Annotated in this window: 52 protein-coding genes and 1 pseudogene (1 of these 53 cut by a window edge); 29 read left to right on the forward strand and 24 right to left on the reverse strand. The window is 71.0% G+C overall.

What is annotated here, in order from left to right:
- Window positions 1-18 precede the first annotated feature (18 nt).
- Together ACMTAK_RS05620 and ACMTAK_RS05625 are read right to left on the reverse strand one after the other, a co-directional pair.
- The gene (locus ACMTAK_RS05620) at window positions 19-1308 is read right to left on the reverse strand and encodes an MFS transporter (RefSeq protein ID WP_413805121.1); all 1290 of its coding nucleotides are present in this window, start codon (window positions 1306-1308) and stop codon (window positions 19-21) included.
- Between the two features lie 100 nt (window positions 1309-1408).
- Window positions 1409-2125, reverse strand: coding sequence for a GntR family transcriptional regulator (locus ACMTAK_RS05625; RefSeq protein WP_413805122.1), 717 nt, complete (start codon window positions 2123-2125; stop codon window positions 1409-1411).
- Window positions 2126-2434: 309 nt separating this feature from the next.
- Between ACMTAK_RS05625 and ACMTAK_RS05630 the strand changes: the two genes are divergently transcribed.
- The 4 genes from ACMTAK_RS05630 to ACMTAK_RS05645 all read left to right on the forward strand — a co-directional run bounded on the left by ACMTAK_RS05630 (window position 2435) and on the right by ACMTAK_RS05645 (window position 5209).
- A complete protein-coding gene (locus ACMTAK_RS05630; RefSeq protein ID WP_413805123.1) occupies window positions 2435-2653 on the forward strand; it encodes a hypothetical protein in 219 nt (72 codons plus the stop codon).
- Window positions 2650-3474, forward strand: coding sequence for a DUF427 domain-containing protein (locus tag ACMTAK_RS05635; protein ID WP_413805124.1), 825 nt, complete (start codon window positions 2650-2652; stop codon window positions 3472-3474). The genes ACMTAK_RS05630 and ACMTAK_RS05635 overlap by 4 nt, the downstream gene beginning before the upstream one ends.
- Before the next feature lie 133 nt (window positions 3475-3607).
- The gene (locus ACMTAK_RS05640; protein WP_413805125.1) at window positions 3608-4579 is read left to right on the forward strand and encodes an arabinan endo-1,5-alpha-L-arabinosidase; all 972 of its coding nucleotides are present in this window, start codon (window positions 3608-3610) and stop codon (window positions 4577-4579) included.
- Window positions 4580-4615: 36 nt separating this feature from the next.
- Window positions 4616-5209, forward strand: a complete 594-nt coding sequence (locus ACMTAK_RS05645) for a gamma carbonic anhydrase family protein (protein ID WP_413805126.1) — start codon at window positions 4616-4618, stop codon at window positions 5207-5209.
- Window positions 5210-5248: 39 nt separating this feature from the next.
- On the opposite strand, the pseudogene ACMTAK_RS05650 reads toward ACMTAK_RS05645, so the two are convergent.
- Together ACMTAK_RS05650 and ACMTAK_RS05655 are read right to left on the reverse strand one after the other, a co-directional pair.
- A pseudogene (locus ACMTAK_RS05650) lies at window positions 5249-6818 on the reverse strand (AbgT family transporter).
- A complete protein-coding gene (locus tag ACMTAK_RS05655) occupies window positions 6818-8119 on the reverse strand; it encodes a metal-dependent hydrolase family protein (RefSeq protein ID WP_413805127.1) in 1302 nt (433 codons plus the stop codon). Before ACMTAK_RS05655 ends, ACMTAK_RS05650 begins: the two are co-directional and overlap by 1 nt.
- Before the next feature lie 124 nt (window positions 8120-8243).
- Between ACMTAK_RS05655 and ACMTAK_RS05660 the strand changes: the two genes are divergently transcribed.
- The 4 genes from ACMTAK_RS05660 to ACMTAK_RS05675 all read left to right on the forward strand — a co-directional run bounded on the left by ACMTAK_RS05660 (window position 8244) and on the right by ACMTAK_RS05675 (window position 12108).
- Entirely contained in the window at window positions 8244-9305 is a 1062-nt protein-coding gene (locus tag ACMTAK_RS05660; RefSeq protein WP_413805128.1) for an Lrp/AsnC family transcriptional regulator, read from the forward strand.
- 135 nt (window positions 9306-9440) lie between these two features.
- On the forward strand, window positions 9441-10712 hold the full coding sequence (locus tag ACMTAK_RS05665) for an O-antigen ligase family protein (protein WP_413805129.1): 1272 nt from the start codon (window positions 9441-9443) through the stop codon (window positions 10710-10712).
- 301 nt (window positions 10713-11013) lie between these two features.
- Window positions 11014-11184, forward strand: coding sequence for a hypothetical protein (locus tag ACMTAK_RS05670; RefSeq protein WP_413805130.1), 171 nt, complete (start codon window positions 11014-11016; stop codon window positions 11182-11184).
- A gap of 123 nt (window positions 11185-11307) precedes the next feature.
- Window positions 11308-12108, forward strand: a complete 801-nt coding sequence (locus ACMTAK_RS05675; RefSeq protein ID WP_413805131.1) for an alpha/beta fold hydrolase — start codon at window positions 11308-11310, stop codon at window positions 12106-12108.
- Here the strand turns inward: ACMTAK_RS05675 and ACMTAK_RS05680 are convergent.
- The 3 genes from ACMTAK_RS05680 to ACMTAK_RS05690 are packed head-to-tail and all read right to left on the reverse strand — an operon-like array spanning window position 12077 to window position 16779.
- Window positions 12077-13594, reverse strand: coding sequence for an AMP-binding protein (locus tag ACMTAK_RS05680; RefSeq protein ID WP_413805132.1), 1518 nt, complete (start codon window positions 13592-13594; stop codon window positions 12077-12079). The two genes, ACMTAK_RS05675 and ACMTAK_RS05680, sit on opposite strands and share 32 nt — an antisense overlap.
- Window positions 13591-15891: a CaiB/BaiF CoA-transferase family protein gene (locus ACMTAK_RS05685; RefSeq protein ID WP_413805133.1), complete on the reverse strand. Its 2301-nt coding sequence runs from the start codon at window positions 15889-15891 to the stop codon at window positions 13591-13593. The genes ACMTAK_RS05680 and ACMTAK_RS05685 overlap by 4 nt, the downstream gene beginning before the upstream one ends.
- An 18-nt stretch (window positions 15892-15909) precedes the next feature.
- Window positions 15910-16779: an alpha/beta fold hydrolase gene (locus ACMTAK_RS05690; protein WP_413805134.1), complete on the reverse strand. Its 870-nt coding sequence runs from the start codon at window positions 16777-16779 to the stop codon at window positions 15910-15912.
- Window positions 16780-16946: 167 nt separating this feature from the next.
- Between ACMTAK_RS05690 and ACMTAK_RS05695 the strand changes: the two genes are divergently transcribed.
- Together ACMTAK_RS05695 and ACMTAK_RS05700 are read left to right on the forward strand one after the other, a co-directional pair.
- Window positions 16947-17423 (forward strand): FAS1-like dehydratase domain-containing protein, encoded by a 477-nt coding sequence (locus ACMTAK_RS05695; RefSeq protein ID WP_413805135.1) that lies wholly within the window; start codon window positions 16947-16949, stop codon window positions 17421-17423.
- Entirely contained in the window at window positions 17420-17818 is a 399-nt protein-coding gene (locus ACMTAK_RS05700) for a hotdog family protein (protein WP_413805136.1), read from the forward strand. Before ACMTAK_RS05695 ends, ACMTAK_RS05700 begins: the two co-directional genes overlap by 4 nt.
- Window positions 17819-17827: 9 nt before the next feature.
- On the opposite strand, the gene ACMTAK_RS05705 is transcribed toward ACMTAK_RS05700, so the two are convergent.
- Complete coding sequence (locus tag ACMTAK_RS05705; RefSeq protein WP_413812772.1) at window positions 17828-19267, reverse strand: NF041680 family putative transposase; 1440 nt, start codon at window positions 19265-19267, stop codon at window positions 17828-17830.
- 159 nt (window positions 19268-19426) lie between these two features.
- Window positions 19427-20380, reverse strand: coding sequence for a quinone oxidoreductase family protein (locus ACMTAK_RS05710; RefSeq protein WP_413805137.1), 954 nt, complete (start codon window positions 20378-20380; stop codon window positions 19427-19429).
- Window positions 20381-20659: 279 nt separating this feature from the next.
- On the opposite strand from ACMTAK_RS05710, the gene ACMTAK_RS05715 reads away from it, so the two are divergent.
- The 10 genes from ACMTAK_RS05715 to ACMTAK_RS05760 all read left to right on the forward strand — a co-directional run bounded on the left by ACMTAK_RS05715 (window position 20660) and on the right by ACMTAK_RS05760 (window position 29425).
- Window positions 20660-21877, forward strand: a complete 1218-nt coding sequence (locus ACMTAK_RS05715; protein ID WP_413805138.1) for an aromatic ring-hydroxylating oxygenase subunit alpha — start codon at window positions 20660-20662, stop codon at window positions 21875-21877.
- 114 nt (window positions 21878-21991) lie between these two features.
- Complete coding sequence (locus tag ACMTAK_RS05720) at window positions 21992-23341, forward strand: M20 family metallopeptidase (protein WP_413805139.1); 1350 nt, start codon at window positions 21992-21994, stop codon at window positions 23339-23341.
- Window positions 23338-24300: a DODA-type extradiol aromatic ring-opening family dioxygenase gene (locus ACMTAK_RS05725; RefSeq protein ID WP_413805140.1), complete on the forward strand. Its 963-nt coding sequence runs from the start codon at window positions 23338-23340 to the stop codon at window positions 24298-24300. Before ACMTAK_RS05720 ends, ACMTAK_RS05725 begins: the two co-directional genes overlap by 4 nt.
- Entirely contained in the window at window positions 24297-25160 is an 864-nt protein-coding gene (locus ACMTAK_RS05730; RefSeq protein ID WP_137981651.1) for an alpha/beta fold hydrolase, read from the forward strand. Before ACMTAK_RS05725 ends, ACMTAK_RS05730 begins: the two co-directional genes overlap by 4 nt.
- 16 nt (window positions 25161-25176) lie before the next feature.
- Window positions 25177-25959 carry an IclR family transcriptional regulator gene (locus ACMTAK_RS05735; RefSeq protein WP_413805141.1) on the forward strand — a complete coding sequence of 261 codons (783 nt, stop codon included), beginning with the start codon at window positions 25177-25179 and terminating at the stop codon, window positions 25957-25959.
- Window positions 25956-26492, forward strand: coding sequence for a hypothetical protein (locus ACMTAK_RS05740; RefSeq protein ID WP_413805142.1), 537 nt, complete (start codon window positions 25956-25958; stop codon window positions 26490-26492). The genes ACMTAK_RS05735 and ACMTAK_RS05740 overlap by 4 nt, the downstream gene beginning before the upstream one ends.
- Window positions 26489-26884 (forward strand): hotdog family protein, encoded by a 396-nt coding sequence (locus tag ACMTAK_RS05745; RefSeq protein ID WP_413805143.1) that lies wholly within the window; start codon window positions 26489-26491, stop codon window positions 26882-26884. The genes ACMTAK_RS05740 and ACMTAK_RS05745 overlap by 4 nt, the downstream gene beginning before the upstream one ends.
- 233 nt (window positions 26885-27117) lie before the next feature.
- The gene (locus tag ACMTAK_RS05750; RefSeq protein ID WP_413805144.1) at window positions 27118-28140 is read left to right on the forward strand and encodes an NAD(P)/FAD-dependent oxidoreductase; all 1023 of its coding nucleotides are present in this window, start codon (window positions 27118-27120) and stop codon (window positions 28138-28140) included.
- A gap of 1 nt (window position 28141) precedes the next feature.
- A complete protein-coding gene (locus tag ACMTAK_RS05755; RefSeq protein WP_413805145.1) occupies window positions 28142-28462 on the forward strand; it encodes an indolepyruvate ferredoxin oxidoreductase subunit alpha in 321 nt (106 codons plus the stop codon).
- A gap of 150 nt (window positions 28463-28612) precedes the next feature.
- On the forward strand, window positions 28613-29425 hold the full coding sequence (locus ACMTAK_RS05760) for an IclR family transcriptional regulator (RefSeq protein WP_413805146.1): 813 nt from the start codon (window positions 28613-28615) through the stop codon (window positions 29423-29425).
- A 3-nt stretch (window positions 29426-29428) separates the two neighbouring features.
- On the opposite strand, the gene ACMTAK_RS05765 is transcribed toward ACMTAK_RS05760, so the two are convergent.
- Complete coding sequence (locus ACMTAK_RS05765) at window positions 29429-30646, reverse strand: ROK family transcriptional regulator (RefSeq protein WP_413805147.1); 1218 nt, start codon at window positions 30644-30646, stop codon at window positions 29429-29431.
- A gap of 315 nt (window positions 30647-30961) precedes the next feature.
- Between ACMTAK_RS05765 and ACMTAK_RS05770 the strand changes: the two genes are divergently transcribed.
- The 7 genes from ACMTAK_RS05770 to ACMTAK_RS05800 are packed head-to-tail and all read left to right on the forward strand — an operon-like array spanning window position 30962 to window position 39067.
- A complete protein-coding gene (locus tag ACMTAK_RS05770; RefSeq protein WP_413805148.1) occupies window positions 30962-32065 on the forward strand; it encodes a Gfo/Idh/MocA family protein in 1104 nt (367 codons plus the stop codon).
- A gap of 40 nt (window positions 32066-32105) precedes the next feature.
- Window positions 32106-32993: a sugar phosphate isomerase/epimerase family protein gene (locus tag ACMTAK_RS05775; protein WP_413805149.1), complete on the forward strand. Its 888-nt coding sequence runs from the start codon at window positions 32106-32108 to the stop codon at window positions 32991-32993.
- 28 nt (window positions 32994-33021) lie between these two features.
- A complete protein-coding gene (locus ACMTAK_RS05780) occupies window positions 33022-34527 on the forward strand; it encodes an ABC transporter substrate-binding protein (RefSeq protein ID WP_413805150.1) in 1506 nt (501 codons plus the stop codon).
- 19 nt (window positions 34528-34546) lie between these two features.
- On the forward strand, window positions 34547-35488 hold the full coding sequence (locus ACMTAK_RS05785) for an ABC transporter permease (protein WP_413805151.1): 942 nt from the start codon (window positions 34547-34549) through the stop codon (window positions 35486-35488).
- Window positions 35485-37284, forward strand: a complete 1800-nt coding sequence (locus ACMTAK_RS05790; protein ID WP_413805152.1) for a dipeptide/oligopeptide/nickel ABC transporter permease/ATP-binding protein — start codon at window positions 35485-35487, stop codon at window positions 37282-37284. Before ACMTAK_RS05785 ends, ACMTAK_RS05790 begins: the two co-directional genes overlap by 4 nt.
- The gene (locus ACMTAK_RS05795) at window positions 37281-38126 is read left to right on the forward strand and encodes an ABC transporter ATP-binding protein (RefSeq protein ID WP_413805153.1); all 846 of its coding nucleotides are present in this window, start codon (window positions 37281-37283) and stop codon (window positions 38124-38126) included. Before ACMTAK_RS05790 ends, ACMTAK_RS05795 begins: the two co-directional genes overlap by 4 nt.
- A 5-nt stretch (window positions 38127-38131) precedes the next feature.
- Complete coding sequence (locus ACMTAK_RS05800) at window positions 38132-39067, forward strand: NADP-dependent oxidoreductase (RefSeq protein ID WP_413805154.1); 936 nt, start codon at window positions 38132-38134, stop codon at window positions 39065-39067.
- Between the two features lie 5 nt (window positions 39068-39072).
- Here the strand turns inward: ACMTAK_RS05800 and ACMTAK_RS05805 are convergent, their stop codons facing one another.
- The 13 genes from ACMTAK_RS05805 to ACMTAK_RS05865 all read right to left on the reverse strand — a co-directional run bounded on the left by ACMTAK_RS05805 (window position 39073) and on the right by ACMTAK_RS05865 (window position 51329).
- Complete coding sequence (locus tag ACMTAK_RS05805; RefSeq protein WP_413805155.1) at window positions 39073-39576, reverse strand: flavin reductase; 504 nt, start codon at window positions 39574-39576, stop codon at window positions 39073-39075.
- 66 nt (window positions 39577-39642) lie between these two features.
- On the reverse strand, window positions 39643-40395 hold the full coding sequence (locus ACMTAK_RS05810) for an SDR family NAD(P)-dependent oxidoreductase (RefSeq protein WP_413805156.1): 753 nt from the start codon (window positions 40393-40395) through the stop codon (window positions 39643-39645).
- Entirely contained in the window at window positions 40392-40760 is a 369-nt protein-coding gene (locus ACMTAK_RS05815) for a hypothetical protein (protein ID WP_413805157.1), read from the reverse strand. The genes ACMTAK_RS05810 and ACMTAK_RS05815 overlap by 4 nt, the downstream gene beginning before the upstream one ends.
- Before the next feature lie 31 nt (window positions 40761-40791).
- Window positions 40792-41955 carry an acyl-CoA dehydrogenase family protein gene (locus ACMTAK_RS05820; RefSeq protein WP_413805158.1) on the reverse strand — a complete coding sequence of 388 codons (1164 nt, stop codon included), beginning with the start codon at window positions 41953-41955 and terminating at the stop codon, window positions 40792-40794.
- A gap of 131 nt (window positions 41956-42086) precedes the next feature.
- The gene (locus tag ACMTAK_RS05825) at window positions 42087-43220 is read right to left on the reverse strand and encodes a sensor histidine kinase (protein WP_413805159.1); all 1134 of its coding nucleotides are present in this window, start codon (window positions 43218-43220) and stop codon (window positions 42087-42089) included.
- Window positions 43217-43834, reverse strand: a complete 618-nt coding sequence (locus ACMTAK_RS05830) for a response regulator transcription factor (protein ID WP_413805160.1) — start codon at window positions 43832-43834, stop codon at window positions 43217-43219. The genes ACMTAK_RS05825 and ACMTAK_RS05830 overlap by 4 nt, the downstream gene beginning before the upstream one ends.
- 48 nt (window positions 43835-43882) lie before the next feature.
- Window positions 43883-44710, reverse strand: coding sequence for an ATP-binding cassette domain-containing protein (locus ACMTAK_RS05835; RefSeq protein WP_413805161.1), 828 nt, complete (start codon window positions 44708-44710; stop codon window positions 43883-43885).
- Window positions 44707-46476: an ATP-binding cassette domain-containing protein gene (locus ACMTAK_RS05840; RefSeq protein WP_413805162.1), complete on the reverse strand. Its 1770-nt coding sequence runs from the start codon at window positions 46474-46476 to the stop codon at window positions 44707-44709. Before ACMTAK_RS05840 ends, ACMTAK_RS05835 begins: the two co-directional genes overlap by 4 nt.
- Window positions 46473-47414 (reverse strand): ABC transporter permease, encoded by a 942-nt coding sequence (locus ACMTAK_RS05845; RefSeq protein ID WP_413805163.1) that lies wholly within the window; start codon window positions 47412-47414, stop codon window positions 46473-46475. The genes ACMTAK_RS05840 and ACMTAK_RS05845 overlap by 4 nt, the downstream gene beginning before the upstream one ends.
- A 40-nt stretch (window positions 47415-47454) precedes the next feature.
- Entirely contained in the window at window positions 47455-48960 is a 1506-nt protein-coding gene (locus tag ACMTAK_RS05850; RefSeq protein WP_413805164.1) for an ABC transporter substrate-binding protein, read from the reverse strand.
- A gap of 104 nt (window positions 48961-49064) precedes the next feature.
- On the reverse strand, window positions 49065-49958 hold the full coding sequence (locus ACMTAK_RS05855) for a sugar phosphate isomerase/epimerase family protein (RefSeq protein WP_413805165.1): 894 nt from the start codon (window positions 49956-49958) through the stop codon (window positions 49065-49067).
- 57 nt (window positions 49959-50015) lie between these two features.
- Window positions 50016-51125 (reverse strand): Gfo/Idh/MocA family protein, encoded by a 1110-nt coding sequence (locus ACMTAK_RS05860; RefSeq protein ID WP_413805166.1) that lies wholly within the window; start codon window positions 51123-51125, stop codon window positions 50016-50018.
- Between the two features lie 39 nt (window positions 51126-51164).
- Complete coding sequence (locus ACMTAK_RS05865; RefSeq protein WP_413805167.1) at window positions 51165-51329, reverse strand: hypothetical protein; 165 nt, start codon at window positions 51327-51329, stop codon at window positions 51165-51167.
- A 732-nt stretch (window positions 51330-52061) separates the two neighbouring features.
- On the opposite strand from ACMTAK_RS05865, the gene ACMTAK_RS05870 reads away from it, so the two are divergent.
- Entirely contained in the window at window positions 52062-53297 is a 1236-nt protein-coding gene (locus ACMTAK_RS05870; RefSeq protein ID WP_413805168.1) for an ROK family transcriptional regulator, read from the forward strand.
- Window positions 53298-53348: 51 nt separating this feature from the next.
- Here the strand turns inward: ACMTAK_RS05870 and ACMTAK_RS05875 are convergent, their stop codons facing one another.
- The gene (locus tag ACMTAK_RS05875) at window positions 53349-54803 is read right to left on the reverse strand and encodes a glyceraldehyde-3-phosphate dehydrogenase (protein ID WP_413805169.1); all 1455 of its coding nucleotides are present in this window, start codon (window positions 54801-54803) and stop codon (window positions 53349-53351) included.
- Between the two features lie 445 nt (window positions 54804-55248).
- Between ACMTAK_RS05875 and asnB the strand changes: the two genes are divergently transcribed.
- On the forward strand, window positions 55249-56039 hold the start of the coding sequence (gene asnB / locus ACMTAK_RS05880) for an asparagine synthase (glutamine-hydrolyzing) (protein ID WP_413812809.1). Its footprint extends 1042 nt past the window's final position; the window shows 791 of its 1833 coding nt (coding positions 1-791); it begins with the start codon at window positions 55249-55251; its stop codon lies beyond the right edge, outside the window.

Here is a 56039-nt window from a genome sequence, read left to right on the forward strand (position 1 = left end):
CGTGGGGCGTCAGGCGGTTCAGGCGGTGACGCGGTCAGGGGCGCGTCGGGCCAGGCGGGTGAAGACGAGGAAGGTGACGGCGGCGAAGACGGCACCGTTCAAGAACATGTAGCGCCAGCTGGTCAGGTCGACCGTGGTGCCGAGGATGGCCGGGCCCAGCGCCATGCCGGACGCGGAGGCGATGGTGTAGAGGGCGGTGTAGGTGCCCAGCACCTTCCGCGTCGGCGCGAGGTTCCACAGCGCGACGAGCGAGTTGACCGCGAACGACGCGTACCCGAGGGAGGAGAGCACCATCGCCGTGACCGTGCCCGGGGCGGTGGGGACGGTGAAGCCGAGCAGGACTCCGGCGATGAAGAGGACGACGCCGTAACGCACCGCGCGCAGCTGCCCGAGCCGGTTCGAGGCGTAGGCGATCGGCAGCACGGAGACCAGGAACGCGACCGCGCCCGGCAGAACGAGGCCACCGGCCTCACCGCGGGTCAGGCCGAGAACCTGCGTACCGTACGGGGTCATCAGCGAGCGCAGCGCGGACCACATCCCGGCGAAGCAGAAGATGCCGATCATCAGCAGCAGCGTCGGGCTGGACGGGGAACGCAGCGCGTCCTTCAGCACCGCCCATGGAGAGCCGAACTCCCGCACGTCCTCCGCCGTCTCCTCGTCGGGCAGGAGGACCTCGGTGTGGCGGCGGCCGAGGAAGGCCCAGGACAGCCCGAGCACGATCAGCATCAGCAACGGGGGGATCGCGAAGGCGAGATGAAGGGACCGGTCGACGACCAGGAGGCTGATCAGGGAAGAGACGACGATGGTCAGGCTGACACCGGCCTTGATGAAGCCCTGGGCCTTGCCGCGGGCGGACGGCGCGACATAGTCCGACACCAAGGTCTCGGTGACGCCCTTGAAGGCGTTGGCGACCGCGGCGAAGCCGACCACGCACACCATCAGCGCCGGCAGGTTCGTCGCCCAGGGGATGAGGACGAACGGCACGGTGGCGAGCGCGGCGCCGACCAGGACGATCGGCCACCGGCCGGTACGACGACGGGCGAGCTTGTCGGAGAGGAACCCGACGGACGGCTGGGTGAAGATGCCCCAGGAGTGGTCCAGGCCCATGATCAGCCCGATCGCGCCCGCGGAGGAGAAGTAGTGCCGCAACTGCTCGGGGACCTGGGCGTCGTAGAAGTTCCAGACCGCTTCCTGAGCGAACACGGCGAGGGTCACCCAGAGCACCGCACCGCGGTTCATGCGCTCGCCCACCGCCGGGCGGGGTGATGTCGTGGCCGGGTGGGAGGCGGGCGGGGAATCAAGCGTCATGAGCTAGCTACTCCTACGCTATATGCTATAGCAAGAGAGGTGGGGGGAGAGATGCCGCTCGACGCATCCCGTACGTCGAGGGAGGCGGGCGGATCGAAGGTCAGCTGCCGGACAACTGGACGAGGGCGGCGCGGTGATGCCGCGCGGCAAGCTCCTCGGCGCGGTCCTCATCCCGCTCGAGGAGAGCGTCCAGCAACTCGCGATGCTCGTGATAGCGGGCGCGGAACGCCTCGGCATGCTCGGGAGCGAGCCTGATCGTCAGGTCGAGCCGCTCCTCGTCACTGAAGGCCCGGGCCTGATCCAGCAGGCCCTCCAGGACAGGGTTGCCCGCGCACGCCTCCACCTGGCGGTGAAACAGGCGCAGCTTCTGGAAGACGGCCGCGAGCCCGTCGGCCACATCGGCTTCCACGCCCTGCCCGGCGACGGTCTTCTCGATCCCGGCGACGATCTGGTCGGTCCGGGCGAGCAGTGAGACCAGGCCGGTGAGCTGCTCCGCGGTGGCGTTGCGGGCGGCGAGGCGCGCCATGAGGGCGGACAGACGGACCTCGGCCTCCACGATCTCGGAGCGTGCCGCCGAGGAGTGGTCGGCGATCCGCAGGGCGCGCGGCCCCGCCCTTTCGACGACCTTCTCGTGCACCAGCTGCCGCAGCGCCTCCCGGACCGGGGTCGGGCTGACTCCGAGACGGGCGGCCAGATCGCGCTCGGTGATCTTCTCACCCGGCCGCAGGACACCCCCACGGATCGCGTCCCGAAGCCGGCGGTATGCCTGGTCGGCCAGCGACGTGGTCTCCACGGAACCCAGGGCGTCAGCGCTCATGCCGGCGAGAATAGTTCTGCTATAGCAAACAGTCAATGTGGCCTTGCCTGCCGTGACGGTGGGTGGCGGCCCGACTCCCGGAGGTCGCCGTACGCTTCGAGATCCCGCGACGCGCATGAGCACGGGAAGCGGGCTTACAGTGGAAGGGTCATCGCGCGGATCTCCGTCATCGACGAGCGGATTGAACGGATCGAAGCAATGGCCGAAGCGACCAGGACAGCCCCCCGTACGAGCCCGTCCTCCCGGGGACAGGCATCGGCTCCGGCCGCGAGGAGACGATCCCGTGGCCCCCGCGCGGCGGCCGAGGACGTGTGCGCGCGCCATTCGGTGACCGTCCAGTGCGATGGGCGGCGGGTGGAGCTGCCGTCGCAGGAGCAGCTCTGCTTCCTCGCCGGGCTCGGCGTCATCGCCGCCATCGGGATCATCGAATGGCCGGTGGCGGCGGCCATAGCGGTCGGGCACGGGCTGGCCCACAGCCAGCACGGCAAGGCGCTGCGCGAGTTCGGAGAGGCCCTGGAAGAGGCATGACACAGCAGACACCGGACACGGCGGACACACCGGACTACCCCGCGATGATCGTTCCGGTCGGGCATGTGGAGCCCGTACCGCGCCGCATCCGTGGATTCGTGGCCGGACGCCCCGTCTTCGACACCGTGCGGGCGCGCTATGTATGGCTCTGGCCGGGCTATCCGCAGTACTGCGTGCCCCGCGGCGACATCGCCGAGGGCGCGCTCGTCGATGAGGGCCGGGACTTGGCGCTGAAGGTCGGCGGAGCGCGCCGCCAGACCCTCCGGATGGGCTCGCTCACCCGCCCGGGAGCGGGCTGGGAGTGGGGTGAGGACGCGCCCTCCGGCATCGTCGGCCATGTCAGCTTCCGGTGGGAGGCCATCGACGCCTGGTTCGAGGAGGACGAGCAGGTGTTCGTCCACCCCAGGAGCCCGTACACCCGCGTCGACGCGCTCCGGTCGGGCCGTGCCGTGCGCGTCGAGCTGGACGGCGCCGTGATCGCCGACGCCCCGGGCTCGGTGATGGTGCTGGAGACCGGGCTCCCGACGCGCTACTACCTGGACCGGGTGTATCTGGACTGGACACGCTTGGAGCCCACCGAGACCGTCACCAGTTGTCCGTACAAGGGCATGACGACCGGCTATTGGTCCGTCCGGACCGACACCGCCACCCACCCGGACCTCGCCTGGACCTATGACTTCCCGACCCGCCAGGTGTCCCCCATCGCGGGGCTTGTCGCCTTCTACAACGAGAAGGTCGACCTCTACCTGGACGGCCGGCCACTCCCCCGGCCCGCCCCGGTATCCAGGGCGAACTGGGAGAACGAACACCGACAGGCGTAAAGCACCTCCTCGCCCGGAAGGGCCCTGGGCCTCGGCCCAGGGCCCACATGTGTGTCCCACGGCTAGGATTGACACTCCGTCAGCTCCCTTCGCAGAACGCGCACGTCCCAGGCGAACGAGAGGAGAACCGCCCATGAAAGCGCACCGCGGCACCAGATGGCTCCCGCTGCCCACCGCACTCCTGCTCGCCCTGCTCCCCACCAGCGCCTCCGCGTACCCCAACCCCGGCGGGGTGACGGGCGACACCGTCGTCCACGACCCGTCGATGGTCCGCGCCACCGACGGCACCTATCTGCTCTACTCCACCCACGGCGGTCTGGAGGCCCGCACCTCCACCGACCGGATCGCCTTCAGCCGCTCGGGCAGCGCCTTCACCACCCCGCCCTCCTGGTGGCGGACGTACTCCGCCGACAACGACCCCTGGGCGCCGGACATCTCGTACCAGGGTGGCGGCTACCTGATGTACTACGCCGTCTCGTCCTTCGGCTCCAGCAACTCCGCCATCGGCCTCGCCACCTCCCCCAGCGGCAGGGCCGGGACCTGGACCGACCGCGGCATCGTGCACTCCACCACCGGCTCCAGCGACTACAACGCCATCGACCCCAACCTCTTCGTCGACAGCGACGGAAAGTGGTGGCTGTCGTTCGGCTCGTGGTGGTCGGGGCTGAAGGTGATCCGTCTGGACCCCGCCACCGGCAAGCAGTACGCGGGCGACAGGACGGTCTACGCCATCGCCTCCCGGCCCACCGGCACCAAGGCGATCGAGGGCCCGTCGGTCGTCAAGCGCAACGGCTACTACTACCTGTTCGCGTCGTACGACACCTGCTGCGCGGGCACCAGCTCCACGTACAAGATCAAGGTCGGCCGCGCCACCAGCCCCACCGGTCCGTACTACGACAGGAGCGGGGTGAACATGATGAACAACGGCGGCACCCCGGTCCTCGAATCCCACGGCCGCTACATCGGCCCCGGCGGGCAGTCGGTGATGAGCGACGTCGACGGTGATCTGCTCGTCTACCACTACTACGACGGCCAGGACAACGGCACCCCGAAGCTGGGCGTCAACCTGCTCAGCTGGTCCGGCGGCTGGCCGACCGCGTACTGACCGCCGCGGGCCCCACCGGTCGCCTAGGGTCGGAGCATGTTGCTCGAACATCGTGGCAAGCGGCCCGTGGTTCCCGAATCGGCGTATGTCGCCCCCACCGCCGTCCTGTGCGGTGCCGTCGTCCTCGGCGAGCGGGCCCGGGTGCTGCACGGTGCCGTGCTCACCGCCGAGGACGGTGAGGTGCGTACCGGGGCGGATGTGGTGGTGATGGAGAACGCGCTGGTCCGCGGGCGGGCCGGGCATCCGGTGACGCTGGGGGACGCGGTGCTGATCGGGCCGCACGCGCATGTGAACGGGGCGACGGTCGAGGACGAGGTCTTCGTGGCCACCGGCGCGTCGCTGTTTCCCGGGGCGGTCGCGGGGACGGGCGCCGAGCTGCGGATCAACAGTGTGCTGCAGGTGAACTCGCGGCTGACGCCCGGCACCGTGCTGCCCATCGGCTGGATCGCCGTCGGGGATCCGGCCCGGCTGTTCTCACCCGATCAGCACGACGAGCTGTGGGAGGTGCAGCGCGCTCTCGACTTTCCCGACACCGTCTACGGTGTCGCGCGCGGCACCTCGATGCGCACGATCATGTCCCGGCAGGCCGACTTCTACGGGGCCCACCGGGACGACCGCCTCCTTGACTGAGCCCCTGGCACATGGTGACCACCGTGTGCCAGGGAAGCGTCATTTGACGCCGATGTGTGCTCCGGGGCCGAGCGGCAGGTCCAGGCCGTAGAAGATGCCGAGGATCGCCAGCCACACCAGCAGGAACGGCACCACGAAGATGGCGAGCCGGGAGATGAGAGTCCCGAGGCGGGCCTCCGGTTCGTATTCGCGGACCATCGCCAGGATCAGGAGGAGATACGGGTTCATCGGGGTGATGGCGCCGGTCGCGGAGTCGCCGATACGGAAGGCCGCCTGGCTGAGCGCCGGGCTCATGTCCATGAGCATGAAGGCCGGGATGAAGACGGGGCCGACCAGGGACCACAGGGCGGATCCGGAGAGGATCACCAGATTGAGGCAGGAGGCCAGCAGGACGAACGCGATGATCGCCCAGAAGCCGGTCACGCCGATGGAGTTGAACAGCCCGGCCGCCTTCACCGCCAGCAGCACCCCGAGGTTGGACCAGGTGAAGACCGCGATGACCTGGGCGGCGAAGAACATCATCACGATGTAGCCGGACATGTTCTTCACCGAGTCGGTCATGGCGGTGACCACGTCCTCGGTGCCGGTGAGCTGCTTGACCGTGAAGCCGTAGGTGAGCCCGGCGAGCAGGAAGGCGCCGAAGAGCACCGGGACGACACCGTTCAGCACCGGCGAGGGCACAAAGGCACCGCCCTCCCCGCGCAGCGGGGCGCCCGGCGGCAGCCACAGCGCGAGGACCGCCGCCAGATACACACCGACGACCGCGCAGGTGACCGCGAGCCCCTTGCGCTGCACCGGGGTGAGCGTCAGGTCCTCCCGCGTGGCCTCTCCGTCGCCCGCCTGGTAGGTGCCCAGGCGTGGTTCGAGGACGCGGCTGATGAGGAATCCGCCGAGCAACCCCAGGACGACGCTGCTGGCGGCGGTGAAGAAGTAGTTGATGAGCACATGGATATGGAGGCCCTCGGCGGCCGGGAGCACCGAGGCCGCCTGCTGGGTGATGCCCACGTACAGGGCGTCCAGCGAGCCGATGGTGAACCCGGCGGCGTAGCCCGCGGTGACACAGGCGAAGCCACCGATGAGGCCCGCCACGGGGTGGCGTCCGGCGCTCTTGAACACCAGGGCCCAGGGGTGGCAGCACGATGGCACCGACATCGCTCATCATGTGCGCCTGACTGGCGATGATCGCCACCGCGTACGGCAGCACCGCGCGCGGCACCCGGGCCAGTGTGGCCCGCATCGCGGTCTCCAGCAGCCCGGTCTTCTCCGCGAGCCCGACCACCATCATCAGCACCAGCACGGCACCGATCGGCGGGAAGGTGGCGAAGTTGGGGATCAGGTTCTCCAGCAGCCAGCGCAGTCCCTCACCGGTGAGCAGCCCGCCGATGGACTTGGTGTCATCGGTGCCGGGGACGGTGACGGAGACACCGGCGAGGGCGAGGACGGTGGAGACGACGGCCAGCAGTACGAAGAGCCCGGCGAACAGGACGATGGGATTGGGCAGGGCGTTGCCGGCGCGTTCGATGAAGGAGAGGACACGGTCGAGCCTGCCACGCCGCTCCTTGTCCGGCGAGGTGCCCCGGGGGGCGGGGAGCCCGGTCACCGCGGGCATCAGGGCCGCCCTCCGGCTGGCGTGGCCGAGGGCAGGAGGCCCTTGGTGTCCTTGCGGACATGTCCGTCCTGCACGACGCACACCACGTTGGCGGGGTCGCCGAGCACACCGATGTCCGCGAGCGGATCGCCCTCGCAGACGATGAGGTCGGCGACGCGGCCGGGGGCCAGCGTGCCGAGCCGGTCGGCGACGCCGAGGAGTTCGGCGGCGGTCCGGGTGCCGGCCACGATGGCGTCCATGGGGTCCATGCCCAGGTCCACGAGGTAGGAGAGCTCCATCAGGTTCTGTCCGTGCGGACAGACGGCGGCGTCGGTGCCGAGCGCGATCCTGGCGCCCTGCTCGATGGCGCGGGAGATGTTCTCCTTGGTGATGCCGGACCAGCGCACCTTCTTCTCGTAGTGATAGTGCTCCATCGTGGCCTTGTTGATGCCCGCGTAGACGGTGGAGAGGGTCGGGACGACGAAGACGCCGCGCTCCCCCGCCATCTCCAGGGCCCGGTCGTCCAGCCCGTAGCCGTGCTCGATGCTGGTCACCCCGCCGCGGATGGCGTTGAGGATGCCCGCGTTGCCCTGGGCGTGGGCGGCCACCGGCTTGCCGCCGTGACGCCGGCACTCGTCGACCACGGCGCGGATCTCCTCCTCCAGGAGCCCCTCGTCGTCCGGCTGGTCATAGGGGCTGCCCATGCCACCGGTGGCGCAGATCTTGACCAGGTCGGCCCCCGCGCGCAGCACCTTGCGCACGGCCAGCCGCGCCTCGTCCTCGGTGTCGGCGAGCTCGGACATCTCACCGCCGCTGAGGTCGGTGCCGTCGGGCAGGCGCACATCGGCGTGGCCACCGGTGTGGCTGATGATCCGTACGGCGGTGTGCAGCCGGGGCCCCTCGATCCGCCCGGTCTCGACGGCGGTGCGGTACCCGGTGGACAGTCCGCCCAGGTCCCGGGCGGTGGTGATGCCCGCGTCGAGGGTCTGCCGCATGCGGGTGGCGGTGTCGAAGGTGACCAGGACCGGGTCGAGTTCACCGCGGCGGCCGGGCGGTGTGGCATGGCCGTAGGCGAGGTGGGTGTGGCAGTCGAAGAAACCCGGCAGCACGGTGCGGCCGCCCGCGTCGACGACACGGCCGGTGAAGGGCTCGCCGGAGGCCGGGGGCGCGGTGGCCGCCGGGCCCGCGTAGGTGATGGTTCCTTCGGCGTCGGCGATGACCACGGCGTCCGCGATCGGGGCCGCCCCGGTACCGTCGACCAACGTGGCGTTCTCCACGCGCAGAGCGGTCCTGGTGGTCTCGGACGTGGTGGGTTCCGTCATGAGCTCGATCTCACTCCTCGTTGAGAGAACTGGTGGGGAGGAGTGTCGATCCATCGAGTGTTTCGGGTGTTATCATGCAGCATTCCATCGAGATTCACATGCGATACGCAGAAAAGCGCCGCCCATGCACACGCAGGATTTCGCCGCGCATGACCTGGACGAGCTGGATCGCGGCCTCATACACGCATTGCAGATCCACCCCAGGGCCCCATGGACTCTCGTCGGTGACGTTCTCGGGGTGAACCCGGTGACGGCCGCGCGACGCTGGCACCGGCTCCAGGAGGCGGGGCTGGCCTGGGTGACCGCCTACCCCCGGCTGTCCGACTCCCGGATCGTGGTGACCGGCATCGTCGAGGTGGACGCCGAACCCGGGGTCGGGGAGGACGTGGCCGAGGCCCTGGCGGCCGACCCCTCGGTGGCGAACGTCAAGGTCACGGCCGGAAGCCGGGACCTGGTGATCGCACTGCAGGCTTCCGATCTGGGTGAGCTCTCCCAGCTCAGCACCCTCCTCTTCCGGGGCGCGCCGGGGGTGCGGGCGACACGTACCCATGTGACGACGGCCCTGCCCTTCGAGGGCAGCCGGTGGCGGCTGCGCGCGCTGGACGCCACGCAGTGCGCCCGGCTCCAGGAGGCGCTTCCGCCGACCGAGCCGCTCCCGTCGGGGACGACGGGCTGGGACCCCCTGGATGTCCGGCTTCTGGAACTGTTGAGCGTCGACGGCCGCATGGCGATCAGCGACCTGGCGGAGCACGCCGACGCGCCCCTGACCACGATCCGCCGAAGGCTGCGGACGCTGCTCTGTTCACGGGTGTCACTGCGCTGCGACCTGGCCCGGCCGCTGTCCGGGTGGCCGCTGTCCGCGGTGTACTTCGCGTCCGTACCGGCCGAGCGTCTGGAGGAGACCAGCCGGGCGCTGGCCGGGGTGCGGGAGGTGCGGTCCTGTGCGATCACGGCGGGCCCGCACAACCTCGTCATCGACGTCTGGCTGCGCGCGTCCGGCGATGTGCACGCCTTCGAGGCGCATCTGTCGAGGCGGCTGCCGCGGCTGACCATCGAGGACCGCTCGGTGGTGCTGCGCACCGTCAAGCACATGGGCCGGTTGCTGGACCGCGACGGCCACAGCGTGGGCATCGTCCCGCTGCGCCCCTTCGCCGCCCCCGCCGCGGGGAGTGCCACCGCCACCTGAGGCGCGGGCACACGGTCCGGTACCGGGGCCGCCTCGCCGGAAACGGCCGACGGGGCGCACCGGACGTGAAGGCGCTGTCCGGTGTTCGTGTGGGTGCCATCTGCCGGTACCCGCCGCCGGACACGCTGGGGCGCCATGGCACCTGTGCGCGCGACAGTCCAAGCCGTTCCGCTGGTGGCTACGGCCATCGTCATGCTCGACGCGGCAACCGACTTCTTCCCGGACGCCCCGCTGGTCGGCGTCATCACCCCGGTGCGCCTCGCCGTGCTGGCGGGGCTGGTCGCGACGGTGGTGACGGCCCCGCGACTCGCCACGTTCCGCACCCGGCTCGACCTCGCCATCGCGCTGCTCCTGCTCAGTGCCATCGCCACCACCTACGTCGGCGGACACCCCGACGCGCCGCTGCGCGCCCTGATGACCGCCCTCGCCACCTTCTATCTGCTGGTCGGGGTGCGGCGGTCGCAGCCCGAGTCCTGGCGGGCGGTGGCGCTGCTCGCGCTGGTCGGCGTGGCGGCCGCGGCCACTTCGGCGTTCGCCCAGCTGACCAATGAGGTGCCGACCGGCTTCTGCCGCACCGGTCTCTTCACCGATGTCGACTGCGACCGCGGCGGGGCCGGTGCGATGATCCGCGCCACGGGCACCTTCGCCAACCCCAACCTGCTCGCCGCGTTCCTGGTGCTGCTCACCCCGATCGCCCTGCTGACGGCGGTGACGGTGGCCGAGCGCACGGCCCGGGTCGCCGTCGTGGCCGTGGGCCTCCTCGCCTACGGCGCGGTGCTGACCACCTTCTCCCGGGCGGGCTGCGTCGCGGCCGCGGCGGGTCTGCTGGTACTCGGTGGCGCGTACTGGCTCGCCCCCCGCCTCGGCCGGTGGGGGGTGCGGACCCTGACGACCGCGGGGCTGGCCGGGCTGGCGGCGGTGACGGTGGCGCTGTGGGTGGTGTCGCGGGCCGGTGACGCGCTCGGGGTCCGGGGCCAGGCGTGGAAGGCGGCCGTGGACCTGGCCGCGGACCATCCGCTCGGGGTCGGGCTGGGGCGGGCCGGCGACGCCGTCTCCGCCGCCGTACCCGGCGGCAGGACGTTCGTCCACGCGCACAACATGTGGCTGAACTGGCTGGCCGAAGCGGGCGTGACCGGTCTGCTCGGCATCCTGCTGGTGACCGTGATCGCCGTCGCCTCGGCGGTCCGCGCCGCCCGGGAGAAGTCCGTGGCCGGTGTCGTCGGGCTGGCCGCCCTGACGGGCTTCCTCCTCGCGGCCACGGTGGACCACCCGGCCAATCTGGACCGGATCGCCATGCTGTTCTGGCTGGTCCTCGGCCTCGTCATGGCCGAGGTCCCGGGCGGGTGGCGGGAGTCCGGGACGCCCGCGCGGGCCACCGGCCGGTCGGGCCGCCGCGCGCGGCACTGAGCGCTCCCCGCTGGCAGGGGCCTGGCCTGCCGTCGATCATCTGCGGCGCCGTCCTGGCCCGTCGCGCCCACGCGGCGGAGCCGCACATCGACACAGCCCCGCGCCCCTTCCGGGGCGCCGCCACCGTCCCACGTCCCGAAATTCGCTCGCCACCTCCGCCTCCGCCCCGAACCATGGCCCGCGCGATGTTCGTGCGCGCGGTGGCCGCGGCGATGGGGCTGTCGGCCCTGTTCGCCGCGCTGCCACGTACTGCGCTCGGTGGGGGTGTCGTATCTGCTGTACCTGGCCGTCAAGGCGTTCCGTGACCGCTCGCTGCCGGGCGAGGAGAGCGGACACCTCGGCCCGGGGCACCGGCGTGCGTTCTGGCGCCGGGCTGCTGAGCCGCAGCCGCCGGGTGGCGCGGGGGCTCAACGTCTTCAGCGGCACGGTGTTCACGGGGCCGGCCGTACGGCTCGCCGCCTCACCGAGGTAGGCGGCCCGCCGGACGCCGTGGCCGCCTGGGGTCCGGACAGCGGACCGTCCTCCTGGCCCCGCCCGCTCGGTGGCGACGAGAGTGGACGGGCGGTTCACGTCAACCGGAAGGCGGGGCACAGCGATGGCGGACACGGTGCGGCGGGGCTATGCGCCCAGCCCCTTCGGGCAGTTGCATTACGCGGAATGCGGGTCCGGCGAGCCGGTGCTGCTGCTGCATCAGACGCCACGTTCCTGGACCGAGTACGCCGATGTGCTGCCCCTGGTGGGCCGGGCGCACCGGGCGATCGCCATGGACACCGTGGGGTTCGGCGCCTCGGCCAAGCCCGAGGGGCCGCATTCGATCGAGCGGTTCGCCGACGGGGTGGAGGCGCTGGCCGACGCGCTCGGGCTGGACGCGTTCCACTTGGTGGGCCATCACACGGGCGGTGTGGTGGCCGTGGAGGTGGCCGCCCGGCTGGGCGACCGCGTCAGCAGTCTGCTGCTCTCGGCCACGGCGTTCGTGGACGAGGCCAAGCGCGCGGCGGCTCCCGCGCGCCCGCCTGTCGACCACGTCGACCCCGAGCCGGACGGCTCACATCTGGTGGAGGTGTGGAACCGGCGCCGCGCCTTCTACCGGGCGGGCGAGGAGGCCGCGCTGCACCGCTATGTGATCGACGCCCTGACCGTACTGGATCGGGTGGAGGAGGGGCACGAGGCGGTGTACCGGTACCGGATGGAGGAGCGGCTGGCGCACATCACCGCCCCGGTACTGGCCGTGTGCGCGCCGGAGGACCACTATTCGCTGCCCGCGCTGGACAAGTTCGCGGCGGCGCTCGGCTGCGAGACCGCGGTCCTGTCCGGCGGCCATGTACCGGCGCCCGAGCAGCTGCCCGGGGAGTTCGCCGATGTCGTCACCGCGTGGGTGGACCGGCATCGGCGGTGACCCGGTCCCACGTGGTCTCGGTGACGCCCCGCTTCCGCAGCGCCGCCTTGCGCACCTTGCCGGTCTCGGTGAGCGGCAGTTCGCCCAGGATGTCCACATAGCGGGGGATGGCGAACGGTGGCAGCTCGCGTTCGCAGTGGCGGATCACATCGGCCAGGTCGAGCGTGCCGCCCGCGCGGGGCACCACGGCGACCATCACCTCGTCCTCCGCCAACTCGGACGGCACGGGGAAGACGGCAGCGTCGGCCACCTCGGGATGGCCACGGACGACCGTCTCGACCTCGCACGAGGAGATGTTCTCCCCCCGGCGGCGGATCACGTCCTTGATGCGGTCCACGAACCGGAACCAGCCGTCGGGTTCGCGGACCACCCGGTCCCCCGTGTGCCGCCACGCGTCCACCGGCTCCGCCAACTCGCCCAGGTAGCCGGTGGCGAAGGCGTACGGCCGGTGGCTGCGCACGACCAGCTCACCCGGGGTGCCGTCGGGGACGGGCGAGAGCAGTTCGTCCACGACGCGGGCGTCGAAACCCTCGCGCAGGGTGCCCATGTAGCCGGGCCGCTGCTCCTCGGGGGTCGTGCCGATGACCAGGTTGGTCTCGGTGGAGCCGAATCCGTCGAGCAGCGTGACGCCGAACCGCTCGCGGAACGGCCCCCAGGCGTGGGCCGGTGTCGCCGGGGAGAGGCCGCGGACGGCCCGGTGCGCCCGGTCGTGCGGGCCCGGCGGCTGGGCCAGCAGCATCGGCACCATGGCGCCCAGCAGATAGACCACGGTCGCCCCGGCTTCGGCCGCCTCGGTCCAGTAGCGGGAGGCCGAGAAGCGGGAGGCGAGGGTGATCGACGCCCCCACGGTCATCGCCTGCGCCAGCGCGTTCAGGGCGTTGGTGTGGAACAGCGGGAGGCAGGTGTGAAGCACGTCGTCCGCGGTGAGGCGCAAGGCGTCGGAGACGTTGCGCCCCCACCAGACGAACTGGGCGTGGGGGCAGCGCACCCCGCGAGAGGTGCCGGTGGTCCCGGAGGTGAACAGGACACACGCGGTGTCCTCCGGGCGGACGGGGGCCGCCGGGAAGGCCGGGCCGCCGCCCGGCCGGGGTGTGCCCTCCGCACCCGCGCGCCACAGCGTCCCCCGGTAACCGGCCGTCCGCACGCGCTCGGCCGTCTCGTCCTCCGCGAGCAGATGGGTGGCGCGGGCCTGGTCCAGGGCGTGTCGCAGCCCGCCGCCGCGCAGCCCCGTGTTCAGGGGGACCAGCTCGGCGCCGAGCCAGGCGGCGCCGAGGAACAGGTCCACGAGTTCGATCCGGTTGCCCGTCATCGCCGCGATGCGCTCACCCGGGCGGCAGCCCTGGACCGCGAGGGCCCCCGCCATGGTGGCGGCGGCCTCCCGCGTCTCGCGGTAGGTGCGGACCGTGGTCCCGATCCGCAGGAAGGGGCGGTCCCCGTGGGTCCGGGCCGCGGTCTGGAGCAGCCCGGGAATCGTCAGGGTGGTCACCGCAGCACCTCGCGCTCGCGCAGTGCGTGGATCCGCTCCGGTGACAGGCCCGCGACCTCGCGCAGCACATCGTCGGTGTCGGCGCCGAGCACGGGCGCCGCCTTGACGATGCCACCGGGTGTGCGGGTGAGCCGGATGGGCGGCCCCTCGTGCAGGAAGGCCCCCGCCACCGGGTGTTCCGCGCGGATGTAGAAGCCCCTGGCCCGCAGCTGCGGATCGTGTTCCACGAGGTCGCGGCCGTCCCGCACCGGGCCCGCGGGTATGCCGTGCTCCTGGAGGAGTTCGGCGGCGGCGTCGGCCGGCAGGGTCCTGGCCCAGGTGGCGACGGCGCCGTCGACCAGTTCGGTGTGGTGTGCGCGCCTCTCCGCCGTACGGGTGCGGTCGTCGGCGGCGAGGTCGGGGCGGCCGATCTCCGTGCACAGCGCGGCCCATTCGGTGTCGTCGCGGACGCTGACGGCCAGCCAGCTGTCGGCGCCGAGGCAGCGGTACACGCCCTGCGGGCTCCACCGCGGATCGGTGTTCCCGGCGGGCTCGATGGGGTGGAGCAGGCTGGTGCCCATATGGGAGGCGATCGCCTCGAGCTGGGACAGGTCGATGTGCTGTCCGCGCCCGGTCTCCTCCCGGTGCTCCAGGGCGGCGACGGTGGCGAGCGCGGCCTGGAGCCCCGCGACGATGTCGCCGTGGCCGTAGATCACCCCTACCACGTCGTCCGGGCCCCACCCGGTCAGGCCGGTGAGCCCCGAGCTGGCGGACACGGTGTCCGCGTACGACACCCAGCCGCTGCGCGGGCCGGTGTGCCCCATGCCGGACATGCTGATGTACACCAGCCCGGGGTTGATCTCGCGGAGGGTGTCGTAGCCCAGGCCGAGTTTGGTCATCACGGTGGCGCTGAAGTTCTCCACCAGGACGTCGCAGGAGGCGATGAGGTCGCGCAGTACGGCGATGCCGTCCTCGGTGCGGGTGTCGAGGGCCAGGCTGCGCTTGTTGCGGTTGACCTCGTTGAAGTAGCCGTTGGTGTTCGGGTCGGTGTGCGGGCCGCGCGAGAGGTGCATGAAGGGCGCGAACCGGGTGGGGTCGGGACGGCCCAGGGACTCGACCTTGATGACATCGGCGCCGTGGTCGGCGAGCACCTTGGTGCAGTACGGCCCGGCCAGTACCCAGGTCAGATCCAGGACGCGGACGCCGTGCAGGGCGGGCCGCGGGGGTTCCGCGGACGCCGCGGCCACCTTCGGGGCCGGGCGGTGCTCGTGCAGCAGCCGCTGGTCCGCACCCCGTTCCGGGACGTCGAGCTCCTTGACCCGGTGGCCTTCGGGGAACGCGAAGGGGAACCCCAGGTCGGTGCGGTCCCCGGCGCGGAGGAAGAAGTCACGGGCGGCGAGCTGCGGGTTTCCGGGCAGCTCATGCGGCAGGTCGACCGCCGCCCAGGGCAGCTTCCTGGCCTGGGCGAGCTCGGCGAACTCGGCCTTCGGCCACCGGGCCGCGAACTCCTGCACCACCGCGAAGACATGCTCCTGGTGCTTCTTGCGCTCCACCGGGTCCTGCCAGCGCGGCTCGGCGAGGTCGGCCTCGGCGCCCTCCTCGCGCAGCCAGGCGAGCAGCGCGTCCCACATGCGGGGGCTGCCGCCGAGGCCACCGCCGAGGTGGCCGTCGGCGGCCCGGAACAGCCCGTGCGGCACCAGCGGATGCACCCGGCCGGGGCGCGCGGGCACCCGGTCCTCGTGCAGATAGGCGAGGGCGCCCGCCTCCAGTGCGGCGGCCACGCACGCCTGGGCGGACACGTCGGCGAGCTGGCCCGGCCCCGTGCGCCTGGCCCGCAGTCCGAGCAGCGCGGCGATCGCGGCGTGCACCCCGGCGAGCTGCTCCGCCTGGTTCTCCGGAAGGCGCAGGGGCGGGCCGTCCGGGTCGCCGACCTGCGCGAGCATGCCGCCGAGCGCGGCGACCACCAGATCGGTCCCCTGCCAGTGGCTTCGGGGGCCAACGGTCCCGAAGGGGGTGACGCGGACGTGGACGAGGTGGCCGAGTCCCGTGACGGCCTCCGGCGCGCCGTCCGGTGTCCCGTCGAGGAGGACATCGGCCCCCGCCACCAGGCGCCGCAGCTCCTCCGGGGACGCGGGGGTGACGGACCGCTTGCCGGCGTGCCAGTGGACGAAGGCGTCGCCGTCTCGTTCGCGCCGTGTCGGATCACCCTCCTCGGGCTCGACCAGGACGACCTCGTGTCCGAGGCCGACCAGGAGCCGGCCCGCGAACCGGGTGAAGGGGCTGGATAGTTCGACGACGCGTACGGCCGGGTTGCTCACTTGTCCTCCGCGGGATGCTCAGTCGTGCTGCTGGTTCAGGAAGCCGGTGACCGCGGCGTAGTAGGCGTGCGGCCGCTCCTCCTGGGGGTGGTGGGAGGCGTGGTGCATGACGTGCAGATTGCCCCTGGGAACCATGCGGGCGAGCATCAGCGGATAGTCGGGGGTGAGGAAGGCGTCGTACATGCCCCAGACGAAGAGAGTGGGGGCCTGGATGGCACCGAGCTCGGCGGTGAGGTCCTGCCAGTCGCCGCGCGGGTTGTCGGAGGCTCCGGCGAGGGCGGTCTCCTCCGGGTCCAGGCTCTGCTCATAGCGCAGGGTGACGGTGTCGTCGGGGATCGCGGCGGGGTCGTACCACTCCAGGCGGGCGATCAGCTCCCGCATCTTCTCCCAGGAGGGGCCGGTGCCGCCGTAGTACACATCGCGGGCGTTGCGGCCACGCCGCCCGCCCTCCGGCAGCGGGGCCAGCGGGCCGTGGAAGACGGGCATGCTGCCGGTGATGGTCAGCGACCGGGTCCGCTCGGGGTACTTCGCGGCCAGGTTCAGCGCGATGGTTCCGCCCCATGAGTTGCACACGAAGTCGGCGCGCTCGATGCCCAGGGTGTCGAGCAGGGCGACCGTCTTGGCGGCGTGGTAGTCCCACATCGGGCCTTCGATGACGGGCTTGGCGGACTTCCCGTACTGGAGGATGTCCACGAGGTAGCAGTGGCGGTCCTCGGCGAACAGCGGTGCCACCTGCCCGAAGTCGGACCAGCCCGTGCACCCGGGGCCGCCGCCGTGGAGGAAGACCGTCGGCCTGCCCGTCGTGCCCAGTTCGAGGTAGTGGTACGTGACGCCGTCCGCTTCCGCGTGGGCGCCCTCCGGCGGCTTCTGGATGGTCATGAGGTCCATGTCCCGATGGTGTGCGTCCGGTGATCTCCGCCCAAGCGGACCGGTCCGCTGAGCGGGCCGGTCCCGTGGTGAGGGCCTCCGGGCGGTGGCTAGCCTCCCGGCTCATCGAGTCCCCGATGATTCGTGTCCCCGATGATTCGCGTCCGCAGGAAGCAGAAAGGCGGCACATGTCCGCGTGGGAAGTGGCCGAGGAACGGGCCAGGGCGGTGGTCGGCCGCCCGGAGCACCGGGATCTGGGGGTCGTACGGGCCGAGGACGCGGCGGAGTTCGCGCGCGCGGCCGGGGAGACGAGCCCGCGACTGACCGACCCCGGCCACCCCGGATTCACCGTCCACCCCCTGTACGTGGTGAGTCTGCTGCGGGGGGCGGGCGGCGCCGGCCAGGGCGAGTTCCGGCCGGACGGTATGTACCGCGACGAGGTCCCGGGCACCGACGGCCTGGACGTACGGCTCATGGCGGGCGGCCAGGAGGTCCGGTTCACCAGCGAGGTGCGGGCGGGCGACCGGATCGCGGTCCGCCGTGTCCTCACGGATGTCGCACGCAAGGGCAGCGGTGCCCCGTTCCTGCTGCTGACCGTCGAGAAGACGTACACGGCCGAGCGGGGCACGCTCGCCCGGGTGCGGGAGAGGTTCATCGTCCGATGAGGGTACGCACAGGACAGCCCGTACCGCCGGTGGAGTTCACCCCGGACGCCGTCACGCTGCTGCGGTTCGGGGCGGTCACCCGCAACGCCCATCGCATTCACTACGACACCGGGTTCGCGCGGTCCGAGGGGCTGGACGGCCCGGTCGTCATGGCGCAGTTGCACGGCTGTCTGATGCACCGCGCCGCCCTGTCGTTCGCGGGTCCTGGCGGACAGGTCCTGGAGGTCGAATGGCAGAACCGGGCGCCGGCCCTGGCCGGTGAGCGGCTCGTGGTGAGCGGCACGGTCGGCGCCGTCGATCCGGTGTCGGGGCGGGTCACCCTGGATCTGGTCGAGCACGGTGGGCGGGGCGATGTGGTGTGCTGCCGGGGCCGGGCCGTGGTCCTGATGGGGTGAGCTTGATCCTTAACGTCTGGCTTGGTCTCGTTCGTAGAGGGTGCTCGGGCGTTTGACGGTTTTGCCCACGTCACGACGGATGGCGGGGTGCCGGTTCTTGGAGCCGGGCGGGCGTCCGGGGCCGGGATGGCTGCGTTTGGGCACGCGGGCCGGGCATGGCAAGTTGGGTCGGAGGTGTCGGAACCCGCGTCGGACGCGGGTCGGGGTGAGAGCGACGCCGGGGCGGGTGGTCTTCTCCCAGGGCTTGCGCTGGTCGATGGCGAGCGGGGCGGCGAGGCGGAGCTGCGTGTGCGCAGTGATCACCAGCCAGGTCCAGTGGTCTGCCGCCTGCGGTTCACGTAGCCGCGGCCGGGTCCAGCCCAGGGACTGTTTGAATAGGCGAAACGTGTGTTCCAAGTCGAATCTTCGCAGGTAGCAGGACCAGACGAAGTCGACATCGGCCGGGTCGACGCCGGTGGCCGAGGACCACAGCCAGACCGGTGGCGCGTCGCGGTCGCCGGGCAAATGATCCACCTTGAGGCGGATCAACGTGCCCTCGATGATGGGGAGTTCGCCGTCGTGGTCGATCCAGGCGGAACGCTGCTGGAGTTCCGGGTGGAGCCGGTCCCATGCACGGGCCTCTGCCTTGCCGTAGCGAGGCGTGTCGTTGACCGTCACCACCGACGGCTCTGTCCAGGTCTGCGGCCTCGCGAGACTGAACTCCTTGCCGTGCTTGGGCGGCCGACCACCCTTGGGCCGGTAGACGCGGGGTGGGGCCGGAAGCCGCAGGGCACGGTCCGAACGCAGGCGCCCCACCAGTTCGAGGGGCAGGTCCCGCAGCAGCCAGGCCAGGCGCATCACGTCGTAGCCGGCGTCCATCACGATCAGCATGTCCCGGTCTCCGGGTCGCCACTGCCCGGCCGCGATCAGCCGCTCGGCCACCTGCCGGAGCTGGTCGGCCGTGACGGCCGCCGCGTCGTCGGCGGGCCCGAGGCGGACCGCGTCCAGCACCGCGGTCCACGAGGTGCGGTCCGGTGTCAGCGCGGCGACGAAGGAGTACGGCCAGCCCGGAATGATCTGCGCGTCCGCCTTGGAACGGCCATGGACGTGGCAGAACAGCCGCTCCGGCGAGCACGCGGCGTCCGAGCGCAGCCACGGGGAGACATCCACGGCGAGCACGATCCGCCCGCCGAAACGCGGCAGTGGCACTGACGCCAGGAGATCCCGCAGCCGGTCCACGTCCAGGCGGCCGTGGTTCAACGCACCGTACAGCGAGCCGTAGCCCCGGCGGTGCTCGGCGAGCAGGGAGAGCTCGACCGGTGTCCGCGTCGGGCCGTCCGCGCACAGCAGCGCGTCGGCCAGTTCGAAGAATGCGTCCGCCCGCCTGGACAGACACCCGTAGAAGACCGTCCGAAAGCGTGACAGTTCCGCGAACGCATCCCGCCCGCCGGCTGGCACCAGCACACTCATCATTACGGCCTTCCTTGTGAACTCCCGCATCTCATCGCAGAGTTCAGGATCATGAGGAAGGCCGCCCTCATACCCTGCAATCACTCCAAAGAGTGACCACACGAATCGGGCCCGAGGTTAAGGATCAAGCTCAACGGCCCCGCCCGGGCGCGGGACCGTTCAGCCGAGGTCGAGGACGACCTTGCCCACCGCCTCCCCGGACCGCAGACGTGCCACGGCCTCCGCCAGGCCGTCGATGCGATGGCGCTCGACGGGCAGGGTCAGCTCGCCGGAGGTGAGGTCGCCGAGCAGCCGCTGGGTGTCGGCGGCCACCTCCTGCCCGCGGGTCATCAGGTTCACCGGCAGCAGCGACACATCGGCGAGGAGGAAGTCGGCCAGGTCCACGGTGAACTCACGGCCCGCGGTGTAGCCGACGAGGGCAACCCGGCCACGGGGGCGCACCAGCGGCAGGGAGTCGCGCAGGACCGGCCCGCCCACGGTGTCGACGACGACGTCCACCGGGCCGCCGATCGCGTCGGCGGACAGGTCGGCGGCGAGCAGCGCCTTGGCGGGGGCCGGGACGTGCGGCAGTTTGGCGGGGCGGCCCACCACCCCGATCACCTCGGCCCCGGCCCGGGCCGCGACCTGCACGGTGAGCGCTCCGACCGCACCGGCCGCCCCGGTCACCAGGACCCGCTCCCCTGGCCGGACGCCCGCCACGGTGTGCACCGAGGCCCACGCCGTGCCCGCAGGGGAGAAGAAACTACAGGCCACGGCGGGGTCCGTACCGTCGGGCACGGCCTCCACGGCGGCGTCCGGGACCAGCGCGTGGCAGCCCCAGGTGCCGTCGCGGCGCAGTCCGAGTGCCTTGCCGCGCAGGCGGACGAGGCTCCCCTCGGGGTGGGTGCCGGAGGCGACGACGATGCCGCTGCCTTCGGTCCCGGGCACCGACGGCAGGTCGGGGAGGATGCCGAACCTGCCGTCGACGACATTCAGATCGAGGTGGCCGACGGCGGCCGCCTTCATCCGCACCAGGGTATGGCCGGGGCGTGGCTCGGGCACCGGCCGTTCGACGAGCCGCGGCAGGGTGCCGAACTCCTCCAGCACCAGGGACTGTGACGTCGGGTGGCTCACGTTTTCGCTCCGTATCCACGGGCTCACGGCCCGGTTCGGTGAGGGGGCGGACGCGGCGCACGCTAGACCGCGCCCCACGGTCCGCGCACCGGGCGGGGTCCGCTCAGCGGGACGCACCCACGCCGACGCCGTCCGGAGGCCCGCCGTCCGGACGTCCGCCGATGTCCGGTCGCCCGCCGGGAAGAGGCGGTCTGCTCAGCGGACCGGATCCCTTGGGCGGATCCGCGCCGGGCCGGATGCTCGGGTCCACCGAACACCGGCAGCAGGAGGACACGCACGATGACGGTCGAGGACTCTCCCGACACGGCCACCCCCGTCCGGAGCCGCCGCGGAAAACCGGCCGAGCCCGGCCGCCAGGACTGGTCGTCCTGGCCCCACTACGACGGTGCGGCAGCGGGTTTCCGCGGCTACTGGTACCCGGTCACCTGGTCCAGCCAGATCACCGGCAAGCCGCTGCCGTTCACCATCTGCGGCGAGCGGATCGCTCTGATCCGCGACGGCGGCACCGCGTACGCCCTGCACAACCGGTGCCCGCATCGCGGTGTGCCGCTGTCGGAGGGCAATCAGCAGTTTCCGGGCACGGTCAGCTGCCCGTACCACGGCTGGACCTTCGACCTGCCCACCGGGCGGCTGTCCGCGGTCATCACCGACGGCCCCGGATGCCGGCTGACCGGGAAGCTGGGCGTGCGCACCTATCCGGTCGAGGAGCGCCTCGGCATGGTGTGGGTGTACATCCCGATCGCCGACGAGGAGCCGCATCCGATCGACTCCCAGCTTCCGGAGGAGCTGGTCGGCAACGCGTTCGTGATGGGCGGACGGATCGAGCCGCGCGGTGGCAACTGGCGGTTCGCCTGCGAGAACGGCTTCGACGAGGGCCACGCCAAGTATCTGCACCGCACGGCCCTGTGGCGGCTGTTCAAGCCCATGCCGACGTGGAACATCACCCGGATCGTGCCGCGCGGCCGGTGGATCTTCCGGGTCCAGGACGAGGTCCACTGGGAGGCCGAGTACCCGGGCGTGGGCCGCTGGACCAACAAGCGCTGGTGGAAGATGCAGCCGCCGAAGGAGACCTTCAACATCGGCAACACCGGCAAGGCCGACAGTGTCGACCCGACGATCGAGGCCCAGGAGTTCCCCGGCTTCGCGTCCCTGTCGATGCCGGGCGTGCTGCGCATCGCCTACCCCAAGTTCATCCACTACGAGTTCTACGTCCCGGTGGACGAGGACAACCACCGCTACGTCGGGGTGATGGTCAACTTCACCGAGGGCTGGGACACCCTGCGCTTCTACGCCAAGTACCTGGGGGCCATCCGCTGGCTGTTCCACGGTCAGTTCTCCGGCCAGGACGCGTGGATGGTCGATGTCACCGACGCGCCGCCGGAGAAGCTCTACCGGCCCGATGTCTCGCTCACCGCCTGGCGGAACCTCAGCGAGGAGGAGTACGGCAAGAAGCTGGCCGCGGTCGGCGGCGCATCCGCATCCGAAGAGAAGGCATGACATGTTCCGTACCCTGTTCACCCTGTTGCTGGGCGCGGCGATCGCCGTCGGGATCCCGCTGGCCACGAAGCGCGTCGCGCGGACCACGATGACCCAGGTCCACAGGATCAACCAGTGAGCGCCGACGGCCTGGCGGGCCTGGACGAGCGGCGGCGCTCCTGGGCGCTCGACGCCGCCCGCCACATCAGCGCCGACCGGCTCCGCGAACTGATCACGGGCCTGGTGGACATCCCCAGCCCCACCGGCGACGAGGGCCCGCTGGCCACCCATATCGCGGGCACTCTGCGCGCCGCCGGCTGCCATGCGGCCGCCCAGCCCCTCGACGATCGGCAGGCCAACGCCTGGGGGCGGCTGACCGGTGACGGCACCGGCCCCGACCTCATGCTCTACGCCCCCATCGACACCCTGACCGTGGGCGAGGAGAGCGAGGACGTGCCGTGGATCGGCCCGGAGCTGCGCGAGGACATGCGGCCCGCGGCCACCGTCCACGACGACCTGGTCACCGGGCTCGGCGCCTCCAACCCCAAGGGGCACGCGGCGTGCGTGATGATGGCCGTCGAGGCGATCTCCCGGGCCGGTGTCCCGCTCACCGGTGACCTGGTGGCGGCCTTCGGCGCGGGCGGGATGCCCACCAACGCCCGGCCCGTGGGGACGCGCCACAACACCGGCCAGGGCGCCGGGTGTTCGTTCCTGCTGGAGCAGGGCGTGTGGACCGACTACGCGGTCATCGCCAAGCCCGGCTGGACCGTCTCGTGGGACGAGGTCGGACTGGTCTGGTTCGAGGTGACGGTCGGCGGCACCCACACCTACGCGGGCTCCCGCCACCGGCTCCCGTACGACAACGCCATCGCCCGCGCCGGGGAGGTGGCCGCGTATCTGGAGAAGTGGTTCGAGGAGTACGCCGAGCGGCACACCTCGGGCACGGTGGCGCCGCAGGGCATCGTCTCCTCGATCCGTGGCGGCTGGCCGCGCATGGCGGCGGTCACCCCCGCCGTGTGCACCTTGATGGTGGACCTGCGGATCAGCCCGGACATCACACCGATGCGGGCCAAGCGGGAGTTCATGGACGCGCTGGCCGCCCTGCGGGCCGCCTCGCCCGGTCTCGACGTCCGGGCGGAGATGGTGCTGGCCATCCCCGGCACCCGCACCCCGCGCGGGTCGTGGATCCACCGCAGCGCCACGGCGGCCTGGGAGGCCCTGGAGGGGCGCGGGCACGAGGTGATCGCCGGGAACAGCGGCGCCACCGACGCCAACATCCTGCGCGGCCGCGGCATCCCCACGGTGCGCATCGGCATGCCCAAGGTGGCGGAGGCGCCCTTCGAGATCGACTTCGCCCGCGGCATGAACACGGTGTCGCTCCGGGCCATGGAGAAGCTCACGCGCCATCTGATCCGCACGGCCGTGGACACCGTCACCCGGACCCGCGCCGAGGTGGCCGAGGCGGAGGAAGGAGCTGTGGCATGACGGAGATCGTGCTGGGGGTCGGAGCGTCGCACAGCACGCTGATGAACACCCACTGGGAGGAGACGTACCACAAGGACCGCGCCGAGCGGTTCCGGGACGCGCTCGGCGAGGCGCGCGACGCGCTGGCCGCGGCCCGCCCCGACACGGTGGTCCTCATCGGCTCCAACCACTTCCGGGGATTCTGGCTCGATCTGATCCCCAGCTTCACCCTCGGGGTGGACGAGTGTCTCGCCAGCGGCGAGTCCGGCACCCCGAAGGGCCCACAGCCGGTGGACCGGGAGCTGGCCCTGTACCTGGCCGGCGCGCTGGTGGAGCGGTCCGGTTTCGATGTGGCGTTCTCCGCCCGGCTGCAGATCGACCACGGCCAGTCGCACGCCGTGCAGTATCTCCTCGACGGCCTCGACGTCGACCTCGTACCGCTCGTGGTGAACGTCTTCGCGCCCCCGCTGCCCACCCTCGACCGCTGCGAGCGGCTGGGCCGGGCGATCCGGGAGGCGGTCCTGGCGTTCCCCGGCGACCGCCGGGTGGCGGTCATCGGCTCCGGCGGGCTGTCCCACCGGCTGCCCTGGCCGGACTGGCGCGACCCGCACGGCGAGGACGAGGAGTTCATGGTCGGCGCCTGGCTCAACGGCCGGGAGAACTGGCAGGACTACGACGCCCGGCGGCGCGAGATCATCCGGGCCGCCGAGGCGGCGCTCAACCCGGAGTTCGACGAGGAGTTCCTGTCCTGGCTGGAACGCGGACAGGCCCACCGCCTCACCGAGTACACCACCGCGGAACTGGAGAAGGTGGCCGGCAACGGCGCACAGGAGCTGCGCACCTGGCTGCTGATGGCCGCGCTGCTCGACCACGCCCCGGGACGGCGTCTGGCCTACGAGCCGATGCCCGAGTGGCTCACCGGCATGGGGGTCGCCGTGCTCGACCCCGCGCAGACACAGAACAGCGAAAGGCAGTCATGAGCATCTGGACCGAGCTGTCGGGCATCGACTACCGGCACGCCTATGTGAAGACCGGCGACATCACCACCCGCGCGCTGCAGGCCGGGCCGGAGGACGGCGAGCACGTGGTGTTCCTGCACGGCACCACCGGCCACTTGGAGGCGTTCGTACGGAACATCCCGGCGCACGCCGAGCGCTACCGCTGCCACTCCATCGACATGCTGGGTCACGGCTACACGGGCAAGCCCGACCGCCCGGGCGAGATCCCGGCGTATGTCGAGCACCTGATGGCCTATCTGGACGCGGTCGGCGCCGAGCGCGCCCATCTGGTCGGCGAGTCGCTGGGCGGCTGGGTGGCGTCGTGGGCCGCGAGCGAACACCCGGACCGGGTCGCCTCCCTCCAGCTGCTGTGCATGGGCGGCACCAAGGTCAATCCGGCGGTGATGGAGCGGCTGAAGAAGTCCACCCGCAGCGCCTCCCTGGAGGACGACATCTCCTTCACCCGGGACCGGCTGCGGCTGCTGTGGGCCGACTGGGACGAGGAGCTGGGCGAGGAGCTGACCCGGATCCGCTACGAGATCTACCACCACCCCGACTTCCAGCGGAACCTGCACAATCTGCTGGCGCTCCAGGAGACGGACACCCGCGAGCGCAATCTGCTGCGGCCCGACCGCATGGCCCGGATCAAGGCGCCGACGCTGGTGGTCTGGGGAAACAAGAACCCGTTCGGGGACGTACCGGAGGCCGAGGCCATCGCCACCGCGATCCCCGGCGCCCGTCTGGAGATCTTCAACGAGTGCGGCCACTGGCCGCAGCACGAGAAGGCGGATCTGTACAACCCGCTCAGCCTGGAGTTCCTCGCCGCGTCCTCCACCACCTGATCGTGAGGTGCCTGCCATGACCGTCGTCCCCGTCGACCACGCCACCAGAGCCTGTCCCGACTCGATGAACTCCGTCCTCGGCAAGGTCCGGTCCATCCTGGAGGCGTTCACGCCCGACGACGACTCGCTGTCGCTCGCCGATGTGGTGCGCCGTTCGGGCGTGGCGAAGGCGACCGTCCACCGGCTGTCCCAGGAACTGGTCGCATGGGGGCTGCTGGAGCGGGCGGGCTGCAACTACCGGCTGGGGCTACGGCTGTTCGAGATCGGGCAGCGGGTGCACCGGCAGCGGATCCTGCGGGAGGTGGCGCAGCCGTACATGGAGGATCTGCTGCTGGCCACGCGGGAGACCATCCACTTCGCCATCCACGACGGACTGGACGTGGTGTACCTGGAGAAGATCCTGCCCCACCGGGGGCTGAGCGAGGAGTCCCGGGTGGCGGGGCGGCTTCCGCTGTACTGCACGGCCACCGGCAAGGCGATCCTCGCCCACTCCCCCGGCACCCTGTTCGGCGAGGTGGTCAGGAACGGTCTCAAGCCGTTCACCCGGCACACCATCACCTCGCCGGGCCGGCTGCGCGGCCAGCTGGACCGCGTCCGCGAGCAGGGCATCGCCACGGAGGCGGAGGAGGTGCGGCTCGGCTACATGAGCATGGCGGTGCCGGTCTTCGGGCGGGAGAACACCCTCGCCGGGGCCCTGTCGATCACGGCGCCGACCTACCGTGTGGACGCGATCGCCCACTCCAGCGCGTTGCGTACGGCGGGTCTCGGCATCAGCCGCTCGCTGAGGTCGGCGCTGTGACGGCCCCCGTCGTGTCCTCCCCCGCCCTGGAAGAGGTGCTGGCACGGGCGCGGGAGCTGATCGACCGGTGGCGGGACGAGGACTGCGGCACCCCGACGGTCAAGGACTTCTGCCGTTACGCGGCCGCCCTCAACGACGGCGGGTACATCCGCCGGGCCCGCGCCCTGGAGGCGGACGGCCGGCCCGTCGAGGCACCCGACCTGTTCCTCGCGGCCACCATGAGCTGGGAGGACGGCCCCCCGGAGGACGAACTGCGGCCGGATGGCCTGGCACTGCGGGAGTCGCCGTGCACCGAGGGCCTCCCGGTGCGCCAGGTGCACGGCGGCCAGTCGGTGCGCCTGGTCCGGCCCCCGGTGGCCGGGACGCGGATCACGGCGGCCCGTGCGGTCGTCTCCGCGCGGCACAAGCGCGGGCGGTCGGGCGAGTTCGTCCTGCTGGGCGTCCGCACCCGGTTCCTGTCCCCGGACGGGAGCGAGCTGACGGCCGTGGACGAGACGATCGTGGTGCTCGACGCCACCGGAGGTGACCGATGACGGCGCCCGCTGTCGGGGCGGAGTGTCCACCGCGCCGGTACGCCCACACCAGTGTGCAGCTGTTCCGCTTCAGCGCCGTGTCGTGGAACGCCCACCGGATCCATTACGACGCCGCGTACGCGGCCACGGAGGGGTTCCCGGACGCGGTCGTGCAGTCCACGCTGCACGGCGAAATGCTCACCCGGCACGCCCTGGAGTGGGCCGGGCCGGGCGCCCGGCTGGAGTCGGTGGCGTGGCGCAACGTCGCCACGGCGGTGGCCGGTGAGCGGCTGACCTGGGCCGCGACGGTGTCGTCAGTCGAGGGCGCGCGGATCCGGCTCGACGCGCGCATCCTCAAGGCCGACGGCTCGGAGTGTGTCACGGGGACGGTGGAGGTGACGCGCGCCGGGTGACGGCCCGGCGCGTCCGGGCGCGGGAGCGGTGGCACTCAGGGCTGCGGGAGGCCTTGGGTCCCACCGCTTCGGTGTGTCCGGGGCCGCTTCCGCGTATCCGGTGGCGCTTCCGCGTATCCGGTGGCGCTTGCGCGTATCCGGAGTGCGGTGCCCGAGCGGGTTCTGCGGCACTGTCCCGGCAGGCGGACCGATTCCATTGGACCGCGATCGCGGCCTGCCTACGCTCCTCGACCATGAGTGTTCTCAACGATGAGCCGGTCGCCGCGGAGGACGCGGCGGTGGTCGAGACGGACATCCTGATCATCGGCGCCGGACCGTCGGGCCTGTACGGCGCGTACTGCGCGGGCTTCCGGGGCTTGCGCGTGGCCGTGATGGACGTGCTGCCCCAGCGGGGCGGCCAGATCAGCGCGATGTATCCGGAGAAGCCCATCTTCGACATCGCCGGATTCGCCTCGGTGCGCGGCCGCGACCTGGTGGACAGCCTGGTGGCGCAGGCCGAGGCACACGGCGCCCGCTACCTCCTCGGCCACCGCGCGGTGGCGCTGGACTACGACGGTGACGGCCTGCCCGTGGTCCGCAGCGACCGGGGGACGGAGGTACGGGCCGGGGCCGTCGTGATCACCGGAGGCGTGGGGACCTTCACCCCCCGCCCGCTCCCCGCCGGGGAGGACTTCCTGGGCCGCGGTCAGGTGTACTTCGTGCCCGACCCGGCCGCCCACGCCGGTCATGACGTGGTGGTCGTCGGCGGTGGCGACAGCGCCTTCGACTGGGCGGCCCTGCTGGCCCCCGTGGCGCGCTCGGTCCGCCTGGTGCACCGCACCGCCCGGTTCCGCGCCCACCGCGCGTCGGTGGAGAAGGTCCAGGCGCTCGGCATCGACATGCTGACCGACTCCGAGGTCAGCGGCCTGTACGGCGCCGCACACCTGGAGGAGGTCGAGATCCGCCACCGGACCACCAAGGAGACCACGCGCCTCCCGGCACAGACCGTGGTGGCGGCGCTCGGCTTCATCGCGGACCTCGGCCCGCTGCGGGAGTGGGGCCTGACCCTACAGGCGCGCCGGATCGCCGTGGACACCCGCATGGCCACCAACCTCCCCCGTGTCTTCGCGGCCGGCGACATCACCGACTACCCGGGCAAGGTGCGCCTGATCTCCGTCGGCTTCGGAGAGGCCGCCACCGCCGTCAACAACGCCGCCACGGTCATCGACCCGGAGGCGGCGCTGTTCCCCGGGCATTCCAGCGAGAAGGAGAACTGATATGGCCTACGTCATCGGCGCGTCCTGCGTGGACATCATGGACCGGTCCTGCATGGAGGAGTGCCCGGTCGACTGCATCTACGAGGGCGAGCGCAAGCTGTACATCAACCCGGTGGAGTGCATCGACTGCGGCGCCTGCGAGATCGCCTGCCCGGAGCAGGCGATCACCGTGGACCGGAAGGCCGACCCCGAGCACCGCGCCGACAACCGGCGGTTCTTCGAGGAGGCCCTGCCCGGCCGGGACGCCCCGCTGGGCACCCCCGGTGGCGCCGGGTCGGTCGGCCCGCTGGGGGTCGACACGGCCCTGGTGGCGGGCCGGTGAGCGGATCGCCGGCCGCGAGATCGGGTTGACCCCCGCCGAATTCCAACCCCTCCCACCATTCCTACCAGGCAAAAAGATATCTATATTGGCCATCCTCAGCACATATGGCGGCCTTGATCGAGGCACACCGGCAGGCGAGGAGGGCATGTCGTGACGACTGCGGCGGTGCCTCGTGGCAACGACGAGGAAGCCGAGCCGGACGGGCGGTCCCCCAAATCCGTCCTCGGCAAGGTCGGGCTGATCCTGTCGGCCTTCGGCGACGGCGACCTCTCCCTCAGCCTCACGGAGCTGACGGCGCGCACCGGGGTCGCCAAGGCCACGGTGCACCGGCTGTGCCAGGACCTCGTCGCCAGCGAGCTGCTGGAGCGGGACGGCTCCCACTACCGGCTCGGCCTGCTGCTGTACGCGATCGGCCTGCGCGCGCCCCGGCAGCGCACCCTGCGCCACGCCGCGCGGCCGGTGATGGAGAACCTCGCGCAGGCCCTCGACAGCCCCGTGAGCCTGTCCGTGCCGAACGGCACCGACCTGCTGTGCATCGACAACGCCGGCCGCCACCGCAACCGGGCCGGTGCCTCGATCGGCGGACGGCTGCTCCAGCTGCACAGCACGGCCCCGGGAAAGCTCACCCTGGCCCTGCTGCCCGACCAGTACCCGCTGGCGCGGCTGGCCCCCCATATGCGCCGGATGACCGCCCGCACCCTCACCGCCGACCGGCTCCCGGGCGAACTCGCCCGCATCAAGGAACAGGACTACGCCACCGACTCCGAGGAGCACCGGCTCGGCTACTCCGCCGTGGCCGTGCCCGTGCGCGGGCCACGGGACGGCGCCTATCTGGGCGCGCTGTCGGTCGTCGCCGCCACGGCACGCCACAACGCCCCCCGTACGCTGGCGGCGCTGCGGAACGCCTCGGAGGCCGTCACCACCCGTCTCGCGGTCATCGAGGCGTACCGCACCGAGCCGTAGCCCTCAGTCGACGAGCAGCCGGGCTATCCCCCGCTCGCTGAAGACGTCCCCGGTGGCGAGGGCCACCGCCCCGTGCACGGCCGAGGCGGCGCCGAGCCGTGTCGTGGTGATGGTCAGATTTCGGGTGGCCAGCGGCAGGGCGCGCTGGTACACCACGGCGCGCACCCCGGAGAGCAGGTCGTCGCGCAGGTCGCTGAGCGGGCCGCCGAGGACCAGGGTGCGGGGGTTGTACATGTAGACGAGCATGGCGGCGAGTTCGCCGATCTCGGTGGCCGCCTGCCGCAGGGCCCGGACGGCGGGCGGGTCGTTGTTCGCGACGCGCTCCGCGAGCTCGTGAACCCCGTGCAGCGGGTCCTCCTCGGTGGACTCGGGGATGTCCAGGGTCCGCAGGACGGCGCGGTGAGAGGCGACGGCGCGCACACAGCCGACATTGCCGCAGGTGCACAGGGCGGTGCCGTCGCCGAGGGACCGGATGTGGCCGACATCGCCGGCCGCGCCGTCCGCGCCGCGGTAGATCAGGCCCTCCGTGGTGATGAGCCCCGCTCCGATCCCGTTGGCGATCTTGAGGCAGAGCACCGGGGTTTCGGCCCGGGCCTGAACGGCCTCGCCGAGGGCCATGAGGTTGGCGTCATTGTCCACCTGGGCCGGGGCCCGGAACCGTGCGCGCAGCCGTTCGGCGACCGGGTAGCCGTCCCAGCCCGGCATGCCGTTGGGCCTGAGCGGGCGGCCGCGCTCCCGGTCCACGGGAGCCGGCAGCCCCATCACCACCTGACGCACCCGGTCCGGATCGCGTCCCGACCGCTCCAACAGGGCGTGCAGCCGGTCGCACACCACCTCCAGGACCGTTTCCGGCCCCGTGTCGATGCGCACGATCACCGTGTCCTGGGCGATCAGACGTCCGCCGAGGTCGGCGATCGCGATCCTGGTGTCCAGGGTGTCCACGTCGGCGACGGCGATGGTCCCCGCGTGCGGGCTGAGGGTCAGCAGCCGCGGCGGCCGCCCGCGCACCGATTCGCCGGACTCCATCTCCTCCAGGATGTCGCGGCCGAGGAGTTGGTCCACCTGCTGGCCGACGGTGGAGCGGGCCAGACCACTGCGGCGCGCGATCTCGGCCCGGTTGGTCGCCTCACCGGCCAACACGAGGTCCAGCACCCTGCGCAGTCCGGCGGGCACCGCGGGCAGCAGCGTCTGATCGGCGGAATAACCGTCACCTTCACGCATTTCCTCAACCTAGCCGTCGTGGATCACCCCGGAACAGCCCTCCTTTAAGACGTTATTAGTTTGCAAGAAAAATTAACAGCCGCCTCTTGTTTGGGGTAACCGAACTAAACGAAGGTGTTAGACGACGCGAACACGCCTTACTCAACGGCCGGACGCGGGCGGTCCGCTGGCGCCCCCGTTCCCGAAGTCAAGGGCGGTGGACCGCCCGACGCGACACCGCGGGGCCCGGCAAGGCATCACCGCACCGCACACGTTCGCGGATCACTGGCAAACCCGACCATCTACGCACCACTCCCGGGAGAGGAACCCACCTCCATGGCCAAACAGACCCATCGCATCGGCATCCTGGGCAGCGGCAACATATTCGACCGGTATGTCACCGGTCTCGCCCGCTACCCGGAGCTGGAGATCGTGCGGGTGGCCGACATCGACGTGGCACGGGCGAAGCAGGCGGCCGCCGACCACTCCATCCCGGCCTGGGGTGACGACCGCCAGCTGTACGCCGACGACTCGGTGGACATCGTGATCAACCTGACGCCGCCGGTCCACCACGCCCGTACGATCATCACGGCCCTGGAAGCGGGCAAACACGTCTACGTCGAGAAGCCGCTGGCCACCACGGTCACGGACGGCGAAGCGGTCCTCGCGGCGGCCTCCCGCACCGGGCGTGTCCTCGGATCCGCGCCGGACACCTTCCTCGGCAGCGCCGCCCAGACGGCACGCAAGGCGATCGACTCGGGTCTGATCGGAACGCCCATCGGCGCCTCCGCCTTCATCGGGCACAGCAAGGCCGAGACCTGGCACCCGAACCCGGCTTTCCTGTTCCAGCCGGGAGGCGGCCCGGTGATGGACATGGGTCCGTACTACCTGGCCGTCCTCGTCAACTGCCTCGGCCCCGTCTCCACTGTCTCGGCGGCCGCCCGCATAGGCGTGCCCGAGCGCACCGTCACCGCACCGGAACGGACCGTGGACACCGTCGAGGTCACCATCCCCACCCACACCGGTGCGGTGCTCACCTTCGCCTCCGGTGTCATCGCCACCACCCAGATGAGTTTCGATGTCTGGGACAGCGACCTGCCGTACCTGGAGATCTACGGCAGCGAGGGCACCCTCTCGCTGGCCAACCCGAACCACTTCGACGGCGATGTGCGGCTCCGGCGGCACGGGGACGGCGACTGGACGGTCCTGGAACCGGCCCTCGAACTCTTCGGCGCCGTCGGCACCCGCGAGCAGGCCCGCCGCGGGCTCGGTGTCCGCGACCTCGCGAACGCCGTCGAGGGCGGCCCGCACCGGGCCAACGCCGCCTTCGCCTTCCACGTGCTCGAAGGGCTCTGCGCATTGGAGGGCTCCGCCCAGCAGGGCCGGTCCGTGACATTGAACAGTTCCTGCGAGCGCCCCCAGCCCCTCTTCACCGTCTGACACCCGCCCATCCCACCCCGCCCTCAGGGAAAGGACCCTCATGACCATTCGCCACGACCGGATCGCGATCAACCCCCTCCAGTGGATCGCCACCGACGACGGCTGGATCGACCCCGCTCTGGCGCCGCCGCTGCCCGAGCGCCTCAAGGTCATCCACGAGGCCGGCATCGCCGCCGTACACGCGGACGTGCCCGCCGGGATGACGGCCGCTGAGTACGGCCGACTGCTCGACGAACACGGTCTGGCGCCCGCCCCGGGCTATATCTCGGGCCCCCTCCCGGAGGACGAGAGCAGCCTGCGCGAACTGCTCGACAAGACCGACCGCGTCAGCACCCAGATGGCCGAACTGGGGCTGCCCACGGTCTTCGTGGCCACCGGCATGAACAAGCAGGCCCCCCGTGTGCACCGCCCGGCTGTGGGCGCGGAGGCGACTCCCGAACGGCTGGAGCGGGTGCGCGAGGTGTTCGCCCGCATGGGCGAGACCACCAAGGCGAACGGTGTCGCCGCCGCGTTCCACCCCCACATCGGCACCTGGGCGGAGACCGAGGAGGAGACCCGCTTCATCCTCGACGGCGTGGACGCCGACGTCCTCTCCTTCGGCCCGGACATCGGCCACCTCGGCTGGGCCGGCGCCGATGTCATCGGCCTCGTCCGCGACTACGCCGACCGGGTCGCCGCCCTCCACATCAAGGACTTCCACGCCGACATCGCCGAGCGGGGCCGCGCCGGGGCATGGACCTACCAGCAGACCGTGCTGGCCGGTCTGTGGGCCGAGCCCGGCCACGCCTCGGTCGACATCCCCGCCACCCTCGCCGCGCTGCCCGCCACGTTCGACGGCTGGCTGGTGATCGAGGTCGACCGCGGCGCCCAGGCCACCCCCGAGGAGAGTGTCCGGCTCTGCGGCGAGTGGGCCCGGCAGCAGCGCTGAGCACGGCACCCGAGAGCAGAAGGACGACATGCGAAAAATGGTCATGGCAGGGGTGGCCCTCACCCTCGTGGCCGTGTCGGCGTGCGGCCGCTCCGGCGCCACGGCGTCCGCCACCGGAGACGACACGCTGACGCTGTCCATCGGCAACGCCCATACCGGCTGGGACCTGGCCTCCGCCGCCCTGGGCGACAACATCCAGTACTACGAGCCCGTCTTCGACTCCCTGGTCCGGCTGGACCCCGAGGCCCGTCCCCACCCGAACCTGGCCACCTCGTGGTCCTATGACCGCGACCGTACCGCGCTGACCATGAAGCTCAGAAAGGACGTGCGGTTCACCGACGGCACCGCGCTCGACGCGACCGCCGTGAAGAAGAGCCTGCTCCACACCAAGCAGGGCACCAACGAGGCCGCCGGAAAACTGCGCGCCATCGACTCGGTCGAGGTCGTGAACCCCCGGACCGTGGCCCTCCATCTGTCGGCACCCGACCCCCAGCTCGTGGCGAACCTCGGCGACCCCTCGGGCATGATCGCCAGTCCCAGGGACCTGACGGCGAAGGGCGGTCCGGTCGGCTCGGGCCCCTACGTCCTGGACAAGGCCGCCACGACGAACGGCAGCACCTACGCCTTCACCCGCAACCCGGACTACTGGAACCCGAAGGCGTACCCCTTCGACAAGATCGTCATCAAGAACATCAGCGATCCCACCGCCCGTCTGAACGCCCTGCTCAGCGGGCAGGTCGACTGGGCCCGTATCACCCCGCAGACCGCCCAGTACGCCAAGGGCCGCGGCCTCGAGGTGCGGGCGCACGCCGACAGCGTCGAAGGCCTCTACATCTGGGATCGCACCGGCAGGACCGTGCCCGCCCTGGGCAAGGTGAAGGTGCGCCAGGCCCTGAACCACGCCTTCGACCGGAAGACCATCGTCGAGAAGCTCAACCTCGGCTATGCCACGGCCACCTCGCAGCTGGCGACCGCGGGCAGCGCCTGGTACGAGAAGTCCCTCGAGAGCAACTATGCCTACGACCCGGCCAAGGCCAGGAAGCTGCTCGCCGAGGCGGGGTATCCGCACGGCTTCACCGTCACCATGCCCGACGTCTCCTCCGTCGCGCCGAGCCAGCAGGTCGTCATGGTCCAGGCGCTGGAGGACATCGGCATCAAGGTCAAGGTGGACAAGATTCCGTTCACCCGCCTGTTCACGGCTCTCCAGTCCGGCGAGTACCCGATGTCATGGTTCAAGCTCCAGTCCGGCCAGCCCTGGGACTTCATCCAGTCCGAGCTGACCAAGGGCGCCGCCTGGAATCCCGCCAAGGACTTCGACCCGAAGCTCAACCGCATGATCGACAAGGCGCAGAAGGCCCGGGGCGCGGCGCAGACCGCGGCGTTCCGCGAGATCAACTCCTACCTCCAGAAAAACGCCTTCAACGCGCCCTGGGATGTGCTGGACGCCGTCCAGGGCAACTCCAAGAAGATCAAGGTGACGCCCCGGGCCTTCGTCTCCGCGGTACCGATCTCGAACATGGCCCCCGCCGGCTGACGCGGAAGGAACGAACGCGATGCTGACCTTTCTCGTACGCCGTGTGACGGCCGGTCTGGTGCTCCTCTATGTGCTCGCGACTGCGGCGTACGCGATGATGAGCCTCACCGGGGCCGACGCCGCGCGCACCATCGCCGGCACGATGGCGACACCGGAGCAAATCGCCGCCAAGAGACATGAGTTGGGCCTGGACCGGCCATGGATCAGCCAGTACGGACAGTGGCTGGCCCACGCGGTCCGGGGCGACTTCGGGACCTCCTGGTTCGGCGGTGACTCCGTCTCCGAAAGCCTGGTGCTCAAGGCACCGGTGTCCCTGTCCATCGTGGTCAGCGGGCTTCTGCTGGCCACCGTCCTCAGCGCGGTGCTCGGCATCGCCGCCGCCGTACGGCGCGGATGGCTCGACCGGGTGGTCCAGGCGATCGCCATCGCCGGGTACGCGGTGCCGAGCTTCCTGATGGCGCTGATGCTCTCCGCCACCCTCGCCGTCCAGCTGGGCTGGCTCCCCGCCACCGGATATGTGCCGCTCGCCTCCTCCCCCTCCGACTGGCTCCGGTCCATCACCCTCCCCGCCGTCTCACTCGCCATCGGCGCCATCGCCGCCACCGCCCAGCAGGTGCGCGGGTCGGTCATCGACGTACTGCGCGAGGACTTCGTGCGCACGCTGCGCAGCCGGGGGCTGAGCGAGCGGAGGGTGCTCTTCCGGCATGTGCTGCGCAACGCGGCGCCCCCGGCGCTGACCGTGCTCTCCCTCCAGTTCATCTCCCTGGTCGGCGGCGCCGTCGTCATCGAGAAGGTCTTCGGACTCCCCGGAGTGGGCTCCGCCGCGGTGACAGCGACCGTCAACGGCGACACGCCCCTCGTCATGGGCGTCGTGGTCTACCTCGTCCTCATCGTCGTGGCGGTCAATCTGCTGGTGGACCTCGCCTACGGCTGGCTCAACCCGAAGGTGCGTGTCCGATGACGCATTCCGCGACCCGCGATACCCCCGGCACCCCGGATTCCACGCCGGGCACCACCCGCAGACGCCGCCATCCGCTGGGCCGTCTGCTCCGCCATCCGATGGCGGTGGTGTGCCTGGTCCTGCTGGCCCTCATCGTGGCGGCCAGTGTCTGCGCGCCCCTGCTCACCTCGGCCAGTCCCACCCGCGCCACCCTGGCCGACGCCTTCGCCCCACCCGGCGGCGGCCATCCCCTCGGCGCCGACAGCGTCGGACGGGACGTGCTCGCGCGGCTGCTGTACGGCGGCCGGGTCAGCCTGCTCGGCGGGTTCATCGCCGTGGCGGTCGCCCTGCTGATCGGTGTGCCGACCGGGTTGCTCGCCGGCTACTACCGGGGCCGGCTCGACGCCGTCATCAGCTGGCTGGCGAGCCTCGTCATGGCGGCGCCCGCCATCATGGTCCTGCTGGTGTCCATCGCAGCGATCGGCCCCGACACCAACGCGACGATGGCGGTCCTCGGCATCATCCTCGCTCCCGGCGTCTTCCGCCTCGTGCGGGCCTCGGTCACCTCGGTCCGCGAGGAACTGTACGTCGACGCCGCCCGGGTCTCCGGACTGGGCGACACCCGTATCGTGCGCCGGCACATCCTGCCGGTGGTGCAGGCGCCCACCATCGTCCAGTCGGCGCAGATGTTCGGCGTGGCCGTGGTCATCCAGGCGGGCATCGAGTTCCTCGGCCTCGGGTCGGCCGGGCAGGCCAGCTGGGGCGCGATGCTCAACGACGCGTTCGCCAACCTGTACACCAAGCCCTCCCTGCTGGTGGCCCCGGGCCTGGCGATCGTGATCACCGTGGCGGCGCTCGGTCTGCTGGCCAACGCCCTGCGGGACGCGCTCCTGGAGACGGGCGCCCCGGCGGCGCGGCGGCCCGGACGCCCCAGGGCGGCACGGCCCGGCGCGCTCCCGGAGGGCGGGGACGACAGCCTCCTCGCGGTCGAGAACCTGCGGGTGACCTACCCCGCCCGGGACGGCGAGCGCACCGTGGTGGACGGGGTGTCGCTCACCGTACGCCGTGGTGAAGTGGTCGGTCTGGTCGGCGAGTCGGGCTCGGGCAAGAGCCAGACGGCGTTCGCGATCCTCGGACTGCTGCCCCCGGAAGGCCGGAGCGAGGCCGACCGGCTCTGCTTCGACGGCCGCGATCTGCGGGGGCTCGGGCGCAAGGAGCGGAACGCGCTGCGCGGCTGCCGCATCGCCTACGTCCCCCAGGAGCCGATGTCCAACCTCGACCCGGCCTTCCGCATCGGCACCCAGCTCGTCGACCCGATGCGGCGGCATCTGAAACTGACGGCACGGGAGGCGCGGGAGAAGGCCCTGGCCCTGCTGGAGCGGGTCGGCATCGCCGAGCCGGAGCGCGTCTACCACGCCTATCCGCACCAGATCTCCGGTGGCATGGCCCAGCGGGTCCTCATCGCGGGCGCCGTGTCCTGCGACCCCGACCTGCTGATCGCGGACGAGCCCACCACGGCGCTGGACGTCACCGTCCAGGCGGACGTACTCGATCTGCTGCGGGAGTTGCAGCAGGAGCGGCGGATGGGTCTCATCCTGGTGACACACAACTTCGGCGTGGTCGCGGACATCTGCGACCGGGTGGCCGTCATGCGGACCGGCCAGGTCGTCGAAACGGCTCCGGCCGAGCGGCTGTTCGCCGAACCGCGCCACGAGTACACCCGCATGCTGCTGGACTCGACGCTGGAGGACACCCCGCCCCGCACCCCACTCCGGCAGGTCCCGGCGACCGGCACGTCCCTCCAGGAGAAGGTATGAACACCACCCCGGCCCATGTGCTGGAAGTCGACAGGCTGGTCGTGGAGTACGCCGCCAGGGGGCGGCGCGCCCAGCCGTTCCGGGCCCTGCACGAAGTCTCCCTGGACATCCGGCCCGGCGAGACCGTGGGGCTGGTCGGCGAATCCGGCTCGGGCAAGACGACGCTCGGGCGCGCGGTGCTGGGGCTCGCCCCGGTGGCCGAGGGCGAGATCCGCTATGCGGACCGGGTGATCTCACGGCTGAGCGCACGGGAGCGGCGCGCGCTCAGCGCCGAGATCCAGGTCGTCTTCCAGGACCCCTACACCTCGCTGAACCCGGCGATGACGGTGGGCGACATCCTCACCGAGCCCCTGCTGGTCTCTGGCACCGCCCGCGCCTCCGCCGAGGAGCGGGTCCGCGGACTGCTCGACCAGGTGCGCCTGCCGGCCGACGCCGCACACCGGCTGCCACGGGAGTTCTCCGGGGGTCAGCGCCAGCGCGTGGCGATCGCGCGGGCCCTGTGCCGCGAGCCACGGCTGATCGTGTGCGATGAACCGGTCAGCGCGCTGGACCTGTCCACCCAGGCGCGGGTGCTGGAGCTGTTCGTGGAGATCCAGGAGCGCACGGGTGTCGCCTATCTGTTCATCACCCACGATCTGTCGGTGGTGCGGTGTGTCAGTCATCGCGTGGCCGTGATGCACCGTGGCCGGATCGTGGAGTCGGGCGAGGCGACGGCCGTGACCGGCGACCCGCGGGACCCCTATACGCGACGGCTCATGCTCGCCGCCCCCGTACCGGATCCGGAGCGCCAGCGGGAACGCCGTGAGCGGCGTCGGAGCCTCATGGCCGGGGCGGCAGAATGACGAGCATGGACAACGCATACGGATTCACGGCGTACGGCGGCCCGGAGGTGGAGCGCTTCCTGGACCTTCCACTCCCCTCCCCCGGACCGGGGGAACTGCTGATCGAGGTGCGTGCGGCGGGTGTCAACCCGGTCGACTGGAAGGTGCGCGAGGGGATGCACCGGTCGTTCCTGCCGCTCGGCCTCCCGGCGGTGTTCGGGCGCGAGGCGGCCGGGGTGGTGGTGGCCCTCGGCCCCGGGGCCGAGGGGTTCGCCGTGGGTGACGCGGTGTTCGGCAGCAGTGCGCGTGGCTGTGGCGGCTACGCCCACCACGCCGTCCTGACCGCCGGCTCCACGATCGTCAAGCCGGAGGGGCTGTCGTACACCGACGCGGCGGCCCTCCCGGTGGCGGCGGGAACCGCGTACGACTCCGTGCGCGGACTCGAGGTGACCGCCGGGGAGACCCTGCTGATCCTGGGCGCCGGAGGCGGGGTCGGGGTGGCGGCGGTTCAACTCGCCGCGTCCGAGGGGGTGTCGGTGGTCGGCACCGCGTCCGGTGCGAAGCGGGAGTTCGTGTCGTCCCTGGGCGCCACCGCCGTTCCGTACGACAGTGACGACACCGCGGACCGGCTGGCCGCCGCGCTCCCGAAGGCTGCCGACGCCGTACTGGACCTGGTGGGCGGCGACGCCCTGGACACGGTCTCCGGTCTGATGTCGCCGGGCTGCCGGGTCCTCACGGTCGCCGCCCCCGAGACCGCGGCCCGCTTCGGTGCCCGGCAGCTGTCCCGTGGCAACAGGGCGGAGACCCTCGCCGAACTCGCCCGCCGGGTCCGGGACGGCCGGCTCGACCCCCACGTCCGGGAGGTGTTCCCCTTTGCCGAGGCCCCGACCGCCCTCCGCGCGGTCGAGTCCGGCCACCCGTGGGGAAAGGTGGTGCTGGAGATGCGTACCAGGACTCGATGACGTTCTCATCCGGGTACCAGGGGTGTGGCGTCCAGGCGGTGGAACGCTCGGTTGAAGTAGACGAGGCTCTGCCCGCCCGAGCGGGTGCGGATCTGCTCGATGTCGACGAACAGCACGCTGTGGGAGCCCATGGGGACGGCGTCCGTGATCGTGCCGATGACGCTCACCAGGGCGTCCTTGAGGACCGGCATATCGTGGGCGCGGTCCCAGACGTCCCAGGTGAAGCGCTCGGCCATCGGCACCTTCGTGGCCCCGGCGAAGTGCAGGGCCAGTTCCTGCTGGGCGCCGCCGAGCACATTGACGCAGACCCTTCCGTTGGCCCGGAACACATCGTGCATGGCGCTGCCACGGTTGACGCAGACCAGAACGGTCGGCGGATCGTCGGTCACGGAGCAGACCGCGCTGACGGTGATGCCACAGCGGCCGTTCGGGCCGTTGGTGGTCAGGATATTGACGGCTGCCGGGAGATGTGCCATCGCCTCCCGGAACTGGGACGGGTCGGGGGTCACGGCGGGCCCCTCCTCTGCTGCCTCGGTTCGGATTCGCTCACGTGGGCGCGGTGCTCTGGGGGAACGTCAGCGCATGTACAGGCCGCCGTTGGCGTCCCAGCACGCGCCGGTGACCGCGTCCGCGTGGTCGGCGGAGAACAGCACGGCCATGTCGGCGATGAACTCCGGACGCCCCAACCGCCTTACCGGGATGGACCGTTCGATGGCGGCGAGCTCGTCCGGCGGAACGATGTCACGGACCGCCGGCAGATCCTGGGGGCCCGGGGAGATGGCGTTCACCGTCACCCCGTGCGGCGCGAGTTCGCGGGCGAAGACCTTGGTCAGGGTGGCCACTCCCCCCTTCGCCGCCGCATAGTGCGCACCGGTCGCCGTACCGCCGTTCTGGCCGGCGAGAGAGGCGATGTTGACGATGCGCCCGTAACCCTGTTCGGCGAAGTAGGCGCCGAAGACCTGGCAGCCGAAGAAGGTGCCGTCGAGGTTGGCCGACACGATCTCGCCGAAGCTGTCGGGGCTGATGTCCATCAGCGACTCGGCCTTGGCCAGTCCGGCGTTGTTGACGAGCACATGGACGGTGCCCCAGCGGTCGACGAGCTGATCGCGGACGGCCGCGAAGGCGCTCTTGTCGCGCACGTCCAGGGCCAGCCCGACGGTGGCGCGACCCTCCGGGTCGAGGTCCGCCGCGGCCTTCACCGCGCCCTCCTCGTCCAGGTCGGTGAGGGCGACGCGGTAGCCCTGGTCGTGCAGCCGCCGGGCGATGCACGCGCCCAGGCCGCGGGCGGCCCCGGTGACGAGGGCGACGCGGCGGGTCTCCACGGTCATCGGGTGGCCTCCGGCTCGGGCAGCGGACGGCCGACGCGCGCCTCGATCTTCATATAGCGCCACAGGCCGTGCTCGCCGACCTGGACGGTGCGGAAGAGGTCGCAGGCGGCGGCGACAGCCGGCTGGTCGGCGACGTCGGCGAGGACGTAGCAGGTCCAGGGCCAGGAGTGGGAGGGGCCGACCATGTGCTGGTCGTCGTCGATGGTGCCCAGGACGGTCACTCCGGGCAGTTCGTACAGCTGCCCGAGCATGGATGTGAAGCCATCCCAGACGATCTTGTTCCGGCCCGTGGGCAGGTCGAAGAAGTTCTGGTTGACGCCGATACAGAACAGCACGCGCAGCGGTGCGTCAGTGGTGGCGGACATGGCGGATTCCTGCCTTTCGGAAGTGGCCGGGTCAGAGGTAGCCGGGGAAGGGCTGAACGCCCATGAGGACCGCGCCCGCGCCGTCGTACATGCCCTCCTGGAGGAAGGCGTGCTGCGGGACGACCGAGGCATCGCGCAGATAGCGCTCCATGGGATTGCCGTCCGCGATGGCGGCGATGCCACCGAGCTGGTAGGCGGCTCGGACGACCTCGAAGGAGACCTTCGCGAGGTGGGCGGAGGCCAGCCGCAGCGAGCTGGTCTGTCGGGCGCTCGCCGCGTCCCCCGCCGTCACGGTGGCCCACACCTCCTCGGTGGTTTCGTAGAAGTAGGCCCGCGCGGAACGGAGTTGGGCCTCGGCCTGGCCGACCGCGATGCGATAGGTGGCGCGCTCGGCGGGGACCGGGGCGCCCGTGTAGCTCGCGCGTCCGCCCTGGGCGATGACGTGGTCGAGAGCGGCCCGCGCCACCCCGAGGCCGACGACGGCCAGCACCTGGGCGGCGTAGGGGACGGGCGGGTAGCGGTAGAGCGGTTCGTCCACGGTGGGCTCGCCGCCGCGGACGAACGTCCACTCGTCGGGGACGACGGCCCCGTCCACCACCAGATCGTGGCTTCCGGTGCCGCGCATCCCGATGACGTTCCAGTTCTCGACGATCTCCACCTGCTCGGGCCGCAGGACGGCGGTGAGCGGACGGCCGCCCTTGGTCTCCCCGCCCTTGATGCCCACGCCGAGCACATCCGCGCCCAGGCAGCCGCTGGCGAACTTCCAGCGGCCGGAGACCCGGTGGCCACCCGGAACCCGCTCGGCGGGCCGCACCGGGAACAGTCCGCCGGCGAAGACCAGATCGGGCCCGTCGGCGTACAGCTCGGCCTGGGTCCGCGGCGGAAGCGCGGCCAGGTAGATCAGGGACGAGCCGAAGCTGGCGACCCAGCCTGCCGAACCGTCGACGACCGCGATCCGTTCGATGAGCCGGAGGAATTCGGCGGGCGGCAGCGCGTCTCCGCCGTATTTCTTCGGTGTGCTCGCCCGGTAGATTCCCGCGTTCTTGAATTCCTCGATCACATCCCGCGGCACATGCCTCTTCTCGTCGAATTCGGCACGCCGCCGTTCGACCATCTCCAGCACCCGGTCGAAGGCCGCTCCGGAGGCCGACCGCCCTGCGGCCGCCGCCTTGGCGGCATCCAGCGTCTGCGTCATGAGCGAATCCCCTCGCATTGCCGGGCGGTTCTCCCGCCCGCCTTGTCATCACGCTAGGCGCGGCCGCTCATGGGCCTCAATTGGGCGTCGGATTCATCGCGTAGGGGATTTCCCCTACGCAGGAGCATCGGCTACCGGCCGGGAGAGGCCATGGGCAGCGTGAAACGGAAGACCGCGCCGCGCGGCTGGTTCGCTGCGGTCTCGATCCGGCCGCCGTGACGGGTGATGATGCGTTGGCTGAGGGCGAGACCGATGCCGCTGCCGTTCTCCTTGGAGGTGAAGACACCCTCGAAGATCCGGTCCCCGGGCGGCGGCCCGTTCCCCTGGTCCCGGACCTCCAGCACGGCGGATCCGTCCCCGCCTCGCCGGGTGGTGACCCGCACCTCTCGTTCCGCCTCCGGCCAGCCGGCCATCTCGTCCACCGCGTTGAAGGCGAGATTCATCACGACCTGCCCGATGAGTACGTTCTCGCAGAGCACCGGCAGCGGCTCGCCGGTGAGGTCGTACTCGACGGCCACCGCGTGCTCCCGGGCCCTCAGCTCGATGAAGTACGCGCAGTCACGCACGATCGCGTTGAGGTCGGTCAGCTGCTCGGACTGCTCCAGGCGGCCGACATACCCGCGCAGGCTGCCGAGGATCCGCCGGGCCCGCTCGATCTGCCGGACGGCGTTGTCCAGCCCCCAGGCCACGGCGTCGTGGCCGCGTCCGAGCCGGCCGCGCGCCCCTTCCACGAAGTTGTACGCGGCCGCGAGCGGCTGGCTCACCTCGTGCGCGATCGCCATCGCCATGTCGCCCATGGCGTTGTTGCGGGCCAGATGGTTCAGGCGCTGGGTGTCGCGGCGGTGCTCCTCCTCGGCGCGGGACAGATCGCGCCGGACCGCCTTCTCCTCGGCGATGTCCCGGAACTGGACCATCACCACCGTCCGTGTCGGCAGGGCGACACGGACGGCGGTCGCCTCGGTGAGGATCTCCTCGCCGCTCCGGGAGCGATAGCACCACTCGGTGGCGCTGATGCCGTGCCGCGCCGCGTGCCCGAGCCAGCGATGCCCGAGTTCACGGCTGTACTGCCGGGCGTTCTTGCTCATGTCCGGCGCCTTGAGGGGCTTCAGCTCGTCGACGGTCCAGCCGAGCAGTTCGCAGGCCGCCCGGTTGGCCCAGAGGATCTCGTACGTCCGGGCGTCATGCAGCAGAACGCAGTACTTCAGGGCCTCCATCAACGTCCGGAAGTCGGCGGAGGGAAGACGGCCCACGGCGGTGTCCCTCATCGCTCCGCCGGGGGCCGCAGCCCCAGCCGGAGAATGTCGTGCACGAGGGTCGCGATGGACTCGGCGCCGGTCTTCTCCCGGATCCGGGCGCGGTGCACATCGACGGTCTTGGCGCTGATGCCGAGCCGGGTGGCGATGCGCTTGTTGGGCACGCCGTCGACGGACAGTGCGAGCACCTCCCGTTCACGGGCGGTCAGCCGGTCCAGGCCGGCCCGCAGTTCCCGCTGGACGGCGACCCGCTCGAAGCGTTCCCGCGCGGTGCGCCGCGCGGCCTGTACGACGTCCAGCATGTGCTGGGGGTCGTAGGGCTTCTCGAGGAAGTCGACCGCGCCGTTCTGCAGGGCGCGCACGGACATCCGGATGTCGCCGTGCGCGGAGACGAAGACGACGGGCATCGGCTCGCCCGTCTCGTTCAGCAGCTGCTGTACGTCAAACCCGCTCAGCTCGGGCATGCGGACGTCGAGGACCAGGCAGCCGGGCCGGTCACGGTCGTAGGAGCGCAGGAAGGTCCGGGCGTCGTGGAAGCGCTCCGAGCGGATGCCGACCGACTCGAGGAGCCAGGCGAGCGATTCGCTCAGCTCCTCGTCGTCGTCCAGGATGTAGACGAGGGACATCTCAGTCGTCCCGCCGGTGAACCCGGTCGAGCCCCCGGATGCGGAAGGTCATGAGGCGGCCTCCTTCAGCCGTTCGGCCCGGCGCCGCGCCTGGCGGTCGGGGTCCGGCACCGGCGCCGCGAGCAACAGCCGCCGCGTGTAGGCGTGTTCCGGCGCCTCGGTGACCTGGGCGGCGGCGCCCGTCTCCACGATGTCGCCACGGTACAGCACGGCCACCCGGTGGCTGATGTGCCGGACCACGGACAGGTCATGGGTGACGAACAGATACGCCACCCCCGTGGCCTCCTGGATCTCGGTGAACAGGTCGAGCACCCGGGCCTGCGTCGTCAGGTCGAGGGCGCTGACCGGTTCATCGCAGACGATCAGCCTGGGGTCCCGGCACAGGGCGCGCGCGATGGCGATCCGCTGGCGCTGGCCACCGGAGAACTCCCGGGGCAGCCGGTGCACCGAGTCGTGCGGGAGGTACACACGGTCGAGCAGGGTCCGCACCCGATGTTCCGCGTCCCGCCGGGCGACGCCGGTCACCAGCAGCGGTTCGGTGAGGATGTCCAGGACCGTCATGGCCGGGTTCAGCGAGGTGAACGGGTCCTGGAAGACCACCTGGATGTCCTTGCTGAGCGCGCGTCGCTCCCGCTTGCCGAGCCGGGAGATGGCCCTTCCGCCGTACCGGATCTCACCGCCGGTGACGGGCGCGAGGCCGAGGACGGCCCGGCCCAGTGTGGTCTTGCCGGAGCCGGACTCGCCGACCAGGCCCAGGGTCTCGCCGGGGGCGATGGTCAGGGAGATGCCGTGCAGGACGCGGAAGGGTTTCCCGCCACGGCCCTTCGCGGGGTACTCCACCACGACGTCGTCGAGTTCGAGGAGCGGAGCGGTCATGACGTCACCCCCTTGAGAGATTGATCGGCACACGGGTGGCCGGACGGTTCGCCCCGGACCGGACCGCCGTCGAGCGTCGAGGCCAGCAGCGTCCGGGTGTACGGGTGCTCGGGTGCCGCGAAGATCTGCCGCATCGGCGCCGTCTCCACGATCCGTCCGCCCCGCATCACCGCGACCCGGTCGCAGATGTCGGCCACCACGCCGAAGTCGTGGGTGACCAGGATCATCCCCATGGCGTGCTCCTGCTGGAGGGAGCGCATCAGGTCCAGCACCTCGGCCTGGACGGTGACGTCCAGGGCCGTGGTCGGCTCGTCGGCGATCAGCAGCCGGGGGGCGCAGGAGACGGCACCGGCGATCAGCACACGCTGCGCCATACCGCCGGAGATCTGATGTGGATACGACCTGAACACCCGCTCCGGATCGGGGATGCCGACCCGCTCCAGCAGCCCCAGCGCCCTGGTGCGGGCCTCGGCGCGGGACAGTCCGAGGTGGGTGCGCATGGGCTCCACGAGCTGGAAGCCGATCCGGAAGCAGGGGTCGAGGTTGGACATGGGCTCCTGGGGGACGTATCCGATCCCGTGGCCACGCATCCGGTTCAGGGCGGCGGTGTCCATGCCCAGCAGGTCCTGTCCGTCGAAGGCCAGCCGCCCGGCCATCACCTCGGCGTCGTCCGGCAGCAGTCCGAGGACGGCGAACGCCGTCTGGCTCTTGCCCGAGCCGGACTCGCCCACCAGGCCCAGGACTTCTCCGCGTGACACGGTGAGGCTCACCTCCTCGACAACACACTTCTCGCCGTCGGGCTTGGGGTAGCTCACGCGCAGTCCCTCCACGGTGAGCAGGCGCTCCGACGGGAAGTCGGCGGCCGGTGCGCTCTCGCGGACGACGCGCTTGCGGCGCTTGCGCACCGGCCGCGGTCCGGTCGAGCCGAGCGCGTCGCGCACCGCGTTGCCCAGCAGGCTCGCCGCCAGGATGGTCAGGCCCATCGCGACGCCGGGCCACACCAGCAGTACGGGCGCGTCGTAGACGTTGGTGAAGGCGTCGCCCAGCATCGCGCCCCAGCTGGCCTGGGACGCCTTGCCCAGGCCGAGGAAGGCCAGCCCGGCCTGGATGCCGATCGCCACGGCGAACACCTGGGTCGCCTGGATGACCGACGGCGCGACCACCACGGGCAGCACATGGCGGCGCATGACGCGCCCGTCGCCGAGCCCCGAGACGCGGGCGGCGTCCACGTACAGCTCCTCACGGACCGCGATCACGGACGCCCGGATGAGCCGGAAGACCATCGGGGCCATGATGACGCCCAGGACGACCATGGCCACGTTGAGGTCCTGCGAGACGGCGGCCATCACCACGAGCATCACGATGATGGCGGGCACGGCCATGATGACGTTGACGATCCAGCCGGCCACGGCGTCGAACCAGCCGCGGAAGAAGCCGCTGATCACACCGAGCGGCCCGCCGACGGCGAAGGCGACGAGAACGGCGAGGCCACCGCCCAGGAGGCTGGTGCGGCCTCCGTACAGCAGCCGCGAGAGCACATCCCGGCCGACGCCGTCGGCGCCGAGCGGATGGGCGCCCGAGGCGGGCGCGAGAGTGTCCGCCATGACGCTGCGGTCGGGGGCGTAGTCGGTGAACAGGGGCGCCGCCAGACTCGCGACGACCACCAGGGCCAGGACGATCAGGCAGGCAGCGGCCAGCGGATCGCGCAGCGTCCGGCGCAGGAGATGGTCCCGCTTGGGAACCGGTACGGACTCCACAGTGGTCATGAGACACGCACCTTCGGGTTGAGCCAGCCGTATGCGATGTCCAGCAGCAGATTGACGGCGACGACGATGGCGACGGTCACCACGACCGTGCCGAGCAGTACGGGCGCGTCACCGCGTACGGCGGCCGAGTTGGCGAGGGTGCCGATGCCCGGCAGGCCGAACACCTTCTCCACCACGACGGCGCCGCTGATCAGCCCGATGAACTGGAGGGCGAGCACGGTCAGGGCGGGCGGGGCGGCGTTGCGCAGCGCATGCCGGAACACGATGCTGCGGGACTTGAGGCCACGGCTGCGCAGGGTGCGCACATAGTCCGCGCGCAACACGTCCATCAGCGTGCCCCGCACCTGCATCGCGGTGGCGGCGGTCGCGGCGACAGCCAGCGACACCGCGGGCAGGGTGATCGAGCGGAGCCAGTCGACGACGGAGGCGTCGATGGCGACATAGCCGGTGGCGGGCAGCCATCCGAGCCGGACCGCCAGGGTGACGGCGAGGACCAGGGCGATCAGGAAGCTGGGCACCGCGGTGCCCAGCACCGCGGCGAACTGCACCACACGATCCACCCAGCCACCGCGCAGCGCCGCCGCCGTACCCAGGGCGACGCTGAGGACCGCGGCGATCAGCAGGCCGGCGAGCACGATGGAGAGGGTGACCGGCAAGGTGTCCATCAGGGACTGGTTCACCGGGTCGCCGGTGAACCACGAGGTGCCCAGGTTGCCCCGCAGGGCCTGCTCGGCCCAGAGCCAGTAGCGCTCCACCAGGGGCTGGTCCAGGCCGAGTTCATGGCTCTTGGCGGTCACGGCGGACCGTGTGGCGGTCTCGCCCAGGATATTGCGGGCGACGTCGGTCCCCGTGAGGTTCAGCAGCAGGAACGTGGCGGTGGCCACGACGGCCACCAGGGCCGCGCCGGCGGCGATGCGCCGGATCAGAAAGGTGAGCACGGTGAGTCTTCCTCCTTCCGCGGTCGGATCGGGCCGGTGGCTACTTCGCCGTCGGCGCGTAAGCGTGCAGCGGCGGGTACTGGAGGCCGGCCTGCGGGGTCGTCGTCACGTCCTTCGCGGTGGCGTAGGCGTTGGCCACGACGCTCCAGGGCGCGTTCCACGCCTGGTCGACGACGTAGCCGTTGAGCTGCTTGAACAGCGCGTCGCGCCGCGGACCGGTCGCCTTGCCGATGCGGGTGATGAGGTCGTCGGCCTTCGGGTCGTGGTACTTGAACGGGTTCCAGGTCGACTTCTCGGTCAGTTGCAGCTGGACCTTGTCCCATCCCGTGGGTGCGCCGAGCTTGAAGTACGACATCGCGTACTTGCCGGACAGCATGCTGCTGAAGATCTGGTCGCCGGGCACGTTGTCCAGCTTCACCTTGATGCCGATGTCCTTGAGGGCCTGGGTGAGCGCGGCCTGCTCCCGGGGGAAGGCCGCGGAGAGGTCCGGGAGGGTGACGGAGAAGCCCTTCGGATAGCCGGCCTCGGCCAGCAGCCTCCTGGCCTTGGCCGGGTCGTAGGAGTAGGTGTCCTCGAGCCCGGCGTCATAACCGTCCTCACCGGGCGCGAACAACTGCGCGGTGGGCGTGCCCAGCCCGGTCTTGGCCGACTTGAGCATGGCCTTCTTGTCGAAGGCGTAGTTGAGTGCCTGCCGGACCTCTCGCTTTCCCAGGGCGGGCACCTTCTTTCCCGCGCGGTCCCATATGTAGAGCCCCTCGACGTCGCCGGGCTGGTAGGTGGCGACCTTCAGGCCACGGGCCTTCACGGTCTTCACCCGGTTGAGGTTGACCGTGCCGCCGTCGATCTGGCCGGACAGCAGCGCGTTGGTGCGCGCGGTCGGGTCGGACAGGTACTTGATGACGACCTTGTCGTAGGGGTAGGCCTTCTTGTTCCAGTAGCCGGGGTTGCGGGTGTAGGTGTACGTCTGGCCGGCGGTGGTGGCCGACGTGTCCAGCTGGTACGGGCCCGAGCCCACCGGGGTCTTCGGGTCCTTGAGTGACTTCGGGCCTGCGATCATGCCGGAGACCTGGCCCAGCGCCGGAAGCAGGGACGCGCTGGGGTGGCTCAGCCTGATGGCCACGGTGTGGGCGTCGATGACGTCGACGCCGCTGATGTCGCGGATCTCACCGGCTGCCGAGGCGGCGCCGCTCCTGGTGTGCAGCAGGTTCCGCTTGACGGCTTCCGCGTCGAGGGCCGTGCCGTCGGTGAACTTCACCCCGGTGCGCAGCTTGAGCGTCAGCGTCGTCTGGGGCTTGTCGTACGACCAGGATGTGGCCAGGTTGGGGGTGGGCTCACCGTTCCTGTCGAGCCGGACCAGCGTGTCGAAGACCGGCTGGTAGTACTGGGACTCGGGGCCGAGGCTGGCCTTGGCCAGGTCCCACGGCGTGGCCGTGACGGACTCGGCGAGGGTGAGGGTCGTGTCGCCGCCGCCGGACGCTCCGCCGCCGCAGGCCGTCGCCGTCGCTGTCAGAAGTGCGGCGCCGATGAACGCCACTGTCTTGCGCATGGTCTTCTCTCCACCTGGTTCATGTGTCGGATCACCTCGATGTCCCCCCGGGTCGTCCTGCCTTCCGGCCGTGTGCCGGCCGGTTCCGTTCGCGCGTCGCCCGGTCATGGCCGCGCGTGCCGGGTGGCCCACTCCCCGCACAGCCGCACGCTCTCCTCCGGGGTCGGCCGGGCCCCCCGGTCGACCTCGATGATCAGCCAGCCGTCGAAGTCGTCCGGCAGCGCGCCGACGAAGCCCTCGATGTCGGCGTTTCCGTGGCCCGGCTCCGACCACAGCCCCGCGAGCACCGTCTTGCGGTAGTCCCAGCCCGCTTCCCTGCCCTTGGCCGCGAGGCCGAGGTCCAGGTCCTTGATGTGGACGCTGGCCACCCGGTCCGCGTAGTCGCGCACCAGCTGTGCCGCATCGGCGCCCGCCCAGGTCAGATGGCCCATGTCCGGTCCGAATCCGAGGACGGACGCGTCGACGGTGTCCAGGACGAAGCGGGTCTCCTCCTCGGTCTCGGCCCAGGTGCCCACGTGCGGGTGGAACGCGGGGGTGATGCCGTGTGCCCGGATGACTCCGCCGATCTCGGCCAGCAGGTCCCGTACCCGCTCCAGCCGGTCCCGGTCGGCGAGGTGGCCGACCGCGGGGCGGGCCACCCGCTCGGCGTCCTTCGCCATTCCCATGGCGAGGAAGACGGTGGGCACGCCCAGCGCCGCGTGCTGTTCGGCGACGCGCCCCGCGTTCTCTCGGAACGTCCGCTTCTCCGCCTCGTCCTCGGTGAGCCGGACCGCGACGTAGCCGGGCGCCGGGCTGATGCCGTGGTCGGCGAGCCGGGCCGCGTATGCCTCGGGGGTCATGTCGCCGGGCACCGCGCTGTGCAGGGCCGTGATGCCCGCGTCACGGATGACCTCCAGCTGGCGGTCGAGCGACGGGGCGAGGCCGGGATCGATCCAGCCGTCGGCGCTCGCGACCCACTGCAGGGGGTTGATGGCGAGGCGGTTCTGCCTGATCTTCATGGTCGGTGGTCCTTTCGGCGGCTGCGGCTGCGGCTGTGGCGCGGTCGTGGGGCGGGGTCAGTGGGCGGTGCGCGGCTGGGGGCGTTCGCAGCCGCTCCCGATCGCGACGACCCGGTTCTCCCGCTGCGCGGTCTCGAAGGCGGCCAGCACCTCGAGGGTGTGGAAGGCGAATTGCGGATTGGCGCGGTGCGGGCCGCCGTGGATGGCGCCCGCGAGGTCGTGTACGCCGAGGCCCCGGCGGTGCTGCTCGGGGGTGTTCACGGCACCGAAGAGTGCGGTGACCGGGGTGAGCACCTCCCAGTCGTCGTCGTGGTGGCGCCTGAGCCGGACATCGCCGTCGAAGCAGTTGGGGTTGGGCAGCGAGAGGGTGCCCTCGGTGCCGTAGATCTCCATGCGGGGCAGTTCGGTGTCCCAGACGTCAAAGCTCATCAGGGTGGTGCCGATGGCTCCGGAGGCGAAGGTCAGCACGGCCGAGGCGTGTGTGGGGACCTCGACGGTGATCTCGTCGACCACCCGCTCGGGGCTGGTGACCTCGCGGGTCTTCGCGCCGATGCGGGTGGCGGCGGACACCTGCCGGACGGGGCCGAGGCAGTTGACGAGCGCGGCCAGGTAGTAGGGGCCCATGTCGAGTACGGGCCCGCCGCCCGGCCCGTAGAAGGCCCGGGGGTCCGGGTGCCAGGTCTCGGACCTGCTGGACCGCACGAAGGCGGTGGCGCCGACGGGTTCGCCGATCAGGCCGGTGTCGATCGCGTGCCGGGCGGTCTGCACGGCGCTGCCGAGGAAGGTGTCCGGGGCCGAGCCCAGGAGCCTCCCACTGCGCTCGGCGGCGTCGAGGACCTCGCGGGCCTCCTCGACGGTGGCGGCGAGCGGCTTCTCGACGTAGACGTGCTTGCCCGCCTCCAGCGCGGCGATGATGGTCTTCGCGTGGAAAGCCGGCGGGGTGATGTTGATGACGATCTCTACGGCGTCGTCGTCGAGCAGTTCGCCGGGGTCGCCCCAGGCCGGTATGGCGTACTCGGACGCGGCCCGCCGCGCGCGGGCCGCGTCGACGTCGGCCACCCGGATCACGTCGAGTTCCGGAAAGGTGCGCAGTCCTTCGACATAGCGGCCGAAGATGTTGCCCGCGCCCAGGATCCCGATGCGGTGGCGTGTTTGTTGCTGAACCATGAGTCTCCTGCTGTCGTGATGGGGAATGTCGAGCGGCGATCAGGCGACGATCAAAGGCCGAAGTGTCCGGTGGGCGATCTCGAGGCCGGTCTTGACCTTCTCGCCGGTGTCCCACGGGTCCTCCCGCCGGACCGCCTTGCCGAAGACCCCGTAGCGGTCGATCGCTCCGGGCAGGATCTGGAGGTCCTTGGCCTGGGCGTGCACGATCGGGACGTCGGACGCCGTCCGCTCCGGTGGGCAGCCCCTCGCGCGCTTCGCCGCGGATCGCCGCGCAGGCGTCGTCGACAAAGGAGTGGAAGCAGCCGGCGTAGCCCTGGCCGTGGCCGGCGGGCACACGGGAGAGCCGACGCTGATCGGCCGATCCGTGGCCGGGATCGCGGAACAGCACCCTCGCCCCGTCCGGTGCGCCGAGCCATACGGTCCCGGGGTTCTCCCGGTCGAAGACCGCGCTGCCCCGCGCACCGTCGAGCTCGAACCACAGCCGGTTCTTGCGGCCCGCCGGACGAGCGGGTGGCAGCGGTAGACGAAGGGGGCCGCGAGCACCAGTCCCGCGTCCTCCGCCAGGCGCGTCAGCCGTTCCGCGTCGGCGGTCGCGGTGGCGAGCGGCCTCTCGAAGAGTCGGGGATCGCGACCCCGTGCACGGCACCGATCATCCCTGCGCCGGAAACCACCGCTCGAAGCGAACCACTCATCTGACGCACCCTCCGACGTCCAACCGCCGATCGCGGTCCGACGCCGCGCTGCGCATCACCCTGGTTTAGTTCAGAGAGCAAGCACAAGACCGCATATTTAATTTTTTTCAAGGCCTAAAAATAGCCAATCTCCCATGGCCGGTCTCGTCAAAGACCCTTGATCACCTGCCCTGATGGGTTCATGGGCAGTGTCTGAAGAAAGAAGCATTGACGGCCCGAAGGGGACAACATTACGATCAAAGGAATGCATAAAGACGACGGCTACGCGGAGGAATCAAACGCCTCCGCATCGGTTCCCCTCGCGCTGCGCCGGGTGCTGGGACTCGTGGTCTCCGGGGAGGCGACCAACCGCGCGGAACTCGCGCGGCGCAGCGGCCTGGCCCGGTCGACCGTGGGCCAGCAGGTGGAGAACCTCGTCGGCAACGGCATCCTCCAGGAAGTCGAGTCCAGACGGTCCGTCCGCGGCCGGCCTCCCCGGGTGCTGACGATCAGCCCGCGGGCCGGAACCGTCGTCGCCGTGGACATCGACACCGCCGCCTCCCAGGTGGCCATCGCCGACCTCAGCAGACGGCCGATCGCACAGGACACGGTCGACGTCCGGATCGACGCGGGCCCGCAGACCGTGCTGGACGCGGTGTCCGAACGGTTGCGACAGCTGCTGGAAAAGCACGACCGCGATCCTGGCCGGGTGCGTGAGGTGGTCGTCGGCCTCCCCGGCCCGGTGGACTTCCAGCAGGGTTGCGCGGTGCAGCCCACCGGCATGCCCGGCTGGGACGGCTACCCCGTCGCCGACCACCTCCGGGAGCGCTTCCGCGCCCCGGTCGTGGTGGACAACGACGTCAATCTGATGGCACTGGGGGAGGCCGAACAGGGCGGGGCGGAGACCCCTCTGCTCTGCATCAAGATCGCAAGCGGTATCGGGGCCGGTCTCATCACCGCGGGCGGGGATGTGTACCGCGGCGCCGACGGCGCCGCCGGCGACATCGGCCACACCCGCGCCGTCGGCGGAAGCAACGTCCTGTGCGTCTGCGGCAACGTCGGCTGCGTCGGAGCGATCGCCTCCCACCGCGCCGTCCTGCGCGGCCTCGGCATCCCCGAGTCGACCGACGACGACCTTCTGCACGGCGCCCGTGTGCTCGCCCAGCGTGTCGCCGACAGCGACCCGGCCGCGCTGCACGCCGTGCGTCGGGCGGCCACGGAGATCGGCGAGGTGGTGGCCGTGCTGGTCCATATGTTCAATCCGCGCAGCATCATCCTGGCCGGTCCGTTGAGCGAACTCCGCGACGACCTGGTCTCCGCCGTACGAGCCGTCGTGTACCAGCGCGCCCTCCCCCTGGCCACCCGCAAACTGACCATCACCGCGACACAGCTCAAGGGCGGTTCCGGGCTCCACGGCGGCATCGCCCTCGCCACCCAGGACGTCTTCGGGCCGGCGGGCATCGTACGGCTGCTGGCCGACATGTCCGGAACGGGCGAGTAGGCGGACCGCTTCCGGACGGGTCCGGAAGCGGGACCGTTGTCATGGCGAGTGTCAGACCACCGGGGCCGGGTAGGTCGGGTACTCCACCCCGGAGACGTACTGGACGACGCGGATGACCTGGCAGGAGTAGCCGAACTCGTTGTCGTACCAGAGGTAGAGGATCGCGTTGTCGCCCTCGACCTTGGTGGCGCCCGCGTCGACGATCGAGGCATGGCGCGAACCGATGAAGTCGTTGGAGACCGCGTCGGGGGCGCTGATGAAGTCGATCTGGCGCTTGAGCGGCGAGGTCAGGGACACCTCGCGAAGATGGTCCAGGACCTCCTCACGGGTGGTCTCGCGCGCGAGCCGCAGATTGAGGATCGCGATCGAGACGTCCGGCACCGGAACGCGGATCGAGCTGCCGGTGATCTTCGCCTTGAGGTCGGGCAGGGCCTTCGCCACGGCGGAGGCGGCACCGGTCTCGGTGATGACCATGTTGAGCGGCGCGGAGCGGCCGCGGCGGTCGGACTTGTGGTAGTTGTCCAGCAGGTTCTGGTCGTTGGTGAACGAGTGGACGGTCTCCACGTGGCCGCGCAGCACGCCGTACTCGTCCGCCATCGCCTTCAGCGGCGGGACGATCGCGTTGGTGGTGCACGAGGCGCAGGACAGGATCCGCTCGTCCGGCTTGATCGTGTCGTGGTTGACGCCATGGACGACGTTGGGGACATCGCCCTTGCCCGGCGCGGTCAGCACCACCTTGTCGATACCGGGGCGCAGATGCCCGGACAGCCCCTCGCGGTCGCGCCACTTGCCGGTGTTGTCGATGAGGATGGCGTCCTTGATGCCGTACGCCGTGTAGTCCACCGACGCCGGGTCGTCGGCGTAGATCACCTTGATCTCGTTGCCATTGGCGATGATCTTGCCGTTCGCCTCGTCCACGGTGATCGTGCCCTGGAACTGGCCGTGGATGGAGTCGCGGCGCAGCAGCGAGGCCCGCTTGACGAGATCCTCACCGGCCCGTCCGCCGCTTCCGCGGACGACGATGGCCCGCAGCCGCAGCCCGTTGCCGGATCCGGCCTTCTCGATGAGCAGACGGGCGACCAGCCGCCCGATCCGTCCGAATCCGTAGAGGACGACATCGCGTCCCTCACGGCATTCGATCTTGTTGGCCCCGGTGGCCCCGGCGACGGCCTCGGCGGTGAACTCCTCCACGGAGAGACCGCGGTCATCGGCCCGGTGCGTCTCGGCGAGCAAGCCGATGTCGATCTGGGAGGGGCCGAGATCCAGTCCGGTGAGCGCCTGCAAGAACGGCAGGGTGTCGGTGACCGACAGCTCCGCACCGGCGATCTGACGGGCGAATCGGTGGGTCTTCAGGATGCTGACGACCGACTTGTTCACCAAGGAGCGGCTGTGCAGCAGGACCGTGACGTCCCGCTCCCGATGCAGCTTCCCGATGAGGGGGATCATCGACTCCGCGATCTCCTCGCGGTGCTTCCAGTTGGTGAACGAGTCCTCGTTGAGAGTCACAAGTTTATCTTTCGAGCTAGGTGGCGCTCATATGCTAGCTCCCCAGGTCATGGGGGGCGTCGGCGCCCCCGACCGGCCGCACCACGCGGGCCCTCGGCGCGGCTCCCACATGCTCAACCGGACGACACACAAGCTCATGGACCCCGCCACCGGCCAAGCGCCGCGACCCCTCACGAGGGCCGAGGCCGCCACGGCGCGGTTCCTTCTCTTTCGTATACCGCCGGTCATTCCTTGATGAATTACGAGGCGGATATCAGCCGTAAAATAGCGACTTAGTGGGCGTCGTTTTTCGGACAGCACTCATGACGAAACTTACCATTAACAGGAATTTACCAGTGAGAAATACCACTCTCCCGGAGATCAGCTCCCGGTGGCGATCCGCCTCCGGAGAGGTAGATGGTTTTCACAGGCAACCATCTCCCGCTGAGCGAAAGGGATGATCACTGTGTGCGGCATCACCGGCTGGGTCTCCTACCGTCGCGATCTGACCTCCCACCGCCAGGTCCTCGACACCATGACGGAGACGATGGCCTGCCGGGGCCCGGACGCGGCCGGAGCGTGGGTGACCGGCAGGGCGGCGCTCGGGCACCGGAGGCTGGCCGTCATCGACCTGCCCGGCGGGGCGCAGCCCATGGCCGTCGACACGTCCGACGGCCCCGTGAGCATGGTCTACTCCGGTGAGGCGTACAACTTCACCGAGCTGCGCGATGAACTGCGCCGCAGGGGCCACAGCTTCACCACCGACTCCGACACCGAGGTCGTCCTGCGCGGCTATGTCGAATGGGGCGAATCCCTCACCGAGAAGTTGAACGGCATGTACGCCTTCGCCATCTGGGACTCCCGTACCGAGAAGCTGGTGATGATCCGGGACCGGATGGGCATCAAGCCGTTCTACTACTACGAGACCGACGACGGCGTCCTCTTCGGATCCGAGCCCAAGGCCATCCTCGCCAATCCGCTCGCCGCCCCCGAGGTCGGCCTGGACGGGCTGCGGGAGATCTTCTCCTTCGCCAAGACCCCGGGCCATGCGATCTGGAAGGGCATGAAGGAGCTGCGCCCCGGCCACATCGCCGTCGTCGACCGCAATGGACTTCGCGAGCAGGCGTACTGGCGTCTGGAGGTCTCCGAGCACACCGATGACCAGGAGGCGACCGTCGCCCATGTGCGGGAGCTCCTGGAGGACATCATCGCCCGTCAGCTCGTCGCCGACGTGCCCCGCTGCACCTTGCTCTCCGG

It is taken from the genome of Streptomyces lacaronensis, assembly GCF_047337785.1.
In the GTDB taxonomy this organism is placed as follows: domain Bacteria; phylum Actinomycetota; class Actinomycetes; order Streptomycetales; family Streptomycetaceae; genus Streptomyces; species Streptomyces lycopersici.

What these genes read in the sequence shown, in the direction of transcription:
- ACMTAK_RS05830 (WP_413805160.1), bottom strand. Translation starts at nt 43,834, where the DNA reads ATGTCCCTCGTCTACATCCTGGACGACGACGAGGAGCTGAGCGAATCG.
- ACMTAK_RS05690 (WP_413805134.1), bottom strand. Translation starts at nt 16,779, where the DNA reads ATGGACCTCATGACCATCCAGAAGCCGCCGGAGGGCGCCCACGCGGAA.
- ACMTAK_RS05625 (WP_413805122.1), bottom strand. Translation starts at nt 2,125, where the DNA reads ATGAGCGCTGACGCCCTGGGTTCCGTGGAGACCACGTCGCTGGCCGAC.
- ACMTAK_RS05620 (WP_413805121.1), bottom strand. Translation starts at nt 1,308, where the DNA reads ATGACGCTTGATTCCCCGCCCGCCTCCCACCCGGCCACGACATCACCC.
- ACMTAK_RS05635 (WP_413805124.1), top strand. Translation starts at nt 2,650, where the DNA reads ATGACACAGCAGACACCGGACACGGCGGACACACCGGACTACCCCGCG.
- ACMTAK_RS05820 (WP_413805158.1), bottom strand. Translation starts at nt 41,955, where the DNA reads ATGACGCAGACGCTGGATGCCGCCAAGGCGGCGGCCGCAGGGCGGTCG.
- ACMTAK_RS05755 (WP_413805145.1), top strand. Translation starts at nt 28,142, where the DNA reads ATGGCCTACGTCATCGGCGCGTCCTGCGTGGACATCATGGACCGGTCC.
- ACMTAK_RS05800 (WP_413805154.1), top strand. Translation starts at nt 38,132, where the DNA reads ATGGACAACGCATACGGATTCACGGCGTACGGCGGCCCGGAGGTGGAG.
- ACMTAK_RS05645 (WP_413805126.1), top strand. Translation starts at nt 4,616, where the DNA reads ATGTTGCTCGAACATCGTGGCAAGCGGCCCGTGGTTCCCGAATCGGCG.
- ACMTAK_RS05735 (WP_413805141.1), top strand. Translation starts at nt 25,177, where the DNA reads ATGACCGTCGTCCCCGTCGACCACGCCACCAGAGCCTGTCCCGACTCG.
- ACMTAK_RS05850 (WP_413805164.1), bottom strand. Translation starts at nt 48,960, where the DNA reads ATGCGCAAGACAGTGGCGTTCATCGGCGCCGCACTTCTGACAGCGACG.
- ACMTAK_RS05835 (WP_413805161.1), bottom strand. Translation starts at nt 44,710, where the DNA reads ATGACCGCTCCGCTCCTCGAACTCGACGACGTCGTGGTGGAGTACCCC.
- ACMTAK_RS05705 (WP_413812772.1), bottom strand. Translation starts at nt 19,267, where the DNA reads ATGAGTGTGCTGGTGCCAGCCGGCGGGCGGGATGCGTTCGCGGAACTG.
- ACMTAK_RS05840 (WP_413805162.1), bottom strand. Translation starts at nt 46,476, where the DNA reads ATGACCACTGTGGAGTCCGTACCGGTTCCCAAGCGGGACCATCTCCTG.
- ACMTAK_RS05750 (WP_413805144.1), top strand. Translation starts at nt 27,118, where the DNA reads ATGAGTGTTCTCAACGATGAGCCGGTCGCCGCGGAGGACGCGGCGGTG.
- ACMTAK_RS05790 (WP_413805152.1), top strand. Translation starts at nt 35,485, where the DNA reads ATGACGCATTCCGCGACCCGCGATACCCCCGGCACCCCGGATTCCACG.
- ACMTAK_RS05695 (WP_413805135.1), top strand. Translation starts at nt 16,947, where the DNA reads ATGTCCGCGTGGGAAGTGGCCGAGGAACGGGCCAGGGCGGTGGTCGGC.
- ACMTAK_RS05855 (WP_413805165.1), bottom strand. Translation starts at nt 49,958, where the DNA reads ATGAAGATCAGGCAGAACCGCCTCGCCATCAACCCCCTGCAGTGGGTC.
- ACMTAK_RS05810 (WP_413805156.1), bottom strand. Translation starts at nt 40,395, where the DNA reads ATGACCGTGGAGACCCGCCGCGTCGCCCTCGTCACCGGGGCCGCCCGC.
- ACMTAK_RS05785 (WP_413805151.1), top strand. Translation starts at nt 34,547, where the DNA reads ATGCTGACCTTTCTCGTACGCCGTGTGACGGCCGGTCTGGTGCTCCTC.
- ACMTAK_RS05745 (WP_413805143.1), top strand. Translation starts at nt 26,489, where the DNA reads ATGACGGCGCCCGCTGTCGGGGCGGAGTGTCCACCGCGCCGGTACGCC.
- ACMTAK_RS05730 (WP_137981651.1), top strand. Translation starts at nt 24,297, where the DNA reads ATGAGCATCTGGACCGAGCTGTCGGGCATCGACTACCGGCACGCCTAT.
- ACMTAK_RS05770 (WP_413805148.1), top strand. Translation starts at nt 30,962, where the DNA reads ATGGCCAAACAGACCCATCGCATCGGCATCCTGGGCAGCGGCAACATA.
- ACMTAK_RS05795 (WP_413805153.1), top strand. Translation starts at nt 37,281, where the DNA reads ATGAACACCACCCCGGCCCATGTGCTGGAAGTCGACAGGCTGGTCGTG.
- ACMTAK_RS05715 (WP_413805138.1), top strand. Translation starts at nt 20,660, where the DNA reads ATGACGGTCGAGGACTCTCCCGACACGGCCACCCCCGTCCGGAGCCGC.
- ACMTAK_RS05700 (WP_413805136.1), top strand. Translation starts at nt 17,420, where the DNA reads ATGAGGGTACGCACAGGACAGCCCGTACCGCCGGTGGAGTTCACCCCG.
- ACMTAK_RS05675 (WP_413805131.1), top strand. Translation starts at nt 11,308, where the DNA reads ATGGCGGACACGGTGCGGCGGGGCTATGCGCCCAGCCCCTTCGGGCAG.
- ACMTAK_RS05655 (WP_413805127.1), bottom strand. Translation starts at nt 8,119, where the DNA reads ATGACGGAACCCACCACGTCCGAGACCACCAGGACCGCTCTGCGCGTG.
- ACMTAK_RS05815 (WP_413805157.1), bottom strand. Translation starts at nt 40,760, where the DNA reads ATGTCCGCCACCACTGACGCACCGCTGCGCGTGCTGTTCTGTATCGGC.
- ACMTAK_RS05660 (WP_413805128.1), top strand. Translation starts at nt 8,244, where the DNA reads ATGCACACGCAGGATTTCGCCGCGCATGACCTGGACGAGCTGGATCGC.
- ACMTAK_RS05775 (WP_413805149.1), top strand. Translation starts at nt 32,106, where the DNA reads ATGACCATTCGCCACGACCGGATCGCGATCAACCCCCTCCAGTGGATC.
- ACMTAK_RS05780 (WP_413805150.1), top strand. Translation starts at nt 33,022, where the DNA reads ATGCGAAAAATGGTCATGGCAGGGGTGGCCCTCACCCTCGTGGCCGTG.
- ACMTAK_RS05725 (WP_413805140.1), top strand. Translation starts at nt 23,338, where the DNA reads ATGACGGAGATCGTGCTGGGGGTCGGAGCGTCGCACAGCACGCTGATG.
- ACMTAK_RS05665 (WP_413805129.1), top strand. Translation starts at nt 9,441, where the DNA reads ATGGCACCTGTGCGCGCGACAGTCCAAGCCGTTCCGCTGGTGGCTACG.
- ACMTAK_RS05860 (WP_413805166.1), bottom strand. Translation starts at nt 51,125, where the DNA reads ATGGTTCAGCAACAAACACGCCACCGCATCGGGATCCTGGGCGCGGGC.
- ACMTAK_RS05640 (WP_413805125.1), top strand. Translation starts at nt 3,608, where the DNA reads ATGAAAGCGCACCGCGGCACCAGATGGCTCCCGCTGCCCACCGCACTC.
- ACMTAK_RS05825 (WP_413805159.1), bottom strand. Translation starts at nt 43,220, where the DNA reads ATGAGGGACACCGCCGTGGGCCGTCTTCCCTCCGCCGACTTCCGGACG.
- ACMTAK_RS05765 (WP_413805147.1), bottom strand. Translation starts at nt 30,646, where the DNA reads ATGCGTGAAGGTGACGGTTATTCCGCCGATCAGACGCTGCTGCCCGCG.
- ACMTAK_RS05870 (WP_413805168.1), top strand. Translation starts at nt 52,062, where the DNA reads ATGCATAAAGACGACGGCTACGCGGAGGAATCAAACGCCTCCGCATCG.